Genomic DNA, 57,671 nt, shown 5'->3' with positions numbered 1-57,671 from the left:
GCGGCGCCGGAAGAGATATTCAGCCCGCCGGCTTTTTCGGCATAGGCCACGGTGAGGTAAGGCGTGACGTTCGGCGTGGCGTACCAGTTGGCGCTGATGGTCGCCGCCGGCAGGTGGTTGGTTTGCGCCAGATCGCCGGAGTCAAAATCGTTTTTATTGATGCGCTTAAAGGAGCCGGTCTTTTTCTCATAGGTTTGGCGCACGCCGGTGATCAGATCCAGGCTGTCGCCCAGGTGCCAGGTGCCGTTGGCATAGACCGAGAACGCCTTGTCGTTCAGCTCGCCAAAACGCTGAACGAATTTCCCGGTGTTGCTGGTGTTGCCGTACCAGCTCGTCACCTGGCTGCCGCCGTCGTAGTAATCGTGCGCGAAAGTGTCCATATTTTCGCCCCAATAATCGGCGCCCAGGGTGTAATCCACCAGGCCGCCTTTCGGCGAGTCGATCCAGAAGCGCTGCTCCCAGATACGATCGCGCACGTCGGCGCCGCTGTTGGCATACAGCGGGATATTTAACGCATCGGCGGTTCGCGGCAGGAAACGGAAATAGCGCCAGGATGACAGCGAATGCAGCGCAAAGCCGTTCTCCAGCTTCACATTGGCTTCCAGCGCCGCGCCGCCCTGGGTGACGCGGTTTTTGGATTCGTCGTCCAGCGCCACTTTCCGCCCTTCCACCACCTTCACGCCCAGCGCCTGCGCCCGGGTTAAGAAGCCATCGGTGCCATTCACCGCATGGGTGCCGACCAACGACATCACCGGGTAGCTGGTCGCTTTGCTGTAATCGCCGATAAAGCGCAGGTTAACGTTATCCTGCGGTTGCCAAAGCAACTGCCCACGCACGCCGCTGTTATTGCTGCCGCCCAGCTTGTGGCCGTTTTCGACGTTGGTGACATAGCCGCCGCTTTCGGTGTGCGACAGGTTGATGCGCCCGGCCAGGGTATCGCTCAAAGCACCGGAGGCCATCAGCTTCGACTGTACATAGCCGTGCTGGCCGACGGATTGCTCCAGGGAATATTCCGGGGTAAAGGTGGGTTTGCGGCTGCGGATATCTATCGCGCCGCCGGTGGTGTTAAAGCCGTACAGGGTGCCCTGCGGCCCTTTCAACACGTTTACGCTGTCAATATCCAACAGATCGTTGGCCAACATGCCCGGGCGCGACAGGCGCACGCCGTCCAGGAACAACCCGACGCTGCTCGGCATACCGATGTTGATTTCGCTGCCGCCGCCGTCGCCTATGCCGCGAATGGTGACGCGCGTATCCAGAGTATCGGCGGCGGCAATATCCATCCCGGTCACCGCCTGTGGCAGATCCTCAAAGCGATACAGCCGCTCCTGCTCCAGCGTTTTGCCGTCCACCTGCGAAGACAGCGTGGTTTGCTGGCGAACCAGCGGGCGTGCGGCGCTGACCTTAACGCGCTTGAGCTGCACCGCTTGGCCTGCAGGAGCAGTCGCCGCCGTTTGTTCTTCTGCGGCTGTCTGGGCCGCTTGTGCGCCCACCGGCACCGCCAACAGGCAGCTCATGGCCAGCGGATAGCGCCAAAAATAACGGTCTTTAATAGTCATTATATTTTCCCCGAGTTTAAAACAGCCTATTCCCCGTATGCCGGGAATAATTGATAAAAAGAAATAGCAGCCGTGTGATTAATCACTGCGCTTTCAAAAAATCATCGTTTAACCAATTATCGATATTCACTGGCTGGCGAATTAGGCGCGCTTCCAGCGCAGTATTTATCGATTGTTGTAACTGTGCTTTAAAAGCACTATCCAGCTCTGGTGATAACCGCTGTGATAACGGCGGCAATCCATCCCATTCCTCACGCAAAATAGCTTCCGGGTAACCGGATTGTTTTGCCAGCAACTGAATAAACCCGTTTTTATTTTTTTCATCGCTGGCCCAGGCCGCAGCGTGGCGTTGCACGTTAATAATCCGCCGCAGAATATCCCCATTACGGCGGGCGAATTCGCCGTCAATGACGATCAGCCCGCTAAGCTGCCCGGCACCGTTAAGCGCCTGGGTCGATACCGGAATATCCGCCACGCCCTTATCCCGCAGCGCCAGGGTATTGTTGCCGCCCCAGGTCGCGTCGATCTGCTTTGCCGCCAATGCCGCGCTGGCGGCGGCAAAATCAAGATTGATGATTTTGACATCTCTGGCCTTCATGCCCTGCGAATGCAGCGCGGCCAGGAAGGACAGCTCGGCGGCGGTGCCGCGGAACAGGCCAACGCGCTTGCCTTTTAGATCGGCCAGTTGATGAATATCCGCGCCCCGCGGCACCGCCAGATAATGGTTGATGCCGCGCGCCGCGGCGCCAATAACCTGAGTATCCAATTCGCGCGAACGGCCGATAATACTGGCCAGATCCCCCAGGTAGGCCACATCGATCTGGTGGTTGGCAAAGCCTTCGTTAATCACCGGCCCGGCGCCTTTAATAAACAGCCAACGCACGTTGATGCCATCCCGGCCAAACTCCTGCTCCAATAATTTCTGCCGGTAAATCACGTCAATCAACCCGCCGCCGGCCGGTTGCTCGCCAGCGCCGATATCCGAAACCGCAATGCGGATTTCATTCGCCGCGCTTGCCGCCCCGGGCCAAAATACGCTGGCCGCCAACAGGCCAAAAAATACCCACCCTTTTGCCACTTTCATTTTTTACACCCATTTTTTATTTTGCGTTTATGCCCATAATCCACCATCATCGCTCCGGCAACATTTAAACGGCCGAAAACAAACTGGCTAATACATAAAACGCATTTGTATTTTTATTTATTCGCTAAACCAGTCGTAGCGGCAATATAACGCCACTATGCAGCACATGAAAAAAAACTATGCTCAGTATGCATTAGAGTTAAAAATGAAATTACGATTAAGTTGATGATAATCACTGTCAACGTGCATTTCCCTATCCAATACCGGCAATGATAAAAATAAAAGAAATGAAATGTATATCGATATGCATATAGCGAATTTGACATTAAACGCTAAGGACGAAAAATCGAATTCATCCTCTGTACCCAAAATAATTCGAGTTGCAGGACAAAAACGCAAAAGCGTTTTTGAACAGCGCTAGCGCTGGCCCCGTAGGGGTGAGGCCGAATGGCCGAATCACGCGGCGACGCAGCGAGTCCCCAGGAGCTTACTTGAGTAAGTGACTGGGGTGAGCGACAAATCTGCCGGGAGCAGATTTGAACGCTGCCGGCAGCGGCCCCATCGGGGCGAGGCCCAAGGATGGGCCGAGTAATAAAGCCAACACACCTGCAGCTTGAAGTATGAAGGGTATATTGTCGCCTGGAGAACAGTTTAATGACCCAAGTAATCTATGCCGGTGAACCTGAGCCGGCCTGGCAGCCAACAACAACGGAGCCGGCGGCCGCTGCGCCACACGGTCGCCGGTTTGTGCCGCGCACCGGGCTGGCCGGCGCTTCGCGGCCTGAACGTTGGCTGGCACTGCTGCTGGTCGTGGCGCTGCATGCAGCGGCGCTGCTGCTGTTGCAGCGCACGGCGATCCCACCGCTGCTCACGCCGCCGCGCCAGTTGCCGATCAGCATTGAACTCACCGCCGCGCCGCAAGAGGCGCCGCCGGTGGCCGAAGAACCACCCGCGCCCCCGGCGCCGGTAGAAAAAACGCTGCCGGTGGATGAAAACGCGCTGCAACCACCGGCACCGGTGGAAAAACCGCGGCCACCGGCCAAAGTGCCGGAAAAGAAAGTGCAAAAACCACCGGAGAAAAAACGCCCGGTAAAACCCGCCAAACCGGTAAATAAAACGCCGGCCACGCCGGCGCCTGCCCAACAAGCCGTGGTAAATAATGCCGCGAGCCAGCAAACACAGCCGATCACGCCGCCGCTGGCCAATGCCGATTATTTACATAACCCGGCGCCGGAATATCCGGAAGCCGCCATCACCCGGGGGCAGGAAGGCACCGTATTACTGAATGTGCAGGTTGGCGCCAACGGCAAAGTGCTGTCCATCCGCCTGCAAAAATCCAGCGGCTACGCTGCGCTGGATAAGGCGGCGCAAGAAACTGTACGGCGCTGGTCTTTCGTACCGGCCCGCCGCGGCAGCCAGGCCGTCGGCGGCTCGGTAATTGTTCCCATTGATTTCTCGCTTGACTCATGAGGTATAGGTTATGACGCTCGGACACATTGAACTGGCTTCCCCTGAGGGCGCCGTTATCCTGCTGCTGCTGTTTTTCTCGGTATTAACCTGGTTCATCGCCCTGCTCAAGTTGGCGCAATACCTGCGCCAGCAGCGCCGCGATAAGCGCTTTAAACAGCTGTTCTGGCAGCAGGAGGATCTGCACCAGGCGCTGAACGAGAGCCAACGCACCGGCGCGCTGGCCCAGTTGGCCCTGGCCGCGCTGGATGCGCCGGCGCACCTACAGGGGCGCAAAACGCTCGACGCCCAATTACCGGACCGGGTAGAGCGCGCACTGCAACAGCAGATCCAACGTGAGCGCCGTTCGCTGGAAAGCGGCCTGGCGATCCTCGCCAGCATCGGCAGCACCTCGCCGTTTATTGGCCTGTTCGGCACCGTATGGGGAATTATGGCCGCCTTGCAGAGTATCGGCCAGACCGGCTCTGCCAGCCTGGATACGGTGGCCGGGCCGATCGGCAATGCGCTGATCGCTACCGGTATCGGGATCGCGGTCGCCGTGCCGGCGGTGCTGATCTACAACTATTTCCTGCGCCGCCTGAAGCTGGCAGTGGCCGATATGGACGATTTTGCCCACGACATTTACAGCGTGATGCAGGCTCAGGGCTTTCAGGTGAGCGGCAGCCCCACGCCTTTCGAAGTCAAAAACATGCGGGAGGCGGTGTAAATGGCGTTTTCCTCGCAAAACAACGAAGACGTGATGAGTGAAATGAACATCACGCCGTTAGTGGATGTCATGCTGGTATTGCTGGTGGTGTTTATCGTGACCGCGCCGATGCTGACCAACGCCATCCCGATCCAACTGCCCAAAACCGCGGCGGTGGCGCCGGCCGAACAGCAGGATCCGCTGGTGGTCAGCATCAACGGCGAACAGCAGTTTTTTATCAATAAAGAGGCGATTGAGCGCGAACAACTGGTGCAGCGTCTGGCGCAGGAGAAAGCCGCCAATAGCAACCTGATTGTGCAGGTGCAGGCCGAGCAGAGCGCCAACTACGGCATCGTCGCCGGGCTGCTGGCCGATCTGGAAAAGGCAGGCATTACCCGCCTGTCGCTGCTAACACAAAAATAAGCCTGCTTAGCCATGATGCGTAAAAATGCTTTGCCGGCCAACGCCGCGCCCCCGCTTCCTTTTTCTGCCGCTGCGGCGGCAGCGGGCTACTACGCTCTGCTGGTGCCGTTGCTGCTGTTGGGCGGCTGGTGGCTGGCCAGCAGCCACGGCTGGATGTCGGCGCAAATTTTGCCTTCGCCGGCGGTGGTGTTCGACAGCGCGCAGGCCTTTATCCCGGAAGAACTGATTCATGAGCTGCCCATTAGCCTGTGGCGCCTGGCGGTGGGGCTGGCCGGCGGCATTTTCACCGGGCTGGCGCTTGGTGCCCTGTTTGGCCTAAGCCCGTTCGCCAACCGCCTGTTAATGCCGATTTTTACCGTGCTGGTGCAGATCCCTACCCTGGCGTGGATCCCACTGCTGATGCTGGCGCTGGGGATTGGCGAAGCGCTCAAGCTGACCATTTTAATCAAATCGGTGGCGGTGCCGGTGGCGCTGTATACCTGCATCGGCATCCAGCAAACGCCGCAAAAACTGTATGAAGCGGCGCGCAGCCTGCGCCTGCCGCCGCTGGCGTTTGTGCGCCGCCTGATCCTGCCGGCGATGCTGCCCTACCTGATGACCGGGGTACGGCTGGCCTTTTCGCAAGGGTGGGTAGCGCTGATCGCCGTGGAACTGCTGGCTTCAAGCGAAGGGCTGGGTTATCTGCTGGTGCAAAGCCGGCAGCTGTTTATGCTGGATCTGGTGTTTGTCTGCATTTTCGTGATCGGCGCGTTTGGCTTCCTCGGTGAAAAAGGCCTGCTGTGGCTGACCCGGCGCTGGGTGCACTGGCCGGCGCAGGTGATCAGCCCGGATAACCTGCGCACCCCGGCGGCGGGCTTTTCCCTGACGGGTTGGGTGGTGCCGTTGCTGCTGGCGGCACTCTGGCAGTTTGCCGCCGCTCACGGCCTGTTGGCTAGCGCCTTCCTGCCGGCCCCGGCGGCCGTCGGGCGCACGCTGTTCGACGGCCTGTTCAACGGCACGCTGGCGGGCGATCTGGCCGCCAGCCTGTTCCGTATGCTACAGGGCTTTGCGTTGGGCAGCGCGGCCGGCATGCTGGCCGGCGGGTTGCTCGGCAGTTGGCCGATGGCCGATCGGCTGTTCAGCCCGCTGCTTTCCGCCCTGCGCAGCGTGGCGGTGTTCGCCTGGCTGCCACTGCTGACCGCCTGGTTCGGCCTGGGAGAAATGGCCAAAATCGTATTCATCGCGCTGGCGACGTTCTTCCCGGTGCTGCTGGCCACCCATCAGGGCATTGCCCAGTTGCCGCCGATGCTGCAGGAGGTGAGCCGCATTCTGCAACTGACGCCAGGCCAGCGCCTGCGCAAACTGGTGCTGCCCGGCATGCTGCCGGCGCTGTTTTCCGGGCTGCGGCTGGGGCTGATGCATGCCTGGGTCGGCACCATCGGCGCGGAATATTTTATCTCGTCCGGCGACGGGCTAGGCAGCATGATGATGCGCGCCCAGCAATTGCTGGCGGCCGATCGCATTCTCGCCGGCGTGGCGCTGATAGCGCTGGTGGCGGCGCTTTCCGCCAAGGCCATTGCGCTGGCGGAACGCCGCCTCACCGCCTGGCGCTTTCACTGATAACCTTACGGAGCCGCTATGTCGCTGCAATTTAGCCATATCAGTAAGTTTTTTACCGTCAACGGCCAGGCGCTCCCTGCCCTGCAGGAGATCAACCTGGCGCTCGCCCCGGGCGAACTGGTGGCGATTATCGGCGCCAGCGGCTGTGGCAAATCCACCCTGCTGCGGCTGGCCGCCGGGCTTGAGCAAGCCGAACATGGGCAGATCACGGTTAACGGCCGCCCGCTGCACGGCATTCCGCCGCGGGTGAGCCTGGTGTTCCAGGAAGCGCGGCTGTTCCCCTGGCTGACGGTAGCGGATAACATCGCGCTCGGCATGGAGCAACAGCATTTGCCGCCGCAGGAAACCGCCCGCCAGGTGGCGCATTACCTGGCGATGATGGGATTGGAGGGGTTTGCGCAGGCCTGGCCGCACCAGCTATCGGGAGGGATGGCGCAGCGTGTGGCCATCGCCCGCGGGCTGGCGGCGCAGCCCACCATTCTGCTGCTGGATGAACCGTTCGGCGCGCTGGACGCGCTCACCCGCCAGCAGTTGCAGGACAGCCTGGCGGCCATTCGCCGGCAAACCAATCTGAGCATTTTACTGGTGACCCACGATGTGGAAGAAGCGCTGTTTCTGGCAGACCGCATTGTAGTGATGTCCCCGCGGCCGGGGCGTATCCGCCATGTTTTGCCGGTCGAGCTGTCGTGGCCCCGGGCGCGCACCGGCCAGGCGCTGCAACAACAGCGCCAGTTGCTTTGTGAACTGCTGGAACAACCTGGGGCCAGCGTTGCCTGATATGACGGGGGCCTTGAGCCCCCGCAAGCGGTTACAGCGCGGCCAGCGCAGCGGCGATAACCTGTTGATAGGTCGTGGTTGGGCGGCCGATTAACTGGCTCAGCGTATGGCTGTCGTCATAGAGCGCGCCTTGCGCAGCGCCCACGTCAGAATCGGCCAATACGTCGGCCAGGCCGGCCGGCAACCCTGCGCCTTTTAATGCGGCGGCAAACTCGGCCTGCGGCATGTCCACATAGTTAACTGCCTTGCCGGACTGGTGTGCAATCTCTGCGGCAAACTCGGCCAGCGTGTAGCTGTCGTCGCCGGCCAGCTCGTATACCTTGCCTGCCTGCCCATCCAGTTGCAGAACCTTGGCGGCGGCAAGCGCATAATCTGCGCGGGCAGCAGAAGCAATACGCCCGTTTTTTGCCGCGCCGATAAAGGCGCCATGAGCCAGCGCCGGCGCAATGCTGGCGGCATAGTTTTCGCTATACCAGCCATTACGCAGCAGCACGAACGGCAGGCCGGACTGCTGCAATGCCGCCTCTGTCTGGCGGTGTTCTTCACCCAGCAGCAGCGGCGAAGTTTCCGCGTGCAGCAGGCTGGTATAGGCGATCAGTTCCACCCCGGCGGCCTTGGCGGCATCGATCACCGCCTGGTGCTGCGCGGCGCGTTGCCCAACTTCGCTTGATGAGATCAGCAGCAGCTTACTCACCCCCTGGAACGCCGCTTGCAACGTGGCCGGCTGGCTGTAGTCCGCCTGCCGCACCACCAGGCCCTGCTTAACCAGATCCTGCGCTTTCTCCGGGCTGCGTACGGCGGCGACAATCTGGTTAGCCGGAACGGTTTTCAACAATGCCTCGATCACGAGGCGGCCCAGTTGGCCGGTAGCACCTGTAACTGCAATCATAACAACCTCTATTCAGTGTGATGTGATAAGCAGGATTGTCCTGCACTGCCGGAGCCATTCCCGGCTTTCTCTGTACGGCAATCACTATAAAAGATATACTATCCTTTGGTAAGTACTTACCTTTTTGTTAGTGTTGATTTTATTTGTCATGGGGAAAACGATGCGTAAAGAGAACGGTGCGGCCCTGCCGGCGGTTCGGTACGGCAAGCTGCTGGATGCCGACTGCCCCTCCCGCGTGATACTGCAGCATATTGTCAGCCGCTGGGGAATTCTGGTGCTGATTGCGCTGGATGATGAGACGCTGCGCTTTAGCGAACTGCGCCGCAGAATCAGCGGCATCAGTGAAAAAATGCTGGCGCAAACGCTGCAGACGTTTGAGAAGGATGGGTTTGTGCACCGTGAAAGCCTGCCGGTGGTGCCCCCGCATACCGAATATTCTTTAACGCCGTTAGGGCGGGAAGTGTATACGCAGGTAATTCAACTGACGGACTGGATTGAGTTTAATCTGCCGAAGCTGCTCAGCGCCGGCCGTAAACCCATGGCCGGCTAAAATAGCGCCCGCCCCACCGCCAAAACATCGCCCAGGGATGGGCATGTTATTTTTACGACAACCATTAATTTCTGCGATAACGAATTGTATTTTATGTGATACTGATCCGCGCGCCCTTCATATCATTGCCTGATAAAACGCCCACATGGCAATACCATAAAGGTACATCGCCGCCTTCCCCTCTACTTTAACTATGTTGTCGCCACAAGCCCCTATCGCCAAAATCATTCAGATTGCAGCCGACACGCCTGCAACCTGAAGTTTGCCGGGTATAGGTATAGGTATAGGTATAGGTATAGGTAGAGGTAGAGATACGGATATCTGATGGTCATTAGCAGGACGCAGGCCCCGCCATATCGGCCCCTTCTCATCATCATTATTATCCACGCCTAAAAATTAAAATAACACTCACCGTCTCCATTGGAGATGGTTTTAGGATGACGTTAACACCGCTCGCACGGCATTGATAATGTCAATTAACACCAAGAGGGATGATTGTGAAAAAAAGCATGTTATTTCTGATTGGATTTATTCTGTCGCCTTACGGCCACTGTACGGCTCCTGTTGCATTAACCACTTCCGGGCTAAAAACCACGCTGGACAATGGATTGATAAAAGTTGAATTCAGCGAAGACGGCAGCGCCGCCAGCATTATAAAAAACGGCGAGAATATCGTGACTCACCTTTCCGGGGCGGAAAGAGATCCCAGCAAACAGCGCAGCGCCTATCTGGATTATTACGTTAAAGGCGTAAAAGACTTTACGCCAAACCGGGTTGACGTTATTAAAAACGGGCCAGAGATGGCGCATATTGCTTATATCGATGACCAACGGGGATTATTGCGCCTGGAATATCATTTGATTATGCGCAAAGGCATCAGCGGTATTTATAGCTATGTCGTCGCTGAAAATGCGGGAAAGCAAGACGTGGTCATCAGTGAGCTGCGCAACGTCTACCGGTTCGATCCCGCCAAGCTTGATCATCTGTATAACGGCGTGCGCACCGGGCAACCGTTGCTTTATGGCCAGCTTGAGCAATTACCGAAAGTACAAGATGAAACCTGGCGTTTACCCCAAGGCGAAGTGTATTCCAAATATGACTTTGCCGGTTATCTGCACGCGCTCCCTTTCTGGGGCGTCTTCGGCCATGGCGTCGGTGCCTGGCTGATTCACGCCAGCCCGGAGTACTTTTCTGGCGATGCGCTAAAACAAGAGCTGCTGGTGCACCAGGATGCGATCATCCTGAACTATATGACCGGCGCGCATTTTGGCACGCCGGACATGGTCGCCCGCCCCGGCTGGAAAAAACTCTATGGTCCGTGGCTGCTGTATATCAACCAGGGTAATCAGCAGCAAATGCTTAACGACGCCAGCCGGCGGTCAGCGGCCGAAAAAGCCGCCTGGCCCTATCGCTGGCTGGATGACAAACGCTATCCGCTGGAACGCACCACGCTGAACGGCCAGGTACATAGCCAATGGCCCGTGACCGTCATACTTTCCTCATCCCTGGATGAAGCCATTAATCTTCAGACGCGGGGTTATTCTTTCCAGGCGGTCACCGATAACGAAGGCAAGTTCAGCATCGGCCACGTCAGGCCAGGGGAATATAAACTGGCGGTGTATGCCAACAGCGGCACGCAGCCCGGCATCCTGGCGCAACAAACCGTCACCGTTAGCGGCAACCACCAACGCTTGCCGGATATCACGATCCCGCACGCCAAACCGGTTATCTGGGCTATCGGCCAGGCAGACCGCCAGGCCGGCGAATTCCGCCTCGGCCATGAAGCCCGAAATTACCGCTGGCAGAATGCGGTGCCGGCCAACCTGACGTTTACCATTGGCCGTAGCGATTACCAGCGGGATTGGTATTACGCCCAAACCAAGCCAGGGAAATGGGATATTCGCTTTGCCATGCAGCCCAAGAACAAAACCTATTACTTGAATATTGCGCTGGCCGCGGCCAGTAACGGCTCAATGAGTAACCCGACGGCGCCGGAACTGGCGGTGGTGGTTAACGGGAAAACGATTCAAACGCTGAAATATGAGAATGACAAAACCATTTACCGCGGCGCATTAAAAAACGGCCGCTATCACTTTGAACAGATAGCGATAACACCGGCACAGCTTAAAAAAGGCAACAATACAATCTCCCTGGAATTGAAAGGCGGGAGTGTTATGTATGACGTTATCACGCTGAGCGAATAAAAATATACCCTTCATACTTCAAGCTGCAGATGCGTTGGCTTTATTACTCGGCCCATCCTTGGGCCTCGCCCCGATGGGGCCGCTGCAGGCAGCGTTCAAATCTGCTCCCGGCAGATTTGTCGCTCACCGGAGGCTGGCTAGAGGCCAGGCAAATTCGTTCCTGACGAATTTGTCACTGCGTCGCCGCCTTTCTGCAACTCGAATTATTTTGGGTAACTTAATTAAGCCTTTGTCATTTAATCGTTAATAATGGGAAAAACATGGAACTGTTAAAAAGCACGTTAATTTTCGCCACACTCACCGTTATTCCTTTCACCCAGGCCAGTGCAGAATCCTTTATCAATAAGGTTTCATTTGATTATCGACATGACTACCGGGCGCGGGATCGCACACACTACGACAAATTAACCTTCGCCGCACAGCTGCCAGAAAATTTTTCGTTTGCGGTTGAAACAAAATTTAAAACCGGCGGCGCCAACACCAAGGACAAATACTACAACGACACCGTATTAAACGCGGTAGAGATGACGCTCGCCAAAAAATATCAGCTCGGTAATTTATCTATTTCGCCCCTGTTTCAACCAGAATTCAACTCAACACGCACCGAATGGAAATTTGGCGTTTCACCCTGGTATAAAATCAATGACAGCTGGTCGATTGGCGGGTTATATCGCATCGAATTAACCGACTACGCGCATGATGATGTTTGCAATACCGTGGGCACGGTATGCACCACGAATAAGCACCGCACCGTTAATCGAGTGGATGGTTATCTGCGTTATCGCTTTAATGATCTGGTCACAACCTACAAAATTATCTACATGCATGGTGATGAAGATCTTTTCGCCAATAAGAAAACCAACTACGAGCAAGAATTGCAATTTAATTACAATATGGGTGAACAAAAAGAATGGAGCCCTTATATCAGCTTTGGCGACATTAGCCGTTCGGCAAAATCCAGTGAGCGGCAGTTTCGTTTCCGCTTCGGGGTAGCGTACGTGTTTAAATAATCCGTACAGGCCAGCCGCCGGCTCGCTCGCGTTGCAGGCAATACGCCACCGCCACCTGCAATGCGGCGGGCCTATTTGCCCTATTCCCCTGGCACGGGGAATAGGGTGTGCTTAGCGGTTACTTACCGGTCAACAGGGCTTCAATCTGGGCCAACCCTTCGGCATAAGGCGCGCGCATACGCAGGTTGGATTCCCCGCCCGGGCTTTGCACCACCACCGCTTTGGCGTGGCTGAAACGGCGGAAGCCGTGAATACCGTGATAAGCGCCAATGCCGGATGGGCCAACGCCGCCGAACGGCAGGGTTTCAACCGTGGCGTGGGTCATCACATCGTTAATCACCAGCGCCCCGGAGGTGGTGTGTTCGGCAAACGCTTGCTGGCGCGCGGCATCATCACCAAAGTAGTAAGCGGCCAGCGGGCGCGGATGCGCATTGATGTAATCCAGCGCTTCATGCGCATCGTGGTAGGTTTTAATCGGCAGTATCGGCCCGAAAATCTCTTCCTGCATCACCCGCATCTCATCGGTAGCATCCAGCACCAGCGTCGGCGCCAGCTTGCGGCTTGCCGCATCGGCATTGGGTTCGCCCTGCGGCTGCAGTTCAACCAGCGTCGCGCCTTTGGCGCGGGCATCCGCCAGCAGTTCCTGCAAGCGCTGGAAGTGACGATCGTTAATGATGGCGGTATAGTCCGGGTTATTTTGGATGGTCGGGAATGCCCGGCCGATAAACGCCCGTGCGTGCTCGACAAACGTATCGCGCGCCGCCGCCGGCAGCAGCACGTAATCCGGCGAGATGCAGATCTGGCCGACGTTAAAGGTTTTCACCGTCAACACCCGTTCGGCGGCCGTTTTCACGTCGGCGTCGGTATCAATCAGCACCGGCGACTTGCCGCCCAACTCCAGCGTGACCGGCACCAGGTTCTCGGCGGCGGCGCGCATCACATGGCGCCCCACCCCGGTGCTGCCGGTGAACACCAGATGGTCAAAGGCCTGGGCGCTGAACGCGGCGCCGACATCGGCATCGCCCAGCACGGTGCTCAACTCCAGTGGATCAAAATAGCGGCCGATCAGTTCCGCCAGCAGTTCCGCGGTGCGTGGGGTCAGTTCGGAAGGTTTGAGCAACGCGCGGTTACCGGCGGCCAGGATCCCGGCCAATGGGCTGAATGCCAGATTCAGCGGGAAGTTCCACGGGCTGATAACGCCCACCACGCCGAGCGGCTGGTACTGTATGCGCGCCTGCATGCCCGGCTGCGGCGCTTCCTGCAGCTCCGGCTGCATCCACTGCGCCAGGTTTTCCTGCGCATAGCGCAGTGCTGCCACCGAAGAGGCTACGTCGGCCATCAGGCTCTGGTAGGTGCTGCGGTGGCCGTAATCAGCGCTGATCGCCGCCGCCAGCGCCTGATGATGTTGGGTCAGCAACTGCGCCGCGCGCGCCAGACGATCGTGGCGCAGCTCGGCGCTGGCCGGCCCCGCCTGTATGTGCGCCTGTTTCATGGCAGCGACGGTAGCGGCCAGCGTTTGGGCCGTAACGGAATTATTCATGGTGACTCCTGAGTCAGTATCCCAGCTTGATGCCATAGGCTCTCAGCGGCGATGAGGCACGCGCCGATGCGCGCGCCCGACAACATGTTGCAGATCATTCGCGCCGATAGCGCCCAGGGCTTAAGCCAGCTTTTTCAGCAGGGCTTCAGCAACGGCTTCAGAGCTGGCGGGGTTTTGGCCGGTGACCAATTGGCCGTCAATCACAATGTGCGGCTGCCAGTCTGGCCCTTTTTCATAATGGCCGCCCAGGCGTTTAAATTCGTCTTCAATCAGGAACGGCACGACGTCGGTCAGTTGCACGGCCTCTTCTTCACTGTTAGAGAAACCGGTCACCTTGCGGCCTTTGACCAGCGGTTGCCCATCGGCCGCCTGCACGTTGCGCAGCGCGCCCGGCGCATGGCAGACCAGGCCAAACGGCTTGTTGGCGCGGTCAAAGGCTTCGATCAGCGCGATGGAAGCCGGATCTTCGGCCAGATCCCACAGCGGCCCGTGGCCGCCCGGATAGAATACGGCGTCGAAATCAGCCGCGTTCACTTCGGCCAGCTTGCCGGTATGGGCCAACGCCGCCTGGGCTTCAGGATCGTTACGGAAACGCTCGGTCGCCGCAGTTTGGGCATCCGGTTCATCGCTCTTCGGATCCAGCGGCGGCTGGCCGCCGGCCGGGGAAACTAACGTCAGCTGCGCACCGGCGTCTTTAAACACATAGTAAGGCGCGGCAAACTCTTCCAGCCAAAAACCGGTTTTCTTGCCGGTGTTGCCCAGTGCATCATGCGATGTCAGTACAATCAGAATTTTCATATCGGGTTCCTGTAATACGGTGGAAATTGAATACGGCCAACGCCCTAGGGAGCGATCAGCCGTTCAGTGGTCATTAACGCCTGGCGCAACGGCGCCTTATCACGGGTGAGCTTCGCCAGCAGCGCCGCCCCCAGCCAAAGTTGATACAACGCCTGGGCCACAACCTGCGGCGCATCGCCGGCAGGCAACGAGCCGTCGCGGCGGCCGGCGGCGACCATTTCAGCGATGCGCGCCGTCAACAACGCCACGCCGTCACACAGAATCAGCCGCATGTCTTCGGACAAATCCGCCACTTCCGCCGCCAGTTTGACCACCAGGCAGCTTTCGGCCCAGCCCCCCAACAGCGGATCGTCAATCCATGCGTGCCAGTAACGCATCAGGCGCTGGCGCCCGCCTTCCGTCCCGGCCAGCAACTCGTCAAGGCGCTGCACGTAGGCATCGACGTACTGCTGAAGCAGTGCGCAGCCAAACGCTTCTTTCGAGGGGAAGTAGTGGTAGAAAGAGCCTTTCGGCACGCCGCAGGCAGCCAGGATCTCTTTCAGCCCCACGCCGACAAACCCTTTCTGCAGCACCAGCGTTTGCCCGGCAGCGAGGATATGCAGGCGGGTTTGTTCGCCCTTGTTAGTTTTGGTTATCGTGTTCATGGCGGTCACTATAGTTAAAAATAGACCGGTCGTCTAGTGAGATAATTAAATGGACTACGTTAAGTGTAGTCTTCAGGGGAGAGCGGCAACAGTTTCGCTGGCAGCGCCAGGGGTTCCCCTGGCGTTAGCCGGCCATCCCAGGGGCCAAAGCGCACAACATGCCTCTTTTGGCCCCCGGCGCTGTCGTCAGGCGTGGTCGCGGGGTGATGGCGCAATCGGCAAAGCGAGCTTATACAGCTTCACCGGGTACTGCACGGTGGAAGGTTTGCCGCCGGTGGTGGCCGGCGTCCGGTTGATTTGGGCCGACGGCATCCACAGGGCGCCGTGGCTAATCCACATCGCATCAATCCAGATCAGCCGCGGATCCTGAATCACCGTGCTAACCTGCCCCGCCGGCGTGATCCGCTTAATGCTGCGGGTGTTAATGTCCGATGCATAAAGATTGCCTTGCGCATCGATCGCCGTGCCGCCGGTGCTCCAGGTATCCAGCCATTTTTCAGCGTGCTTGTTCACCTCTTGCGCCGGCAGCGTTTCATCATCCAGATAACGGGTGGCGATGCGCGCCAGCGGCCCGGGGATCGCCTGGTAGTATAGCCATTTGCCGTCTGGCGAGACTTCCAACTGATCCAGGCCGACGCGTTTCTCCCGGCCATCGCGCAGGTACAGTTTTTTACCGTCGGCATAAATCGGCGCATGATCGATGGATAATGGGTGCCGTTCGAGCACTCGGCGCGCCTGGCGCGTTTCCAGATTAAGCACCACCAGCCCTTCCGCGCCCGGATCGGTGATATAGACATATTTGCCGTTAAAGCGCAGATCGTCCAGATAGCTGTTGGTCTTGAGAACCGGCGGCGCAATCGGGTAGACGTCAAGCACCTGATTGCTGCTCAGGCTGATTTTCACCAGTTTGCCGGCCCCTGGCACCGCCTTGTCGCCGGTACCGATACCCTTGTTGCCGGCGTCGATCGCCCATAAATTGCCGTCTGGCCCGATACGCAACGCGTTAACGTGCAGGAACTGTTTTTGCGGCGCCTTGCCGGGTTGCCATTGGTTCCAGGCGGCATCGGGATAAGGCTGCAACTTGCCGTTCTGCCCCACCTCCACCAACTGCCATCCCGGCCCTTCAGACTGCGTGAGCGAAGCGAAAATACGCCCGTCCTGGCTAACCACCACCCCGTTCCATACATGGGGTGAAGTGGCCGCCTGCTGCAAACGCTGATCAAGTTGCGTCGGCAATACCGGTGGCAGGGTATCCTGCGCCATCGCCTGCGCTGTCAGCAGGCCGGCGAACGCCAACAGCTGAATTTTTGCGATTACTTGCATATTCACTCCTTTTTGCAAAATTGAATAATCCGCCGCACCCTTAGCCTGAAATATCTTCCAGGCGGCGCCCCAGCGTTTTTGGCCCAAAGGTGCCAATGGTGAACACCACAATCGCCATCGCGGCGGAGATCACGGCAAACACTGCGCTAACGCCAAAGGTATGCAAGACATAGGCGATGGTGAAGCCGGAGAACATGGCGCTGATACGGCTGACGGAATACACCAGGCCGATGGCTTTGGCGCGGATCCGGGTGGGGAATAGCTCCGCCTGATAGGTGCGGTAGGAAAAGGTCATGCAGGTGCTGGCTAAAGAGAGCAACAGCCCCATCGCCACCAGCATCACCGGCTGTGACTGCCAGGAAAACAGCGTGCCGATGCACGCCATCGCCAACGCCGCGCCGGAGACCAGCCATTTGCGTTCGATACGATCGGCAAACAGCATCGCCAACAGCGGGCCCAGCGGGCTGGCGAAAGCGATCAGGAAGGAATAGAACAGGCTGTGGGTAAAGGTAACCCCTTTGGCCGCCAGCAGCGTGGGGATCCAACTGGCAAAACCGTAATAGCCGATGGATTGAAAAAAGTTAAACACCAGCAGCATGATGGTGCGCCGCCGGTACGGTGGGCGCCACATCTCGTTGGCCACCGCCGGCCCCGCCACGGCCGGCACAGCAACGGTGGTTTCCGCAACCGGCGGCAGCGGTTTGCCGGTGCTGACGATCACGCGCGCCTCCAGGCGCCGCACGATATCTTCGGCTTCCTGATAGCGCCCCTGCTGCACCAGCCAGCGTGGGCTTTCCGGCAGGCCGATGCGGATAATCCACACGACGATCGCCCCCAGCGAGCCAAACAGCACCACCCAGCGCCAGCCGGTGATCCCCATCGGCGCCAGAGGCACCAGTTGCCAGGAGAGAAAGGCGATGGTCGGGATCGAGGTGTATTGAATCGCCTGCACAAAGGCATAGGAGCGCCCACGCAGGCGGGCGGGAATAAATTCAGACACATAGGCATCGATCGTCACCAGCTCCGCGCCAACGCCGATGCCGGTGATAATGCGCCAGAAGACAATCCAGCCGGCATCGTGTTGGAACGCCATGATGGCGCCGGCCAGCGCATAGAGCATCAGCGCCACCACGAAGATCCGGCGCCGGCCAAACCGGTCGGCAACCGAAGCCACCAGAAAGGTGCCGATGAAAACGCCAAAGAACATCGCGGCGACAAAGGCCCCCAGGCTGCCGAGATCAAAAAAATGCTGGCCGCCGTGGGTGAAAATGCCCTCTTTCACCATGCCCGGGCCGATATAGGCGGTGAGGAAAACATCAAAAACCTCAAACCAACCGCCCAGGGCCAGCGCGGCGATAACCAGCCATACCGGCCGCGCGGCGGGCAAACGATCGAGCCGGGCGGAAAGTTGCGCGCCGAAGTGTTGCAGTTCCTCCGCGGCCATATTGTTATGCCAGGCCATCGGCGGCGGCAGGAACGTCAGTGCGGAATGCTTCGTCATGTAGGGTACCTTCCAATTCACATTATAATTATTGAATTCACGCCAGAAGCTGTTTCCTTATGCCGGGTTTAGACCGGGCATCCTTTGGCGCGCAGCAACGCGTTGAAACGCTCGGGATCGGTGGTGCCGGCGGCATTGTTGGCGCGGATTTTTTCCTCACGCCGGGCATGCGCCTCAACCTGCGGCAGCAGGGCTTCAACCTCCGCCAACGGGATCGCCACCACGCCATCGGCGTCGCCCACCACTAAATCCCCCGGTGCCACCAGCAACCCGGCGCAGGATACCGGCACGTTGACTTCACCTGGGCCGTCTTTACTTGGCCCGCGCAGCGTATTGCCACGGGCGAATACCGCCACGCCGCCCTCGGCCCATTCGTTGAGATCGCGGATGGCGCCGTCGATCACAAAGCCGGCGATGCCTTTGGCTACGGCCGAAGTGCGCATCAGGCCGCCAATCAGCGCCTGGGTCAAATCGCCGGCGCCGTCCACCACGATCACATCGCCCGGCTGGGCCATCTCAATCGCTTTATGGATCATCAAATTATCTCCCGGCCGTACTTTAACCGTGATCGCCGGGCCGCACATCACCAGTTCGCGGTCGCCGTGGTAGGGTTGCAGGCCACGCGCCGCGACGCTGCGCCCCATACAGTCGCCGATATTCGGCACCGGCAGCCGACGGTAGGCGGCGATAATAGCGGCGGAAGGCAGTTGTTCACGCTGGCCGATAAAATAACCGGCCGGCCAATTATTGCGTGTGGTCATTGGTTGTTCTCCTGTTTGAGCACTTCGGGGTTGACGCACGCCCGCGCATTAATACGGTGGTGCTGAAGGTAATCCAGGCATTGCTGTGCGGCGGAACGGGCTACCGCATCCAGCGCCGCCGGCGTGGCGCCGCCGACATGCGGCGTCATCACGACGTTGTCCAACTGCATAAAGGGATGGCCGGCCGGCAACGGCTCCACGGCAAAGGTATCCAGGCCTGCGGCGGCAACCCGGCCGCTGCGCAGCGCCGCCACCAGCGCGGCTTCATCGATCAGTTCACCGCGCGAGGTATTGAGGACTATCGCGCCGTTGGGCAACAGCGCCAGCGTTTCGGCATTGAGTAAATTGCGCGTATGCGGCGTCACCGGGCAGTGCAGACTCAGCACATCCGCGCGTTGCAGCAGCGCCTCCAGCGTCGGCATGCGGGCGATATCCTGCTGCGGGCCATCGGCACTGACCGCCGGATCGAAATACACCACCGTCATCCCGATGGCCTGCGCGATTTTCGCCACCCGGCGGCCGATTTCACCGAACCCGACCAGCCCCAGGGTGCTGCCCAACAGTTCTTTACCGTCACCGGTGCGCGTCCAGCGGCCGGAACGTATTTCATGCTGAAAAAAGGCGATGCGGCGGGCGGCGCTTAGCAACAGGCCAACGGTCAGTTCGGCCACCGACTGAGCATTAGTGGCCGGCGTCGTCAGCACCGGGATGCCACGCGTACTGGCGGCGGGCACATCGATGTTCGTCACGCCTACGCCGTGTTTGCAAATCACCCGCAGCGATGGGCAAGCAGCTATCGCCGCCGCCGATAGCGTTACCGTGCGGGAAATCACCGCGTCGTAGGCATGGGTCGCCATCAACCGTTCCACTTCCTGCGGATCGTCGTTGTGTTGCAGGTAGTGCACTTCACAGCCGGCCTCCGCGAGGAGCCGTTTGCCTTCAGCCCCGAGCGTGGTGGCCGTCATCAGAAATCTGAACGTCATTTGTTACTCCACTTGTTGCCGCGTTGTTAATTTTCTGTTCATATTGGCACTGCGAATCAATAAAAAATATTGTCCGATACTTATCAATTCATTCCCGAGGGGAATCGATGGAACTCAAAGACCTGCACTATCTACTGGCGATTTATGAAACGGGCCATATGGGGAAAGCCGCGCTGAGCCTGGGGATCACGCAGCCTGCCTTGTCAAAATGCATCCAACGGCTGGAGAAAATTTACGCAGCGCGGCTGCTTTATAAAGCCGGCCGCGGCATCAAACTGACGGAAGCGGGTTTGCTACTTTGTGAGCGAGCTCAAAAAATAGTCCAGCTTAATAAGACGACGCAGCGCGAGATCGCCGCGCTGGCCGAGGGCACCGCCGGCTATGTTCGCATCGGCGCGGCGGCCACCGCGGCGGAATTTATGCTGCCGCGCCTGACCAACCAGTTGCTGGCGCAGGCACCCACGGTTCAGTTGGAGCTCAAGGTGGGGATGAACGATCTCCTGCAAGGGATGCTGCGGGAAAATCAGTTGGATTTAGTCATTGGGTTTCTACCGGAAAACGAACAGGGGGATGAATTCACCATGCGCCCGCTGCAACAAGAACCGGTAGTGGTGGTGGCAGGCCACGATCACCCGCTGGCGGGCCAGCGCCCCAAGCTGCAAACGCTGGCGCAGTACGGTTGGTTGTTGCCTTCGCGCACGGTTGCCACCCGGCAATGGCTGGAGCAGCGTTTAAAAAGCCTGGGCTGCCCGCCGCCGCGCGTACAGATCGAGGCCAATTCGCTTGCCGTGCTACCCCGATTGATTAGCCAAACCCGCTTGCTGAGTTTCGTCTCGCGCCGCATCCTGCAGGAAAAGCAATCCGCCATTCCGTTGGTAGAGATCCCCCTGCCGGAGCTGACCATGCCACGCACCTTCGGTTTGCTGTTCCATTCCTGGACCGAGCTTTCGCCAACCGCGCGCAATATTGTCCGGATCGCGGAAAAGTGCTGGCCATTTAATAAAAATGAGTCACCCATGTAGCGCGAACAAATAATCGCCAGTAATAACGAGGAATGATAAATAACAGCCATACAACTCATAACCGCAAGAAATAAGTTTAATCACTGAATTATCCCCGTGGGAAAATAACTCACCCATGGGCTACGCCATAAAAACAAAATACATATTTTGTCGTAATTTATTACTTATTCCAGATAACAAATCAGATTAGGGGCGTTTGTTTTTACCAAAAGTTAATGCTATTAAAAGCGTGAAATTTATTACCGATATCCCCTTCATACTTTCAGCGGCAGGCGCGTTGGTTTTGCCGCTGCACAAAGGGTGTTGGGCATGACCACAGGAAGAAAAACATGACGTCAGGTTTCCGTGCCGGCCGCTTCGCTTTATTGGGCGCGCTGTGTCTCTTTACCCCTTTCTTATCCCAAGCGGCCACCCAGACAATTCTGGCGCAAAGCGATGCGGCGAAGCTTATCAGCGCCGGCGAGCAAAAAGCGGCGGCGTTGCATGACGCGGTTTGCATCGCGGTGGTCGACCAATCCGGCACCTTGCTCTCCTTTGTGCGCATGGATAACGCCCCGCTGGGCTGCGTCGACTCCGCTATCCTGAAGGCCCGGGCGGCCGCGCTGTATCGCACCCCGACCATAAAATATATGCAACGCGCTAATGGCAATGAACCCGCCATCGCCACCTTGCCCGGTATGGTTCCCCTGGGCGGCGGCACGCCGGTTAAACTGGATGGCGCAGCGGTGGGTGCGGTAGGCGTGAGCGGCGCGGCCAACCCGGACGAAGTGGCCATTTCGGAAGCGGCCGCGCTGGGTCTGTAAACATTGCCTAACAGAGGCATTAATTATCTCGCTGTTATTTTACCCTGCCGGCGGTTTTTTATACCGCGGCGGCCTGATGCTTTATTTAGCGCGGGTTTTCGTGGCCACCACGCACGCTAACCCGGTTAACGTTTAATTATTTCGGCAGGCCGGCGCACAAAAAACCGCCCCCAATAATGCCAACGGCTCAGCGGCGATATTATTTTCCCTGTTCAATCAAGCTGCGGGTAAAAACGCAGCAGAACACACTGCCGCGAGGAACACCGGGAAATAAAAAATGACGCGCGGATTTTCAATTTTAAAAATAACCCATCACTGGAGACAAACGTGGACAGGCGAAAATTCCTAAAATTAATGGCATCCACCCCCGTTATTCTGTCGCTACCTTTACATGCGGCTAATAATATGTCTAACGCACCTGCAAGCGATATTTTGGCCGTCAGCGAAAGGCTGACCGGCCGGCAGGGCCTGGATCCGATCATTGCCGAGCGGATTAAACAGTTGCTTACCGCGCAAGACCCTACCTTCCCCAATCGGTTAACCACGCTGGCGGCGGCGCTAAACGCCGACGGTGCCGCCAACCGTGAGGCCGTCATCAACGCATTGTCGGATGAAAACGTCGCCACTGCGCTGGCGATCATCAGCCCCTGGTACCTGGGCTATACCGGCACGCCCTCCACCACCAAAGCCGTGGATGATGCCAAATTCGTCACTTTCCTTTCCGCACTGATGTACGAACCCACCGCCGACAACACCATCCGCCCAAGCTATGCCCGCGCCGGCGGCGACTATTGGGCCGAGCCGCCGTACGGGGTAAACGCACCGGCGATGCCGGAAAATATCCGGCAGTGGGGGGAAAACTCGCCCAAGGCGGCCCCCACGATCCCCGAACCCGATGAAATCTGGCTGGCGCTGGTCGATGGCCGGGCGAAGAACCTCGCAGAAGCCACTGCGTTGATCAAGAAACACGCGTAAGGAAGCAGGCAATGAGTAATTTTGATGCGGATGTGATCATCATCGGCTCCGGCGCGCTGGGCGCCAACGCCGCCTATCAACTGGCCAAGGCCGGCAAATCAGTGATTATGCTGGAAGCCGGGCCTTATATTTCACGCTGGAAGGTGGTGGAAAACTACCGCAACAGCGCAAGCAAACGCAACTGGTGCGCCCCCTATCCCAACCTGCCCTGGGCGCCCAACTCCTATACCGAAGGCTATGTTGATGCCGCCGGCGACGACGATTTCCAATATGTCACCAGCTTCCTTAAAGTCGCCGGCGGCAGCACCCGCCACTGGGCTTCGGCCTGCTGGCGACTGCTGCCCAATGACTTCAAACTGAAAAGCGTGTATGGCGTCGGCCGCGACTGGCCCATCGCCTATGCCGATCTGGAGCCCTGGTACCTGAAAGCCGAACGAGAAATCGGCGTGGTGGGCACCGGCGAGGAAGACCAAAGCGGCCAAGGGCGTGGTGCCTACCCACCGCGCTCAGCCGAGTATCCGCTGCCGCCGGAAGCCAAGCCCTACATGGTGCAGCGCATGCAGGCCAAGCTCGGCCCACTGGGTTACCAGGTGATCCACGAGCCGCACGCCCGCGTGTCGCGCCCTTACGACGGCCGCCCGGCCTGCGCCGGCAACAATAACTGTGAGCCGGTTTGCCCGATCGGCGCCATGTATTCAGGCGATATGCACGTGGATAAGGCCGTGGCGCTCGGCGTCGATCTGCGCACCGAATCCGTCGCCTACCGGTTGGAAAAAGGGCCGAACAACCGTATTGTCGCCGTGCACTATCGCAAGCCGGACGGCAGCGATACCCGCCTGACCGCCCGCTACTTCATCCTGGCGGCGCATGGCCTGGAAACGCCGAAACTGCTGTTGATGTCCGACGTTGCCAACAGCTCCGATCAGGTTGGCCGTAATTTGATGGACCACACCGGCCTGAGCATGACCTTTCTGGCCGATGAACCGCTGTGGACCGGGCGCGGCTCGGTGCAGCACGGCACCATCGCCAACCGCCGCGACGAAGCTTCGCGCGCCCAGCATTCCGCCATCCGCTACAGCCTGCGCAACCTGGTGCCGAACGTTGACGTGACCCCGCCACTGCTGAAAGCCGGCATCATGGGGCCGGCGTTGGACGAGGCTATTCGCGATCGCGCCTCGCGCATCATGAACATCAGCACCATGAGCGAAACCCTGCCCGATCCCAACAACCGGGTGCAACCCAACTATGCGCGCCGCGATGCCATCGGCCTGCCGATGCTCAAGGTGAATTACCATCTGGACAGCTACGTGCGCGGGATGCGCCCGCAGGCTTATAAAGACTTCGCCAATTTCCTGCAGGCCTTCGGCGGTGACATCATCGAAGCGCCCACCGGCTGGCGCAACCAGTTTCACATCATGGGCACCGTCATCATGGGGAGCAATCCGGCGGATTCCGTGGTCGACGCGGACTGCCGCACCCACGATCACCCCAACCTGTTCCTCGCCACTACCGGCGTGATGCCGACTTCCGCCACCGTCAACCCAACGCTGACCGGGATCGCGCTGGCGTTGCGCATGGCCGACACCATTATCAGGGAGATGTGAACAATGAGACTTCCCATGATGCGCACCGCTACCGGCACGCTGCTGTTAAGCCTCTGCGCCGCCGCCCACGCCGCCACCGCGGATGCCGATCCGGCACGGGTTCAGCGCGGCGCTTATCTGGCCACCGCCGGGGACTGCGCCGCCTGCCATCAAAACCCTACGCACGGCGACGGCTTTTCCGGCGGTTATGCACTGCAATCGCCGTTGGGCACGATTTATGGTTCGAACATCACCCCGTCGTTGAAATACGGCATCGGACAGTATTCCCTGGAGGACTTCACCCGCGTGATGCGCAAAGGGGTCGCCCCGGGGAATCATTACCTTTACCCGGCGATGCCCTACACCGCCTTTGCCGGGATGAGCGATGACGATCTGAAGGCGCTCTATTCCTATCTGATGCTCGGCGTGAAACCGGTGGATAAACCCGCGCCGGAAACCAAACTCGGCTTTCCTTTCTCGCTGCGCCCGGCGATGTTCTTTTGGAATGCGCTGTTCCTGAATCAGGGGGTGGTGCCCGGCGCCGATGCCGCGCCGGGCAGCAGTGAACGCGGCGAGTACCTGGTCAAAACCCTGGCGCACTGTTCCACCTGCCACACGCCGCGCAACCTGATGATGGCGGAATCCGGCGATAAACTGCTGGCCGGCGGTAAGGTGAATGGCTGGACGGCGCCCAATATCACGCCGGATCCGGCGGCCGGCATCGGCAACTGGCGCCAGGATGAGATTGTCACCTATCTGAAAACCGGCGCCCTGCACGGTAAAGCGATTGCGGCCGGAGAGATGGGCACAGCGGTTTCCGCCTCTTTTTCCAAACTGGACGACAGCGATCTGCTCAGCATCGCTCGCTACCTGCGCGGCGTGCCGCCTATCAACAACGGCGAAACCACGCCGCGTTCGGGCGGCACCCACTCGGCGCCCGCGCCGTTGGGGCAGATCGAAACCGGCATGTCCGCCGATATTCGTAGCTATATCGACACGGCTAACATGAGCGGCGCACAGATATATAACGGCGCCTGCGCGGCCTGCCATGGTAACGACGGGCGCGGCACGCAAGACGCGCAACACTTCTATCCGTCGCTGGTCGGCTCATCCGCCGTCGGTTCGGCCGATCCGGCCAACCTGATCATGACCGTCGCGGAGGGGGTTAATCGCGTGACGCCCGCCGGGCATGCCTTTATGCCGGCCTTCGCCAACCAGTTCACCACCGCCGAGCTGACCAAGGTCGTGGACTATGTTTCGACGGCGTTTGGTTCGCCGACGCAGCACGTTAGCCAACGCACGGTGGAGGAAACGTTGCAAAGCGGCCAGCCCAACGCGTTGTTGCGCTATGCCGGGGCGATAATCTGGGCGGGGGTTGCCGTGGTGGCGTTGGGGGTGGCCGGGTTCAGCATCCGGCGGCGTAAGAAACGCACTTAGCGATCGGCGCATGCCAGCCAGAAACCTGGCTGGCATGTTTTATCGGCGGGGTGTTAACCGTGGTGGGCGCTCAGCACTGCATCATGCAGGTTCAGGCGCTGCCAGAAATTCTGCTCGCCCTCACCGCCGGACAGCGCGTAACCATCCGCCAGCGCCGTGCGCGCCATCAGGCGGCGGCGTTCTGCGCTGCTCAGGCCAGGCAACGGCGCCTCCAGCAACACTTCGGCCCCGGCCGGCACCGTTACCGCGCCGGCGGCGTTAGGCACGGCTTTCGGCAAGCCATAGGTCATGGTATAGCGGTAAAAATGCGTCATCGCCGGTGCGGTGTAAGGATCGCTCTCCCCTTGCGGGCGGGCGCACTCCTTCAGGCTCATGCCGCAGGCTTTCGCCAGGGCCGCGCGCAGTTGGGTTTTGGCCTCGTCAAACAGCACCCGGTATTTAGGATCGTTCAGGTAGTTGGCGACGTTGCGCTCGGTGATCATCCGCGAACCCATAACGTCCAACGGGTAGTGTACCCCTAACACCACGCGCGAGAAGCCATAGCGCGCACCGCGATCGACCAGCGGCACAAAACGCTCTGGGATCATTTCCGCCATCAGCAGCGCATCGGTATAACCGGTATTGGTATGGCCGCTGGGGAAGGCGCCGCCGTCTGCGCTGTAGGGTTTATTGTCTTTTATCACCACCGAATCCGGCACCAGATGAATGGTGTTGCCCGGCACCTGGAATGGGCGCGGGTAATTGAAGTGCTTTTTAGCCGCGCTGGTGCTGACTTCGCTGGCTTTAATCAGCGCCGCGGCCTTGTTCAGTTCGCCTTTGTTATAGGCTTCAATGAAGGCGGCGCCCAGGCGCGGGCCAAGGGCTTCGGCCAGGAAATACAGGTGGTTGATGCCTTCAGCATCCACCAGCGCCTGCGCCCTTTCCCCTGCCGGGGCTTCCAGGTTGATCTGGGTAACCGTCGCCAGGCTTTTGGCCTTAATGTCTGCCGACAAGGTGTTGAAGGATTCCAGGATGGCAATGCCGGCCTGCTGGTTTTTCTCGGTGGCGAAATCATAGCCGCTGGCTTTCAACCAGGCAGTATCCGCCTGCAGTTTGCTCTGTTTCGCTTTCTCCAGCATATCGCGCTGCAACACCGGCGCATCGCCTTTCAACGCCTGCAACAGGCTTTCCCGCACCTGGTTATCCAACGTAATAAACGCCGGCTGCCGGCTATCAGGGGTGGTCGTTTCGACAATGGCAGTCACCCGGCCAAGATCGGGCGCGGCATCCACCGTTTTAGCGGCAACGAACTGAGGTGACAATAACGAGCAGGTTATCGCAACGACGAGGGGGGAAATACGCATGATGTGTTCCTTAATGGCACTTATTTTAATCAGCAACGCTGTGCTGTATTGGTCTGCCATGAAAATAGAACCCTTAAGTGACAGTTTTATGTCAAGAAATATCAGCTCACACTTTTTCGCCGGCGGCGCTCTGTACGCCCGCCAAGCGCTCCCCCGCCGCGTTAACTGGCGCTGCGGCTGTGCACCGGCGGTATCACCGCGGTAACGGCCGCCATCGGTTGCAGTTTCGCCATAATGACCCCTTTCAGGATGGCGAACTGGTCGGTAATGGCTTGCAGCTTTTTCGCCGGCCCCTGAACCAGAATGACCTCCATCATTTTATTTTCCGTCAGGTGCACATGCAGCGAGCTGATCACTTCGGCGATATTGTTGTATTGAATATCCGACAGTTTTCTTTGCAAGCCACGGGTATTGCGATCGTAAAAAAGGGTGATGGTTCCCACCATCACCTCATTGCCCAGTTGCCGCTTATGTTCCACCAACTGCTGATTGATCATGTCGCTGATCGCCTGGGAGCGGCTTTCATATCCACGGTTCTCGACCATCTGATCCAATTCCTGGAGAACGTCAGGATCCATCGAAATGCTGATGCGGCTAACCGATAAGGTGGACTTTTCGTCTGGGCGACTCATAGGCTCTCCAAGGTAATGGCTTAAAAAATATCGCTATAACGGTCAATTTCCCATTTACTGATGGAAAGATGATACGCCTCCCACTCATTAGTTTTATAGCGAATAAATTCATCGCGCAGCGCTGTGCCCAGCGTTTTTTCAACCAGCGGATCGGCGGCGAAGGCGGCGACGGCATCCTGCAGCGTCTGCGGCAAAAACTGAATGCCCCGCGCCTGGCGCTCCTCTTCGCCGATCGCATACAGGTTATCTTCGTTAGGCTCGCCGGGATCGATGCCTTCCCGGATGCCCTCCAGCCCGGCCGCCAGCACCAGCGCGGCGGCCAGATAAGGATTGACCGCGCCATCCGCGTTGCGCGATTCGCAGCGCCCGCCGCCGAACGGCACCCGCACCGAGTTGGTACGGTTGTTGGCGCCGTAAGAGTTAAACACCGGCGCCCAGGTAAAATTGCTCATCGCCCCGCGCCGGACCAGGCGCTTGTAGCTGTTGACGGTCGGCGCCAACACGGCGCAAAGCGCACGGCCGTGCTTGAGGATCCCCCCGATGAACTGGTAGCCCAGCGGCGTTAACCCCAGGCCGCGCGGATCGTCTTTGACATCGCACTGGAACAGGTTGGCCCCGCTTTCCCTATCATAAAGCGACATATTGAAATGCGCGCCGTTGCCGGTCTTGTCGGCAAAGGGCTTCGGCATCATGGTGGCGATCAACCCTTCTGCCTGCGCAAAATGTTTGGCCATAAAACGGAAAAAGACCAGGCGATCACAGGTGGTCAACGCATCCGCATACTTGAAATCGAACTCAAACTGGCCATTGGCATCTTCATGATCCAGGGAGTAAAGATCCCAGCCCAGCGCGTTAATCTGTTGGGCCATGTTGTCCAGCCACGAAAAATTATCGACAAATCCCTGCACATCGTAGCAAGGCTTGGTCAGTCTATCCCCGGCGTGAGGAACGGCCAGCGAGCCATCCGCCAGCTTTTTCAGCAGGAAAATTTCGCATTCAATCCCGAGGTTCATGCCAAAGCCCATTTTATCGGCTTCCGCCAACTGATTTTTCAATGCAACCCGGGTATTGAGCGGATAGGGTTTCCCCTGGAAAGCGTTATCGGCGGGCATCCAGGCAATCTTGGGCTGCCAGGGCAACTGGATAACCCGGCTTAGATCCGGGATGGAGGTCAGCTCGTCATCGTTAGGGGCCTGGCCTAACCCATCCAGCGCATAGCCGGTGTAACGTTCCGAGCCATTGACCATCTGCGGCAAATGGCTAATCGGCACCACTTTGCCTTTGGGAACGCCGTGGATATCCACAAAGGCGCCGATACAATACTGCACGCCTTTGGCGAGCAGCTCATTTTGGATACGGGTGATTTCTTCGCTGGAATACATAATACCGTCCTTAATAGAAGTAGGCGCTAAGTGGGTGGAAAAACAAAACGGGTTTATCCGGCACAGTGATACGGCTTATCCAACGGCGGCGTTTCGGCCTGCCCGCGGGCAATCAGTTGGCTGAGATCCTCGACCATCCACTGGAACCAACGCTTGCCTTTGTCTGCACTGGCCTGGCTTGGGGTCCCGGTGACGCCATTGACGCTGGTGTGGTTGACCGGGTGCGCAAAGACATGATCGACGGTGCGATCGGGATCGTCCGCCGCGGCCAACAGGCCCGGGCGCACCATGTCCGGCGTCTCCGCCAGCATTATTGAGGTTTCCGCATCGTTGGCATGCCAGTCATCCGCATCGGCAAAGTGAAACGCCCGCACCCGCTCACTGATGGTGGCGGAGTTCACCACCGCGACCATCAGATCGTCATACTCGGCACGCAGCATCTCCAATGCGCAGCGCAACGGCGCCGCGTTGGTGACATGGGCGTTGACGATAAACAAGCGCCGGACCCCACTGGCATACGCCCAATCGCCAATCTGCTTAACCAGTTCAATCATGGTTATCGGCTGCACCGCCAGCGTGCCCGGCCATTGCCGGCTATGGCCGATGGAACACCCATAGGGCAGCGTCGGCAACATCGGCACCCCGGTGGCGCGGGCAACCGCGCTGCACAAACGTTCCGCCAATACGGCATCAACACCGCAGCCCAAATGCGGGCCGTGCTGCTCCGTCGCGCCCACCGGCAACATGGCGGCATGATTAACGGCGGCCAGACGTTCCGGCAATTCAGACCAGGTGAGTTGGGACCAGAACATAGTGTTTTCCTTTCAGTCTTGGTGGTTGATGACGTCGGTACGATTAAGCAATTGCGGATGCATGGTGATCTGTTCCTGCTCTGGCGGATGGATCAGCGCTTCAAGACGGGCACGGGTCGCCAGAAATTCGGGGGAACCCAGCTGCGACAAGGCGCGGGGATGGGGAACCGGCACTTCGATAAATTCCAGCACTTCCCCAGGATGCGGTTTGAGCACCAGGATCCGATCCGCCAGGAACACCGCCTCATCCAGATCGTGGGTGATGAACAGGATGGTGATATCAATATTTTTCCAGATATCATGCAGATACGCCTGCATTCTGGCCCGGGTCTGGGCATCCAGCGCGCCAAACGGCTCGTCCATCAGTAAAATTCGCGGGCGGTTGGCCAGCGCCCGGGCAATCGCCACACGCTGTTTCATGCCGCCGGAAAGCTGGTGTGGATAGGATTCGCTAAACCGGGCCAGGCCGACCAGATCCAGCCACATAAGCGCTTCCTGCTCGGCCTTCACCCGCCCGCTGCCATTCATTTCCAAACCAAACATCACGTTCTTTTTCACTGATAGCCAGGGGAATAATGTATAGCTTTGGAACACCATGCCGCGGTCGCGCCCCGGGCCGGAAACCGGTTTGCCGTCCAACAGCGCCTGGCCGTGGGTGTAGGTTTCCAGCCCGGCCAGCATGCGGATCAGGGTGGATTTGCCGCAACCGGAAGGCCCGATAACACAGACAAACTCCCGGCGATGGATCTGAAAATTGATGTTGCGCAGTGCTTCCACCGGCTTGGCGCGTGCCGGGTACACTTTCCCCAGGTTCTTCACTTCCAGGATCACTTCCCGCTCACGGATCCGCGCGAAGCGCTCGCGGACGGCCGGTGATTGCGCCAGATAGCTGGGCAGTTCGATAGGGCTTTGCATGTTGCTCTCCTTCAAGTATCCCGGTCAGGATGTTTGCGAACGAACCCAGGGAAAAAGCCGGCGCCCAAGCCATGCCAGCAGTTGATCGCACACCAGGCCGATAATGCCGATGGTCATAATCGCCGCATAGACATTCTCAAAATGCTGATAGCGCGCTTGCTGGGTGATATACCAGGTAATGCCGGAGCTGGTGCCAATCAATTCGGCGACGATCAGGTAAGTCCAGGCCCAGCCGAGCAGGATGCGCTGATCGCGGTAGAGATCGGGTAAAACGCCGGGGATCACCACCTTGGTGAGCATTTTGAATGGGCGCGTGCCGAGGGTCATCGCCGCCTCCAGCAGCGTGAAGTCCAGCTTGCGCGTGGTATTGGCGATAATCAGTATTTGCTGGAACAACGTGCCAATCACGATAATGGCAATCTTCGGCGCGTCATAAATACCGAGCACCGCCACCGCCAACGCGCCGAAGGCCGGTGCGGGCAAGTAACGAAAGAACTCAATAAACGGCTCGCTGATGCGGGAAACCGCGCTGTACGTGCCGCAGAGAATGCCAAGCGGCACGCCGATCAGCGAAGAAATCAGGAAGCCCCAGAAAATGATCTGAATACTGTGCCACAGGCTTTGATAAAGCCAGGGGGCATCCGGTTGCGGGGGCGGTGTCATCAGGCCGTGATAGAATGCGCCAGCAACCTCCAGCGGGCCGGGAAGATAAATGGGATTAGCCGGCGTCCCCTGCGGCGGCGCTTTATGTGCGGCCTGCATGTCAGCGGCTTCGGCGTTGAACACCGCCTTATCAACCAACATGCCCACCTGAAAATAATCCACATCGCCCGGTTCGGTGATCGCCATTTTAGGGTGCCAGAGGCCCGGAACGTAGCTAATCGCCGCCCACATCAGCAGCGGCAGCAGAAACGAGCAAATCCCCAGCAGGGTGCGCCTTCCCGGCGCCAGTTCTGTCCGTACAGAAAACCATTTCGCCTGATTCATTCCGGCCTCGCACAAGAAAGCAGTTAATCACAATCCGCCGTCAGGTGAGGCTTAACGGGCCGCATTGGTCAGGGCGGGATCGATATAGCTGTCAATATCCTGGGGCTTCGGATACAGGCCGTTGGCGACGTTGAATTGGTCGGCGATGGCGGTTGAACCGTATAAAGAAGAGAACCCCTCTGCTTTAACGAAAATTTTGCGCCCTTCGCTTAAAGGCAGCAGTTTGGTCCCCTTCAGCAACGGCAAGTACGCCGCAGGCGCCAACCCCACCCTGGCCGCCATGATTTTCACCGCATCCGGCTGGGTTTCCGGGTTATCGATATAGGCCACGACCTTGTCCCATACTTTGACCACCTTCTGCCAATCCGCTTTGCGGGTGGACAAACTGGCGGGATTGACGGCAAGGACGTCATAAATCAAGCCCGGCTCATCGGCCGATGTGTAGATTGGCCGCGCGCCGGGCAGCGCTTTCATCGCCTGGCCGGATATCGGTTGCCAGGCGCCGATCGCGGCGATGTCGCCGGAAGCAAGCACCTGGGGCATTTCGTTGGTTTTGGCATTCACCAGTTCCACATCAGATTCCTGCATACCGGCTTTTTTCAGCCCGTTAAGCAGCAATAGATGCTCTACCAGCCCTTTCTCGACCGACACTTTCTGGCCTTTCAACTCACTGAGGCTTTTGATGCCCGGCTTGGCAATAATCATGTCGTTGCCGTTCGAGTAATCGGTCAGCATAATCATCACGCTTTTCCCACCGCCGGCACCGGTCACCAGCGCGTCGCCGTTGGTCATGGTCACCGCATCGATCTTGCCAGCGGCAAATGCATCCATTGAGGCGGAGTAGTCAAACCATTCGAAATCCACCTCAACGCCGGCCTGTTTGAACCATCCTTTATCAATAGCAACCTGCCAGGCGACCCAACCGGGCCAATCGCTATAGCCAATCTTTAACGGCTGGGCGGCATAAACCGAGCCGGCCCATAGCAAAGCAGCAACCGGAACAATCAACTTCGCGATACAGCGTTTCACTTTCGTTCTTGCAGTTCCAAAGTTCATGGCCGTTCTCCTGGTGGGTGAGTATTACTAAAATTTAAAAAAGTAATAATACAAACACAGCGAAGCAATCGGCATGCCAACAACATTTATGCGGTGAAATATAAATAATCTATTGTTTTAACAGGTTAAAATAAAAAAACGGACAGCATACGGCATGATTAACTGGCGGGCAAAAAATCACCAATACGGTGCAAAAACGCACTGCGGCGCAGCAGTGCGTCATCGGGCTATCACGATGCAGATATAAGAGGATCAAGCGGAGGAAACGCCGTGGCAGGCAACACATAAAACAGTGAAATCGGCAGGCCGGCGCCCCAGCCTGCCCGGGAGGGTTACTCTTCGGTATAGCGCTTGGCTTTGTAGGCCGGGTGCATCAGGTTATCGACCGAGAAGATGTCATCCAGCTCCGCTTCGGTCAGCAGCCCTCGCTCCAGCACCACTTCGCGCACGCTCTTGCCGGTTTCGGCGCAGATCTTGCCCACGATGTCGCCGTTGTGGTGGCCGATAAACGGGTTCAGATAGGTGACGATGCCGATGGAGTTGAACACATAGTGCTCGCACACCGCTTTGTTGGCGGTGATGCCGTTGACGCATTTTTCCAGCAGGTTGTAGCAGGCGTTGGTGAGGATATGAATGGATTCGAACATCGCCTGGCCGATCACCGGCTCCATCACGTTCAGTTGCAGCTGGCCGGCTTCGGCCGCCATGGTCACACAGCTGTCGTTGCCGATCACCTTAAAACACACCTGGTTCACCACTTCCGGCACCACCGGGTTGACCTTGGCCGGCATGATCGACGAACCCGCCTGTAACTGCGGCAGGTTGATTTCGTTCAGCCCGGCGCGCGGGCCGGAAGACAGCAGCCGCAGATCGTTGCAGATTTTCGACAGCTTCACCGCCAGCCGCTTGAGCGCGCTGTGCACCATCACGTAGGCCCCGCAGTCCGAGGTGGCTTCGATCAGGTCTTCCGCCGGCACCACCGGCAGGTTGCTGACTTCCGCCAGTTTCTGCACCGCCAGGTGCTGGTAGCCTTCCGGGGTGTTCAGCGCCGTGCCGATCGCCGTCGCCCCCAGGTTTACTTCCAGCAGCAGCTCTGCAGTGCGCTGCAGGTTGCGCACTTCTTCATTCAGCAGCACGGCAAAGGCCTTGAACTCCTGGCCCAGCGTCATCGGCACTGCATCTTGCAACTGGGTGCGCCCCATCTTCAGAATGGCGGCGAACTCCTGCGCCTTGCGCGCAAAGCCTTCGCGCAGTTCGTCAATGGCATCCATCAGCTTGAGGATCGAGGCATAGACGGCAATGCGAAAACCGGTGGGGTACGCATCGTTGGTGGACTGGCTGTGGTTGATATGATCGTTGGGGTTCAGGTATTGGTACTCCCCCTTCTGGTGGCCCATCAGCTCCAGGCCGATATTCGCCAGCACTTCATTGGTGTTCATGTTGAGCGAGGTGCCCGCCCCGCCCTGGAACACATCCACCAGGAACTGATCCATGCACTTGCCGTTATCCAGCACTTCATCACAGGCGCGGATGATGATATCGGCAATGCTGCACGGGATGGCTTTCAGCTCTTTGTTCGCCAGGGCGGCGGCTTTTTTCACCATCACCATGCCGCGCACAAATTCGGGAACATCGCTGATTTTGCCGTTGCTGATATAAAAGTTTTCAATCGCACGCAGGGTATGAATGCCGTAATAGGCCTCTGCGGGAACTTCACGTGTGCCGAGCAGATCTTCTTCAATACGGATAGCGTCAGACATGATGAACAATACCTTGTTGAGTAAAAAACGGTCCGCACCGGCAAGTGCGGACGGGGAAATTATTTATTTTCAAACTGCGGCACGCTGCGGTTGGCAAAATAGTGCGTCTCATAGATGCGCGCACGCTGCCTGTCGAACTGGCGCTCCCATTTGGCGATGACCAGCACCGCCAACGCGTTGCCCACCACGTTGAGCGCGGTACGAGCCATATCCAGGATGCGGTCGATGCCGGCGATAAACGCCAGCCCTTCCAGCGGGATCCCAACGCTGCCCAGGGTGGCCAGCAGCACCACGAACGAGACGCCCGGCACGCCGGCAATCCCTTTCGAGGTCACCATTAAGGTCAGAACCAGCACCAGTTGCTGGCCGATGGACAGATCGATGCCGTACAGCTGGGCGATAAAAATGGCGGCGATGCTCTGATACAGCGTCGAGCCATCCAGGTTAAAGGAGTAGCCGGTGGGCACAACAAAGCTGGTGATGGCTTTCGGCGCCCCATACTGCTCCATTTTTTCAATGATGCGCGGCAGGACGGTTTCCGAACTGGCGGTGGAAAACGCCAGAATCAGCTCATCTTTCAGGATGCGTATCAGTGTGAGGATACGCAGTTTGCAGAGCCTGGCGATAAAGCCCATCACCACCAGGGCAAAGAACAAGATCGCGCCATACACCACCACCACCAATTTCACCAGCGGCAGCAGCGAGGCAAAGCCAAAGTTGGCGACGGTGGTGGCTATCAGCGCAAACACTCCGATCGGCGCATACAGCATGATCATATGGGTGACTTTGAACATGGTTTCCGAAACGGCTTTGAACACATCGAGCAGCGGCTTTTTGGTTTCGGCCGGCAGTGAGGAAAGCCCCAGCCCAAACAGCACGGAAAAGAAGATAATCGGCAACATATCCCCTTTGGCGATGGCGGCGAACACGTTCGAGGGGATCAGCGAGAGAATGGTGCTCACCAGGCTGTGGCTGCCGCTTTGCACCTGTTCCGTGGTCTTTTCATAGCTGGAAATATCCACCGCGTGCAGCGTCGCCATATCAATCCCGCTGCCGGGGTGAAACAGGTTGGCAAAGACCAGGCCCACCAGGATGGCTACCGTGGTCACCAGTTCGAAATACAGGATGGTTTTCACGCCGATGCGCCCAAGCTTTTTGGCATCACCCACGCCAGCAATCCCCACCACCAGGGTCGAAATGACGATCGGCACGACGATCATTTTGATCAGTGAAATGAAAATACCGCCCGCGGGGTTAAGAATGTTGCCCACCATCCAGCTTTTATAATCCGCATGGCTATGGATAATGGCGCCCACAAGAATGCCGAGGCACAGCGCGATCAGAATTTGCCAGGCAAGGCTTTTACTGTTTTTCTTCATAGTACAATCCCATCAATATTTTTAAACGCCACGCTGGTGCAGCCAGCACGACGATGCATGTGTGGTGATCCAACAATTGAATCGTTTCAGTGGTTATTGATGCCCATAGGGCGGCGTGAGTGTGGTGTGAATTTCCTTATGGATCAGGGCTGTCGTTCGGCGAAGTGAATATCCTGGCGTACGTTCCGGCAGGTTGTGCGCGGTGTGAGGCGGGGACGGCCCCGCGAGGGGGTTGGCGGCGTTACAGCAGCGGAGGCCGTAAAGTAATACTGCGAATTTCTCATAGCTCTCTCATCAAACATCGGTAACCTGTTTAGCAAGAGAGTTTAAGCATGAACTATGCCATTCATTAGCAACGTTAATTTTATTAATACAATCAAACAAATATTAATAACGGGCCGTACGCGCTACGGCCCGTGCAGAGCACCACAAGGCATCAAATGCACCCGAACGGTGCAAAATGGGTGAAACTTTTTCCGCCGTCGACGCCATAATGGTTCAGCGCCGCACTGGCATAGCGGCGGCAGGCTAGCGCCGGGCGTCGGCGAGCATCCGCACGGCAAGGGCCGCCAATACCGTGCCCATCAGCCAGCGTTGCAGCACTATCCACAGTGGCCGGCCGGCGAGAAACCCTGCGATAGCCCCTGCACTCACGGCAATCAGCGCGTTAACGCTCACGCTAATGGCAATCTGCAGGCCGCCCAGCACCAGCGACTGCGCCAGCACGCTGCCGTGTTCCGGGCTGATGAACTGTGGCAACAACGACAAATACATCACCGCGATTTTGGGGTTAAGCAGATTGGTGACAAACCCCATCGTAAACAGCTTGCGGGCGCTATCCTGCGGCAGCGCCCGCACCTGGAACGGCGAACGGCCGCCGGGCTTGACGGCCTGCCAAGCCAGATAAAGCAGGTACAGCGCGCCGCCAATACGCAACGTATCGTAGGCATAGGGAACGGCCATCACCAGCGCCGTGATGCCGAACGCCGCGCAAAGCATATAGAAAACAAAGCCCAGCGCTACACCGCCCAGCGAAATCAGCCCGGCCGTGCGGCCCTGGCAGATCGAGCGTGAAATGAGATACACCATATTGGGGCCGGGGGTGAGCACCATCCCCAACGCCACCAGGCCAAACGCGAACAACGCAGACAGTTCAGGCATTATTTTCTCCAGGAGCGCACCCAACGGCTGGGCGTGCAACCACTATAAAATCCCTGGCCGACGTTTGCCTAGCGTAAAAACGCTTTTGTTAGCCCGCACAACGTTCAGGCGATGCAAACTGCGCCTTCAGCCGCATGAGCTGTAGCCACAGGATGGCAATACACAGACAGCCAGTGATAGCATCCGCCAACGGCAACGCGTAATAGATACCGAATACGCCGCAATACCAGGGCAGCACCAGCAGCAACGGCACCGTCAGCACAACGTAGCGCAGCAGTGAGATGTACAGCGCCGTTTTGGCAACGCCAAGCGACTGAAAGTACATCAGGCACACCTGTTGCAGAGCAATAAACGGCATCGACAGGTGGAAAATGATGATGGCCAGTGCGGCAACGCCGATAACCTGTGGATCGGCAGAGAAAAACGCCGCCATTGGCCGGGAAAAGAAAAAGCAAATAAGGGTATATAGCAGCGCCGCGCCGCATGAAAACAGCGATAACGTCTTGATCACGCTGTGGACACGCTGCACCTTGCCGGCCCCGAGGTTATAGCCGACAATCGCCTGCGCCCCCATGCACAAGCCGTTTAACGGCAGTGCCGCCACCATTAACAGCCGGGAGGCGATACCGACGCCGGCCACCACCGTGTCGCCATAATGCATGGCGACACGGTTAAGAAAAGCGATAGAAAGCACCTGCAGCAACGCGTTCAATGCGCTGGGGAACCCTACCCTGACGATACCGCGTAGCTCTCTGGCCGAGGTAAACCCAGCTTTCAGGTTAATGATGCTGCGCCCGGAGGACCAATGCACCATATACATGGCCACGGAAACACACTGGCCGATCAAGGTGGCGATACCGGCGCCTTCAATCCCAAACTGATAGTGAAAGATGAACACCGGATCCAACAGCCCATTGCAAATAAAAGCCGCAAGCTGGGTGTACATACTAAAACGGGTATCCCCTTCGGCCCGCGCGATAAAGCCGCAGGTCATATTGACCACCACCAACACATAGCCCACCAGCAGCCAGCGCAAATAGCGTTGTGATAACGCCAGGGTTTCATTCGCCGCCCCCATATAGGAAAAAATCTGCAGCGAAAAGTATTCGATGAACACACATAACAAGATGGCGCAGACAGCGCCCAGCGCCAGCGAAGAAAGCGCATATTGGCCAGCCCGCAGGTTGTCCCCGGCCCCCAGATAACGGGAAATAAAAGACGCCACGCCGGTGCCGAAACACAGCCCAATACAGGAAACGGCGATCGCAAAAGGAAAGGTCAACGCCATCGCCGCAATGGCTTGTGTCCCCAGGCGGCCAATAAAAAACGCGTTTAAAATTTGATATAAGGCGCTGACGCTCACACCGATAATGGTCGGCAACGCCAATCTGATGATGAGCGGTAATATCCGGTCATTAGCCAGTGCGGAAAGCCGCACCGCATTATCTGTTGCTGCTTTCATACTTCATACCCATTAATAATACCTGTCATCCTGGTGATGGCCACGTTGATGCAAAAAAAATCGCGCAAAGCGAATCCGTATTATTATTATTTTCACCATGGTGATACCACGCTCAAAACGCGAAAGAGCGGCTTTCACGCAACAATACTTGCGCTCTGGCGGGAAACTCCAAGAGTGATATCTATACTCGTCATACTTCATGTTTCAGCACGGCGGCAATCGAAGCAGGAGAGGATATACTGGGAAGGCAGACTGAATAAGGAAATAAAGATCACGGTGTTTTTAAAAGTAAAAAACACGTACAGTCAAAAAAAACGCATCCACAAATAAAAAACCGGCCGATGGCCAATGCGATTTTAATCACTACTGCGCACCTGGCACATTCTAAAGATACCCCCTGCGGCCTTGAAAAAAATGACACAAATCAATGTCACGCTGTTAATGGCATTAATGCAGCGTAGAAAATCATTGTGAAAACAATAATTTTATTCGGGGAATATGCAAATAATACGCTTTCTTAACGACAACGGTCAGGCTCCCCCTATGCAGGGCTTCACATTAACCCGCAGAAAAATAAATAATTATATCCATAATTAATATATAGGCCTCATGACTCTGTTGCTACGATAGCCATTAATCCGCCCTGCATTTTAGCCATCGCCGTGTAAGGAAGAACCCATGACTATCATCGAAGAGATCAAACTTGCCACGCCTGAAGTCCATGTTAATTCCACCGAGCCGTTTTCACCCTTACCGCGCCCAACCTCGCCTGCGCACGTTATCACCAGCGATGCCGAGGCGGTTGCCGTTGCGGAGCGCCTGGCGGCGCAGTTCGCCAGCGGCGCCGCACGCCGCGATCGCGAGGGGCTATTGCCGATAGCCGAGTTGCAAGCCTTCTCGCAAAGCGGCCTTTGGGGCATCAACGTGCCAAAAGCCTATGGCGGTGCGCAAGTGTCTTATGCCACGCTGGCACGGGTTATCGCCATCGTTTCCGCCGCGGATTCCGCTCTGGGGCAGATACCGCAAAACCATCTGGCCGGAGTGGCCCACTTAATTGCCGACGGCAGCGAGAGCCAAAAAAAGGCGCTGTTAGCCGGCGTATTGCAAGGGCTGCGTTGGGGCAACGCCTTTTCTGAAAAAGGCTCGGCTACCGTGGCCGATTTCAAAACCACCCTGCGCCAGGAAGGCGATGAGGTGGTGATCAACGGCGAGAAGTTTTACGCCACCGGCGCGTTGCTGGCGCACATCGTTCATGTGGTGGCGGTGGATGCCGAAGGCAAACCACACCTGGTTATTCTCGAACGCGATGCGCCAGGGCTGAAGGTGATTAACAACTGGTCCAGCTTTGGGCAGCGCACCACCGCCTCGGGCACGGTTATTCTTGAGAACGTCCGCGCGCCGCGCGACCGCGTCATCCCGGTATGGCAAGCGTTCGATCGCCCAACCGCCGCCGGGCCGATTTCGCAAATCATCCAGGCGGCGGTTGACGCGGGCATCGCCCGTGGCACCATCGCCGATACCCTGAGTTTTGTGCGTGAAAAATCGCGCCCCTGGATCGACAGTGGCCAAACGCGAGCCGCCGACGATGTGTTTACCATTGCCGCCATCGGCGATCTTGAAATCCGCCTGCACGCGGCGGAAGCGTTGCTGTGGCGCGCAGGCCAGTTGATCGATACTGCGCTGGCCACGCCGAATGAAGAAACGGTGGCCGCCGCCGCTGTCGCCACCGCCGAGGCAAAGGTGCTCACCACCGAGATCGCCGTTCTGGCCGGGAATAAGCTGTTTGAGCTGGCTGGCACGCGCGCCACGCTGGCCGAATACAACCTTGACCGCCACTGGCGCAATGCCCGCACCCATACGCTGCACGATCCGGTGCGTTGGAAATACTTCCACGTCGGCAACTACTACCTGAACAACATCAACCCACCGCGCCACGCATGGAATTAACCGCCGCGGGGATAACACGGCGTATTATTGCAACGGCACGGGCTGACCCGCGCCGTTTTTACAAAAAACAGCGCAAGGGTTACTATCCTGTAGAACTTTCAAGGAGTGACCCGCATGTTTTATAAAACCCTGGCACCCATTATTCTCTTTCTGCTCTGCGGCTGCATGGCAATCAATCCATTTGATGGCAAAAGCCAATTGACGTCGCTGCAATCCGGGAAGTCTTCCATTGATTTAAGAATTTGCCTGGAACGCGCCTTCAGTAAACAGGGCTATAGTCTCGAAAGGCAGTCTACTTACGGTATTAACGATCCACAGCAGCTCTATTATGTTTACCCTGCCGGCGCGGCCAAAACGGATGAGTACGTGCAGGTTGAAATAACCACGACGGATCATGGTGAGCAACAAAACAGCAAAATGAAAAATTCACGCAGCTCGGGTGTTGTGATCGCCAAAAAAAATGCGCCATTGGGAACATTTATGGCGACGATTAAACAGTGCGAAGATAAGTTTTACGTTGTTTATTAGGCGCTGTTTTGGAATAACTCTCCTGAAACCGCCGTCCTGGCGGTTTCGCCTATGCGCCGTTCGGCGCCTTCAATGGCTTCAACATCCGTGCTCCACTCACCTATGATATTGTCTTTGATTGTGTCAAAACCGGTGGTTAGGTTGCCCGGTGGCGATAGATTTGTGTTTTGACCTTCCGCGCGCATCTTGGCCTGCCGAGCAAGGCACCGTTGCCAGGGGCAATCGGCCACGGAAGGCCGATTGAGGCGAGACAAACAGGGATGTTTGTCGTAGCCGACCCGCCCGGCGACGGGGACGCGGCGAGGGAACCCGCGCAGCGGGCAGGCCATGTTAAGCGCAGGCCGGGGTGTCGGGGCCGGGCCTTCGGCCCTGACAATTGCCTGCCACTATTGCTGCAAAGAAACTCGGAGTGATTAAGGCAATTCCCTTTACGCTGGTGGCGGCAGAGTACTGTTTTAGCAACGTTCTTTGCCCTGACCGCTAGGGTTTCGGTCGCTATAACTCGGTCGTTTTTTGTAGCACCGCAACCCGCGCCCGAGTTAGGGGCCGTGGGCGCGGCCCCTAACGACCCGCGCCTGCGCCATATCAGGCGGCCGCTGCGCGGCTGCCCTCACTGTGTCACTGCGCATCACGGCCGGCTACGACAGGCGTCCCTGCCTGTCTCGCCTGAAACCGCCGTCCTGGCGGTTTCGCCTATGCTACGTTCCGCCGTTCGGCGCCTTCAATGGCTTCAACACCCGTGCTCCACTCACCAAATGCATTGTCTTTGAAATTGATGAATTAACCTATGTCAAAACCAGTGGTTAGATTGCCCGGTGGCGATAGATTCGGGTGTTGACGTTTAGCGCGCATCTTGGGCTGCCGAGCAAGGTACCGTTGCCAGGGGCAATCGGCCACGGACAGCCGACCCGTCCGGCGACGGGGGACGCGGCGAGGGAACCCGCGCAACGGGCAGGCCATGTTAAGCGCAGGCCGGGGTGTCGGGGCCGGGCCTTCGGCCCTGACAATTGCCTGCCACTATTACCGAAAAGAAACTTGATACGTTTAAGGCAATTCCATTTACGCCGCAGGTTACAGAGTACGGTTTCGTCAATGTAGAGAAAAAGGATCTCTTTCACCATAACACTGGCGTTATCTATAGCCCCCTGCTGTCTATGCCCTTCCCCCGCCGGAAACACAAAAAACAACACCAACGCCTGACGAAAAGTAACTCTCATTGACAACAATCAACAATAAAATCATTAGATTAAATATATTAATCCGTATGCACAGTATAATTTACACATCAAAACACAGCGGCAAAAAAACGGAGCATTGAATAAAAAACACCCATATAAAAATGGAAATGCTCATTTTTAACCCCACAACACTGGGCCCTCTCACACAATACGCCCATCAGTTTCTATACTGTTTATCAGCGTGCTGAAAATTCTAAAAAATGAAAACAAACGCTTTGAATAATTACCAGGCAACACTTTCACTCATCGCGTATGGCGAGGCGACGGGTAACGAATGATCAGAGAAAGGCGGCTAGTTAATACGGCAGCAACTAACACCACCTACCCCGACTTTCGGCCCGATCATGGCACGCTTCGCATCCGCAATGTGTTTGGCCTTGAGGATAAAAATGAAAGCAATGAACTACAAAGCATGGATGATGACCATTGCCAGTATTCTGGTAGGCGCATTTTGTATGCTGCTTGTCTGCCAAATATCGATCGCGATGCTAGACCAAGGCAAAGTCAATGACTATGCCGATAGCATTATCGCCCGGGCGGATGAAGTGGTTACCGAATCAATGACCAGCATTGAAGATATACACGCCTATACGTTCACCCCCTGCTCGCCTGAAGATATTTACCAACTGCGTTACCTGGTTTTTAACGCGCATTATCTGCACGATATCGGCCGCCTCAAAAATAATGCGTTAATCTGCACCGCGGTGCGCGGCATCATCGATCCCCCGATTCCCTTGCCGAAAGCAGATATACGCCAGGCCGACGGTGTGCGCTTGTGGAGTGGTGCCACCGGCCTGTTTGACGCCAGAATACAAACCGACATCGCCAGCCGTTATGATATCGCCGTATTTACTTCCCCCAGCGCATTTCAACGCTTCACATTACCTGTGCGTGGTTACAGCGCGTTGTTGGTATCGCCCGATAACGGCCATATTTATCAATCATTTGGGGCTATCCACCCCGATGTTCTAACCCAACCCAGCGCCTGGTATAACCAATACCGGCAACAGCACCAGTGCAGTAACACCTATGATGTCTGTGTCTACGCCCGCCTCAACGATTCCGGGGTCCTGGCCCTAAAACCAAGCATTATTGCTGCCATCGTGCTGGCTGGCGGCGCCATCGGCGGCGGCGTATCCATGCTGCTTTTCCTGCTGATTGAGCGTAACAGTTTACTTTGCCGCCAACTGCTGCACGCGGTAAAAAAACATGAGCTCTACCTGGAGTATCAACCCATCGTGTGTATGAGAAGAATGCAGATCATCGGGGTGGAATCGCTGGTCAGGTGGAATAACAAAGGCAAAGAACCCATCTCGCCAGAAATCTTTATCCCGATCGCGGAACAACAGGGGATCATCAATGAAATTACCCACCAGGTTACCGACCGGGCGCTGGCAGAACTGCAGGCTATTTTGCAAAAGCACCCGGCGTTTTACGTCAGTATCAATCTTGATATTTCAGACGTGCTGGACGACGATTTCCGCAACTACCTGAATGCGCAGGTGGATAAACACGGCCTATCCCGGCGGCAAATTATGCTGGAAGTCACCGAGCGATCAACGGCGGCGCATGCCGAGCTGGCGGACAAGTTAAACGCACTGCGGCAAGAAGGATACCGCATCGCACTGGACGATTTCGGCACCGGCTATTGCAACCTGTCGTACCTTTCCAGCCTGCCCTTCGATACCCTGAAAATAGACAAAATGTTTACCAGCGCCATCGGTACCGGTTCGGTCAATGCCAAAATCGTCGATTTGCTGTTTAATCTGACCACCGATTTCAACACCAGCGTTACCGTCGAAGGGGTTGAAACGCCAGAGCAGGCGGAATACATCCGCCAGCACAGCCCCAATGCGGCCGTGCAGGGTTGGCATTTCGGTTACCCCATGAGTGCGAAGGCGCTGCAGGAAAAATACTTTTAAGGCCCCAGGCGCCGATGAAAAACCTGGCGCCCGGCGTTATTTGAGTTTGGCCATCAGCATCACATCGCAATACTGGCCGTTCCTGAAGGCGGCTTGGCGCTGCACGCCCTCGGCCGCAAAACCAAACTTCCGGTACAGGCCGATGGCCCTTTCGTTATCCGTAAACACTTCAAGTTCCATCCGCACGGCGGCAAGCCAGTTGAAGGCGTAATCAATGCCGGTTGCCAACAGTTTGGAGCCCACTCCACGGCCGGCGAACGCCGGATCGACGCCGATACCCAGCCCGACCACGTGCCGGATCCTGGGATTATTGGTGGTAAATAGCGTGATATCCCCCACCACCCGGCCTTCAACTTCCGCCACAAAGCTCACCCGGCCGATGCTTTCGTTTTGCGCCAGCTTATTGCGCCAATAGGCTACCGATGGGTAAGGCAGTTGCAGCGTATTGGCATACACCGTTGGATCGCTGTAAATCCGCTGGTAGCTTTGGGCATCTTCCGGCTCACTGCCCCGGATAACTATCTCCATATTTTTTGTTAACCCCTGAATGACACATTAAAATAAATCGAATCAGTCCTTTTATAAAGGTATGTAGGCTGAAATATACGCTGGCGGCTATTCGGCGCTGACCAGATCGCAGCGGATACCGAGATCCGCTAACTGGCGCTGGTAGCCAGCGGCCAGGCCGCCGTCGGTGATCACCCGGCCGATCGAGCGCCCGGCGGTAAGGGGGTATGGCTGGATCAGGCCAAACTTGCTGGAATCCGTCAGCACAATGGTTTCTATGCCCTTATCCAACACCGCGCTGACCACATCGCAGCGCATCATGTCGCGCCCGGTAAAACCGGTGTCGGCATGAAAGCCGTCAATGCCGATAAACGCTTTATGAAAGTGCACCTGCTGGATGCCGCTGCGGGTTAGCGGCCCGACCACCGATTCGCTGTGTTTTTGATAGTGGCCGCCCAGGGCAATCACATCGCAGGCCGTATCCTTCAACAGCCGGGCGATATAATGGCTGGCGGTCACGATGGTGATATCGCGCACATCGGCCAGGTAGCGCGCCAACAGCGCATTGGCGCTGCCGCCTTCAATGAACACCGATTCGCCGTCCGCCACCAGTGAGGCGGCATATTCCGCCAGTGATTTCTTCAGTTGAAAATTATTCTGCATGCGCGTGTCTACGTCATCGCTTTCCACCGCGACGGCAAAGCCATGCTCCCGCTTAAGAAAATGGTTGCGCTCCAGCGCGTTGAGATCCTGGCGGATGGTGACGGCCGAGACGCCGGAAAGCTGCGCCAGCTCATTAACGCTGACGCTTTTACGTTGATTAACCACCTGCAGAATATTTTGCTGACGTGCGTTCATAGGCGCCGATAACCCATAATTCGAATGGTGCACACTATATCAGAACCGCGCCAGAAAACGAGGCAGCGCCGGCGGTAACCGGCGCTGCAACCGTCGGGCGGAGCCCTTACAACGAGTGTTCTGTACGAGCGATAATATCGTCCTGGGTATCCGGCGAGAGTGCGGTAAAGAACGCCGAATAGCCGGCCACGCGCACCACCAAATCGCGGTATTGGTCCGGGTGTTTCTTCGCATCAATCAGCGTGGCCCGTGAAACGATATTGTATTGGATATGCCAGCCTTTATGATCTTCAAAGAAGGTGCGCAGCAGCGCCATCAGCTTCTGCCGATCGCCGGTATTTTCCAACGTGACGGGGTTAAGCTTCTGGTTGAGCAGAACGCCGCCCAGGATCGATCCGGTTGGCAATTTGCCAATGGAATTGATCACCGCCGTCGGGCCCAGATGATCGGTGCCGGAAGCCGGGCTGGCCCCTTCGGCCAATGGCGCGTGGGCCTTGCGCCCGTCCGGCGTGGCCATGGTCGCGGCGCCGAACGGCACGTTGGCGGAGATCGACGAGGTGCCGGCGTAATAACCGCCGCCAATCGGCCCGCGCCCATAGCGGGGATTATGGTATTTTTTCAGCTCATCGATGTAAGTCTGGTAAGCACGAACCAGCAGTTGATCGACGCTGTCCTCATCGTTGCCGTACTTCGGCGCGTTGTTCATCAGGCGCTGGCGCAGTTGTTCATTGGTCAGGCCGTCAAAATCGCAGGCCAACGCCTGCGCCAACTGTTGCTGGCCAATAACGCCCTGTTCAAATACCAGTTTCTTCACCGCCGCCAGGCTATTGCCCAGGTTGGCGATGCCCACCTGCAGGCCGGAAACCCAATCATATTTAGCGCCCCCCTGTTTGATGCTCTTGCCGCGTTCGATGCAGTCATCCACCAGCGCCGAACACAGGATATCGTGCGCGTTCTCTTCCAGCGCCGTATCCACCACGTATTCGATTTCAATCGATTTGCGCGTGTAGTAGCGGATTTGCCGGTCCCACATCTGCAGCACCTGATCGAAGTCAGCGAAGTTACCCTGTGACAACGCACAGTCCTGCGGCAGGAACACCTTGCCGCTGGTGGCGTCTTTCCCCCCTTCAAGGGCGGCCAGCATCACCCGGGCAAAGTTGATAAAGCTCATCCCGGTGCAACGGTAGCCCCACTTGCCGCCAACCGCCGTCTCGATACAGCCGATGGCGGCATATTGGTAGGCGTCCTCCGGTTCCACCCCCAGGCCAATAAACGCCGGGATAACGATCTCGTCGTTGTTGAAGGCCGGCATGCCAAAGCCGCAGCGGATCACCTGCACGCAGGCATCGAGAAAATCATCACTGATGCCGGCGTGATAGCGCACGCTCAGGTTCGGCTGGGTGGAGCGCAAACGGCCGCACGACTCCAGAATGGCATAGGACAACGGATTAACCGCATCCTGCGCGCGGCCGTTGACCAGGTTTTGCCCGCCGATGGTCACGTTCTGGTACAGCGGGCTGCCGGCCGATGCTTTCGAGTGCGAGCCGGAGCGGATTTTGTTCACTTCCAGCAGCTTCAGCCAGCAGCTTTGCAGCATTTCAATGGCGCTTTCACGCGCCAGCGTCTGCGTCAGCTCAACGTCACGGCGGTAATACGGGTAGAGATACTGATCCATGCGGCCAAACGACACCGAGTGGCCGTTGGATTCAATTTGCAGCGCCAGTTGCACGAAGTAGCACAGCTGCAACGCCTGGTAGAAGGTACGCGGCGGCTGATGGGCGATCAGTTCGCAGTTCTCGGCAATCAGCAACAGCTCATCGCGGCGGCCAGGGCGCGGCTCGCTTTGCGCCTGGCTGCGCGCCAGCGCGGCATAGCGTTCGATATGTTCGCTCAGCGCGGCAAAGGTGATATCTATCGCCTTCAGGAACTGTTCCGCGTGCAAATCGTCCAGCACCGTCAGGTTGATGCGCGAACGGCGCTCGGCCACTTTTTCACGCAGGCCGTCCAGCCCTTTTTCCAGCAGCAGCGGGTAGTTCACCGCCAGGTGGGCGTCGCCGGAAGTCATGTTCCCTTCGGCCTTGATGATGCCGGTAGCCAGTAAGGCTTTTTGTTCGTCGGTAAACATGCCATAGCAGCGATCCTGCACTGTCTGGCCGCGCCACCACGGGCAGAGCTGATGCAGTACGCGTTTGTTGTCTTCGCTGACGGAGAAACCGGCGCCGGGCCGATCGGCCAGTTCGTCAATTTCCTGCTCAATCCAACCCACGGTGTATTCGAGGAAAATCGGCGCGGCGCGCACTTCGCTGGCCTGGTTGCCGACGATCAGCTCATCATGTTTGATCCAGATAGTACGCCGGGATAAATGGCTGGCCAGCGCCAATGCGCGGCGCACCGGCACCGGCTTATCCATATTGGCCTGGTAGGCGGCGGTGTAGTGTTGTGCCCGCTCGGTGCAAACCGGCGGTTTGACAATATGAATCAGTGCATTTTTATGAGCCTTGATACGCTCACTCAGGGTTTCCAGGTTCAGGGTGACCATAGCGCTATCCTCTCAGTGTCACGGCTAACCCCTGCGTGCTTGCATAGCGTTCGGCAAAGACAAGCAGTTCAGGATCGTCAAGTGGCTTATCCGCCGCCAGGTATGGCTGGTTAAGCAGTTGGTATTTGTTCTTCCCTAGGGTGTGATAAGGCAGAAAATGAATGTCGCGGGCGCCCAACTCCCCGGTCGCAAAATCGGTTATCGCACGCACCGAGGCGGCATCGGCGTTAAAGCCGGGGATGAGCGGCACGCGGATCACCAGCGGTTTGCCGCTGGCGGCGACGCGGCGTAAATTTTCCATCACGCGTTTGGCCGAGCCGCCGGTCCATTGTTTGAAGATTTTGCCGTCGACGTGTTTCAAATCGGCGAGGAACAGATCGATATAGGGTAATGAAGGCGAAACGTAGGCCCAGGGCACATGCAGGCAGGTTTCCACCGCGGTATGGATGCCCTGCTGGCGGCTGCGCTGAAGCAGCGCCCGCGCCAGCTCCGGCTGCATAAACGGCTCGCCGCCGGAGAGCGTGATGCCGCCGCCGCTGCGCTGGTAGAAGGGTTTATCACGCAGCACCGTCGCCATAATACTGTCGACGTTTGCCGCTTCGCCGCACACGCTCAACGCCTGCGTTGGGCAACAGTTTTGCAACTGCGCAAAATGCGGCGCCTCCAGGCGTTCACGGTGGATAATGATGCCCGCCGGCAGCCGCTCAATGGCGCCGGGCACCGCTCGCTGGCACAGATCGCACCCCGCCATGCACAAACGCGCATCGAACAGCACCTCTTGCTGGCCCGAACGGCTTTCCGGGTTCTGGCACCAGCGGCAACCCAGCGAGCATCCTTTCAAAAACACGACGGTTCGGATGCCGGGACCGTCATGTGTAGAATAACGCTGGATGTTGAAAATCATTTTCGCCCCCTTTCTGTTTCATATGAAGGTAATAACACTTCGAAAGAAAGCTATTTTGATTTTTATCAACAAGCCACGCCCTTTCTTCAGCGCACGCAGAGAAATCAGCGCTGCCTCACATTTTTAGCGGCACCTGCAGCGCGGCAACGGTGTGCTATTCATGCCTTTCCTTAGCCCGGAGCCATGACATACTATCTAAGCGATCACCCACAATAGATCGTGCGAAATATCGCCTAAGTTAGCCTGGCACTGATTCAGGACAAAAAGGATAAACAGGAGAAAACATGAACAACAGCCTATCCGGCAGTCACCTCAATGTGGCGCAGGCGCTCGATAAACTGGAGGCGATGTACAACGCTTCAGTAAAAGCGCTCCGTGCGGCCATTGGGGAATTTATCAGCCACGGCACATTGCCCGATGAACAGGCACGGCGCGCAGGATTGTTCGTTTATCCAGAGCTGCGGGTAAGCTGGGACGGCACCTCCCCCAGCCAAAAGAAAACCCGCGCCTATGGCCGTTTCACCCACCCCGGCAGTTATACCACCACCATTACCCGGCCAGAGCTGTTCCGCCATTATCTGGCGGAACAGTTGGCCATGCTGCAAGACGAATACGCCGCCACGATTGAGGTGGTGCCTTCACAGTTGGAGATCCCGTTCCCCTACGTTATCGACGGTTCCAACCTGAGCCTGGATCGCTCAATGAGCGCCGGGCTAGCACAGCATTTCCCCACCACCGAACTGGCGCAGATTGGCGATGAAACCGCCGATGGCCTGTTGCACCCCACCGGCCCGTTCCCGCTTTCGCATTTCGACGCGCTGCGCAGTGACTTTTCACTGGCAAGGCTGCGCCACTACACCGGCACGCCGGCCGAACATTTCCAACCGTTCGTGCTGTTTACCAACTACACGCGCTATGTGGATGAGTTTGTGCGCTGGGCCTGCAGCCAGATCGCCGATCCGGCCAGCCCTTACCAGGCGCTGTCCTGCGCCGGCGGCAACCTGATTACGGCGGACACCGCCGCCCCCGAACAGGCGGTATCCGATCTGGCGTGGAAAAACCACCAGATGCCGGCTTATCACCTGATCGCCGCCAACGGCCAAGGGATCACGCTGATCAACATTGGCGTCGGCCCGTCCAATGCCAAAACCATCTGCGATCACCTGGCGGTGCTGCGCCCCAGCGCCTGGCTGATGATCGGCCACTGCGGCGGCCTGCGCGAAAGCCAAACGATTGGCGACTATGTGTTGGCGCACGCCTATCTGCGTGACGATCACGTACTGGATTCGGTTCTGCCGCCGGATATCCCAATCCCGAGCATCGCCGAGGTGCAGCGTGCGCTGTACGACGCCACCAAAGCCATCAGCGGTATGCCGGGCGAAGAGGTCAAACAGCGGCTGCGCACCGGCACGGTGGTCACCACTGACGATCGCAACTGGGAACTGCGCTACTCCGCTTCAGCGCTGCGTTTTAACCTGAGCCGCGCCGTGGCGGTGGATATGGAAAGCGCCACCATTGCCGCCCAGGGCTACCGCTTCCGGGTGCCCTATGGCACGCTGCTGTGCGTTTCCGACAAGCCGTTGCACGGTGAAATAAAGCTCCCCGGCCAGGCCAACCGCTTCTATGAAGGCGCGATTTCCGAACACTTGCAGATCGGTATCTGTGCGATCGATCTGCTGCGCGCCGAGGGCGAGCGCCTGCACTCACGCAAGCTGCGCACCTTCAACGAACCCCCATTCCGTTAAATGCAAGGCGCACGGCTGCCGGCCGTGCGCCAACGCCCCGCACTACCGACAACAAACGATAGCTGTGCCCACCCATTTATCGGCTCGGTCTTTTATGATAATAATTATCATTTAAACCAACCTCTAGCGTCAGACCCCGGTCTGGCAGGGCGTAAAGATGTCGGAGACGGATCTAAAACACCTTTTCAGTCATTATTCGCAGGCACTACAACGATATTTGACGCGTAAAGTTCGCGATCCTCATCTGGCCGCCGATCTGCTACAGGAATGCTTTTTGCGCCTGGCGCAACGGCTGGAACAAAACGAGGATATCAGCGATAAAAAGGCCTATTTGTTTAAAACCGCCAATAACCTGGTGCTGGATCACCAACGCTATCAAGCGCGTTGGCAAATGCAGCCGCCGGCCAACGACGGCGAAGCGGCGCTGGACACCCTGCCCGATCGCCGGCCGCAGATGGAGCAGATGGCCATTAACCAGCAGCAGTTGGCGCTGCTGGCGCAGGTGCTGGCGCAGTTGCCCGAACGCACGCAGCAGATATTTTTGCTGCACCGGTTGGAGCACCTCACACAGCAGCAGGTTGCCCGGCAACTGAACATTTCCGTCAGTACGGTAGAAAAGCATCTCGCCAGTGCGCTGGCGGCGATGCTGCGCGTCATTTAAATTAATTGCATAAATTTTACGGTTTTTCCGTTCCCAGACGTCAACATAATAAGAGACCCTTATTTCACCAAGCCTATACATGATGAACGACTATCCCACAGAAATCAGGCAACAGGCCGCCGCATGGGCGCTAAAATTGACCGAAGCCGGCCCAGACGCGGCGCAGCAACAGGCGCTGCAACACTGGTTGGCACAGGATCCGCGCCATCACCCCGCGTTGGAGCAGGCTCAGGCACTGTGGCAAGCGCTGGGCGTGCTCAACGGCGAGCAGCAAAACCAGCTGCGGGCCGCCGCCGCCCCTCGGCCGCGCCGCGCCCCGGTGCGCTGGAGCATCGCTGCCTGTGCGCTGTTGGCGCTCTGCGCCGGCGTGCTGTGGGGGCCGGGCGCCTGGGTGGACATCCACGCCGATTATCACACCGCCAGCGGGCAAATCCGCCACCTTCGCCTGCCAGACGGCAGCCAGGTTGATATGGACAGCGACACAGCCGTCGCCCTTGAGTATAGCGGCGCTGAACGCCGCGTCAGGCTGCTGCGCGGCAACGCCTGGTTCACCGTGGTGCCGCTCTCGCCAAGCGAACCGCGCCCCTTTCGGGTGGCAGCCGATAACGGCGTAACCCAGGCGCTCGGCACGCAGTTTATGGTGCAGTACGACGATAGCGCCACCACCGTCGGGGTGGCGCAACACAGCGTGCAAGTGGCGGCCGGGGCGCAATCGCTGGTTCTACAGGAACAGCAGGCCGCCACATACGACGCGCATCAGGGGTTGAAACGGATCGCAGGCTGGAATAGCCACGACGCCGGCGACTGGCGGCGCGGGCTGTTGATCTTTCATCAACAACCGCTGGCGGAGGTTATCGCGCGGATCAACCGTTATCATCGCGGCAAAGTGATCGTCCGCGGCGCACGCTTGCAGCAACGCCAAATCAGCGGTGTGTTTTCCCTTGGCGATCTGGATAACGCTCTGGCCACCATTAGCCACGAACTGGGCGCCAGGCAACTGACGCTGCCGGGGCTTATCGTGCTGTATTAGGCAACGAGCGCCGCTGGCGGTCGTTGCCTGCGCCTTAAGGTGCGCGGTGCGCATCTCCCCACCACGCTATTCGTTGTTTGGCCCGCGTTTGCCCGTTCCCCCCACCATTATCCGGCGCACGCCCGATCGGAGATGAAACCACAATATGCGGTAAGTTATCTCGCCGCAGCCTGCCGCATTCACCGCATTGCCCTTAGCATCTCATCCGACCAGTAAAATTCTTTTACGGTTTTTGTCATTATCTTCGTCTTGGTAACTATGGAATGATTTTTATTATCATTCGCAGATTGAAAGTTTAAACCTTAGCGGGTGATTTTTTACCCGCAGGCGGTTAATGGGCCTTTTTACCAAGAGCGCGCATAAAATGCAGACATCACAGCAAATTACACTAACAATCAGCCGGCTTGCGCTGGCTATCGGGATAGCGTTCAGCACACTTGTCCCGTTTTCTTATGCCAGGGCCGAACAACCCACAGCGGCCACAACGCACGGCGAGCAACAGGCCGAGTTCACCATTCCCGTACAGCCGCTCAACAGTGCGCTGTTGCGTTTCGCCGAGCAGGCCGGCCTGCAAATCCTGTTGCCGACATCCGGCCTGCTGGACGGTATGCAGGCCACGCCGTTACAAGGGCGTTACCCCGTCAATCAGGCGCTGCGGCGGTTGATCGGCAACAACCCGGTGGACTACCAGATTAGCGCCACCGGCCAAATTACCTTATCCAAACGGGCCAATAAGGGTGCAGCGGAGCAGACGATCATCATCAAAGCCGCGCGTATCGAACATGAAGGCGACTGGATCTATGATCAACCGCGCGCCATCAGCGTGATCTCCCGCGAACAAATGGACAACCGCCCGGCACGCCATGCCGCCGATATGCTGGAACAATCCGCCGGCGTCTACTCCAGCGTTAGCCAGCAGGATCCGGCGCTGTCGGTCAATATTCGCGGCATTCAGGACTATGGCCGCGTCAACATGAACATCGACGGCATGCGGCAGAATTTTCAGAAAAGCGGCCACGGCCAGCGCAACGGCCAGATGTACATCGACTCTGAATTGCTCTCCGGCGTAACCATCGAAAAAGGCGCCACCAGCGGCATGGGCGGCGCCGGCGCCTTCGGCGGCATCGCCACCTTCAACACCGTTAGCGCCAGCGATTTTATCTTCCCGCCGACCAAAGAGATCGGCGGCAGGCTGCATGCCAGTACCGGTGACAACGGCACGCAATTTATCGGCAGCGGCATTCTGGCGCTGGGCAGCGAAACCGGCGATATTCTGGTAGGCGCCAGCGAGCGCCATTTAGGCGACTACTGGCCAGGCAACAAAGGCGATATCGGGGATATTCGTACTTCTCAATATACGCCGGAAGCGACTCAAGCAGCTCAAGACTCCCTGAAAAACGCCAAGGTTCTTGATTCCAACTACACGATGCGTTCACGGCTGGCGAAAATCGGCTGGAACCTGCCCGCCAACCAGCGGCTTGAGCTCTCTTACCTGCAAACCCAGACCTCCACGCCCAACCCCAGCATAATCACTAGCGTCAGCTATCCGAACCTGGGCTGGACACAAAGCGGTTTCAGCGAAGTGATGTCACGCAGCAGCGGGTTGGACTACAGCCTGAAGCCGGACGATCAGGACTGGCTGGACTTCAAGGCCAAGCTGTATTACGTCGACACCAAGGACGATTCCGACACCTACGCCTCCAGTACCACGGCCAACGATGCGTATTCAACGAACACCCGGCTACGCACCTATGGTTTGCAGGCGCAAAATACCTCCCGCGTCTATCCCGCCGCTGGCCATGAATTAACGGCCAACTACGGGCTGGATCTGTTTTACGATAAGGCAACCAGCGATTCCACTCTCGACTCCATGAACGGCGTAACACCGAATGGCAATCGTAGCGTGGCCAGCCTGTTCGCCAACCTGGAGTACGATTATAATGACTGGCTCACCCTACAGGGTGGGATACGCTATGACCGTTACCATCTGCGCGGTTCCACCGGTTTTACGTCTTTTGATTTCCCCTGGACGGTCGATAACCCCTGCACCGAGCGTTCCGCAGCGCGATGCAGCGTTGCAAAAACGCATACCTATGACATCGATGATGAGCATGGGAAGTTTTCCCCCACGGTGGCCATCGCTATCAAGCCGGGCGTAGACTGGCTGGAGCTGTACGGCAGCTACGGCATGTCTTACCGGCCGCCTGCGATCACTGAAACGCTGACGACCGGCAGCGCCCACTCTTCATCCGTGCAATACCCCAACCCGTTTCTTCAGGCAGAACGTTCCCGCACTTGGGAAACCGGGTTTAATATCAAAGCCGACAACCTGATTACCGATACAGATCGGTTGGTGGCCAAAGTCTCCTATTTTGATACGAAGGTCAGCAACTACATTAATATGGAGTTAGCACGCGTCACACCGGGATTATTTTCCCCTTCCACCGGTAACGCCGCCTATGTCAATAACCTGTCCAAAACCCGTTTCCGCGGTCTGGAATACCAGCTTAACTACGACGCCGGGGTATTCTATGCCGATCTAACCTATACCCACATGATTGGGAAAAATGATTTCTGCTCGAAACAGGCATGGATGGGTGGCGTGATTAGCTATGCCGGCAGCAGTAGAAACTACTATGCCGTGCCGCTTGATGACTGGAATAATTTTGCACAGTGTAACACCGGTGCGGTTTTTGGTTCTGCGGCCTATCTGCCAAGCGATCGCGCCAGCCTGACACTCGGCGGGCGCGCGTTTGAACGCAAGCTGGATTTCGGCGTAACCATCCGCTACAACAAAGGCTATCAAGATCATTCCGTTATAAATGACACGGGAACTACAGGTCAGTTTTATGTTGCCGACTGGCCGAAATATACGCTGTTTGATATTTACGCCAGCTATCAGTTAACCCATAACCTGAAAATCAACGGTTCGATAGAAAATATCACCAACCGCGCTTATATCGTCAGCTACGGCGATGCGCTGTCCTATACCCTTGGGCGCGGCAGAACCGTTCAGGGGGGAATCACCTATGAATTTTAAAAGCTTGCCATTTCCCGGCTTAGGGAAAATAGCAGGAAATGATTATGCGGTAATACCTTCCGCATCGTCACCAGCGGGTGAAAAAGGAATGACTTTACTTCACCCGAATTAATATCACACAAGAGGAATACCTTATGAGCTTTTCTATTACCTACAGTGCTGATTATTCCGATCTCGATATTAGTTCATACCTGACAGACGAATGGTTGGCGACATTTGGCGACGCCAACCATACCAACGGCAACGTAACGCCAAGTAACTCCGGCGGCTTCTACGGCGGCGCCGATCAGTTCAGCGGCACGCAGTATGCCCTGGTAAGCCCGGATAACCAGATTTCTGCGTTTCTCGCCGAGGGGCAATTAAGTTACAACTTTACCAATCATGTTCTGTCGGGATCGTTAGACTCGTTGACTTTTGGCGATGGCCTGGCCGGCGGTAGTACCAGTGAGTTCGTCGTTCAGGAACCGCAGGTCACTTTTAACGGGCTGAATCTCTCCAGCACAGGAAGCGACGGTGTTGTTCATCAATCCATATACGGCCTGATGACCGGCACGGTTGATCCGCTGATTGATGCATTAGAAGGTATTTTCAGCGGCCTCAACGCTTCATCAGCCTTTGATGTCGCCTTCCAGGATCTGGATCTCGACGGCGATCTCACCATCACTGAAGCGGAAATCACCGCCTATGGTTCGGCCGCCACCGCCGCGACGGTCGGCGTAGCCGAAGTTACGGATGAACTGCTGGCTGCCTAAGAAAAGCGGCTAAAAGTGTCCGCTTTTAGCCGCCCGGCACTACGCCGCCGCGTCCGCAACGTTACCGGGCCGCGGCGGCGTTTCAGTGTAATCGCTGCCGTTATTACCCGCAATAACGCAAGGTGTAACGGATGCGCTTAACAGACAACCGGTTGCGGCATGGCGCGGTGCGCCAGCGGCAACCCGCAAGATGGATGGCCTATGCGTATTGCAAGCGGCAAGGAAACACGTTTTTCCCCTCCGCCCTCCCCCTCGCCGCGCCACGAAATTCTCGGCGCGCTGGCGGCTTACCGCCAGGCGTTCTGGGGCGTAGGCCTGTTCAGCGCGGTGATCAACCTGCTGATGCTGACGCCAGCCATCTACATGCTACAGGTTTACGATCGCGTGCTGTCTTCCGGCAACACGATGACGCTGGGCATGCTGACGGCAATGGCGCTCGGCCTGTTCGCGCTGATGGGGCTGCTGGAATGGGTACGCAGCGCGGTGGTGATCCGCCTGGGCACCCAAATGGATATGCGGCTGAACCAGCGAGTGTACAACGCCGCGTTCGCCAGCCAGTTGCAAGGGCAGCCGGCGCGCGCCGGGCAGGCGCTGAACGATCTGACCGCGCTGCGCCAGTTCGCCACCGGCAACGCGCTGTTCGCCTTTTTCGACGCCCCGTGGTTCCCGGTTTATCTGCTGGTGATCTTCCTGCTGCATCCGTGGCTGGGCGTGATGGCGCTGGCCGGCGCTGCGGTGCTGATCCTGCTGGCCTGGCTCAACCAACGCCTGACGCGGGAACCGCTGGAACAGGCCGGGCGCATCACCATTCAGGCCACGCAACAGGCCAACGCCAATCTGCGCCACGCCGACGCCATCGAAGCGATGGGCATGTTGCCCGCCCTGCGCGCCCGTTGGCTGGGCCAGCACGTGCGCTTCCTGCAGCAACAAAATTTGGCCAGCGAAAAGAGCGCCACCGTGACGGCGCTGACCAAATCGCTGCGGCTGGCCCTGCAATCACTGATGCTGGGCCTTGGCGCCCTGCTGGCCGTGGCGGGCGAAATCACACCCGGCATGATGATCGCTGGTTCGATTTTGGTCGGCCGGGTGCTGAGCCCTATCGATCAACTCATCGGGGTGTGGAAACAATGGTCGCAGGCACGGCTGGCCTGGCAGCGAATCAGCGTGCTGCTGGCCGCCTATCCCGAACGCACGCCCGGTATGCAACTGCCTGAACCACTGGGGCGCTTGCAGGTTGAGCAGATCAACGCTGCCCCGCCCCATGCCCGCACGCCAGTGCTGCGCAATATCTCCTTCGCCCTTGAGCCAGGGGACGTACTGGGCGTTATCGGCCCATCCGGTTCCGGCAAATCGACGCTGGCGCGCCTGTTGGTGGCCGCGCAACCGGCGCTCAGTGGCAAGGTGCGGCTCGATGGCGCCGACATGCACCAATGGGACAAAGGCGATCTGGGCCGTTTCATCGGCTATCTGCCGCAGGACGTGCAATTGTTCGCC

General features: G+C 57.7%; 49 protein-coding genes (2 of these 49 only partly in view). 23 read left to right on the top strand and 26 right to left on the bottom strand.

Annotated elements, in window-relative coordinates:
* On the bottom strand, positions 1-1,559 hold the 5' portion of the coding sequence (locus ACN28Q_RS21700; protein WP_230469527.1) for a TonB-dependent receptor. Its footprint begins 721 nt before the window's first position; 1,559 of the gene's 2,280 nt are visible here — the first part of the coding sequence; it begins with the start codon at positions 1,557-1,559; the stop codon falls past the left edge of the window.
* Between the two features lie 82 nt (positions 1,560-1,641).
* Complete coding sequence (locus ACN28Q_RS21695; protein ID WP_095848240.1) at positions 1,642-2,643, bottom strand: ABC transporter substrate-binding protein; 1,002 nt, start codon at positions 2,641-2,643, stop codon at positions 1,642-1,644.
* Between the two features lie 654 nt (positions 2,644-3,297).
* On the opposite strand from ACN28Q_RS21695, the gene ACN28Q_RS21690 reads away from it, so the two are divergent.
* The 5 genes from ACN28Q_RS21690 to ACN28Q_RS21670 are packed head-to-tail and all read left to right on the top strand — an operon-like array spanning position 3,298 to position 7,594.
* A complete protein-coding gene (locus tag ACN28Q_RS21690) occupies positions 3,298-4,113 on the top strand; it encodes an energy transducer TonB (RefSeq protein WP_095848239.1) in 816 nt (271 codons plus the stop codon).
* A gap of 10 nt (positions 4,114-4,123) precedes the next feature.
* Positions 4,124-4,816, top strand: coding sequence for a MotA/TolQ/ExbB proton channel family protein (locus tag ACN28Q_RS21685; protein WP_095848238.1), 693 nt, complete (start codon positions 4,124-4,126; stop codon positions 4,814-4,816).
* Complete coding sequence (locus ACN28Q_RS21680) at positions 4,817-5,218, top strand: ExbD/TolR family protein (RefSeq protein WP_095848237.1); 402 nt, start codon at positions 4,817-4,819, stop codon at positions 5,216-5,218. It begins immediately after the preceding gene.
* A 15-nt stretch (positions 5,219-5,233) separates the two neighbouring features.
* The gene (locus ACN28Q_RS21675) at positions 5,234-6,817 is read left to right on the top strand and encodes an ABC transporter permease (protein WP_413541214.1); all 1,584 of its coding nucleotides are present in this window, start codon (positions 5,234-5,236) and stop codon (positions 6,815-6,817) included.
* A gap of 18 nt (positions 6,818-6,835) precedes the next feature.
* Positions 6,836-7,594 carry an ABC transporter ATP-binding protein gene (locus tag ACN28Q_RS21670; protein ID WP_095848235.1) on the top strand — a complete coding sequence of 253 codons (759 nt, stop codon included), beginning with the start codon at positions 6,836-6,838 and terminating at the stop codon, positions 7,592-7,594.
* 31 nt (positions 7,595-7,625) lie between these two features.
* Here ACN28Q_RS21670 and ACN28Q_RS21665 read toward each other — a convergent pair whose 3' ends face one another.
* Positions 7,626-8,483: an SDR family oxidoreductase gene (locus ACN28Q_RS21665; RefSeq protein WP_095848234.1), complete on the bottom strand. Its 858-nt coding sequence runs from the start codon at positions 8,481-8,483 to the stop codon at positions 7,626-7,628.
* A gap of 160 nt (positions 8,484-8,643) precedes the next feature.
* Between ACN28Q_RS21665 and ACN28Q_RS21660 the strand changes: the two genes are divergently transcribed.
* The 3 genes from ACN28Q_RS21660 (at position 8,644) to ACN28Q_RS21650 (ending at position 12,247) form a co-directional block, all read left to right on the top strand.
* Positions 8,644-9,033, top strand: a complete 390-nt coding sequence (locus ACN28Q_RS21660) for a winged helix-turn-helix transcriptional regulator (protein WP_095848233.1) — start codon at positions 8,644-8,646, stop codon at positions 9,031-9,033.
* A gap of 509 nt (positions 9,034-9,542) precedes the next feature.
* Positions 9,543-11,237 carry a polysaccharide lyase family protein gene (locus ACN28Q_RS21655; RefSeq protein WP_230469526.1) on the top strand — a complete coding sequence of 565 codons (1,695 nt, stop codon included), beginning with the start codon at positions 9,543-9,545 and terminating at the stop codon, positions 11,235-11,237.
* Positions 11,238-11,497: 260 nt separating this feature from the next.
* Positions 11,498-12,247 (top strand): oligogalacturonate-specific porin KdgM family protein, encoded by a 750-nt coding sequence (locus ACN28Q_RS21650; RefSeq protein ID WP_095848232.1) that lies wholly within the window; start codon positions 11,498-11,500, stop codon positions 12,245-12,247.
* Positions 12,248-12,365: 118 nt separating this feature from the next.
* On the opposite strand, the gene ACN28Q_RS21645 is transcribed toward ACN28Q_RS21650, so the two are convergent.
* The 7 genes from ACN28Q_RS21645 to ACN28Q_RS21615 form a co-directional block, all read right to left on the bottom strand.
* Positions 12,366-13,787, bottom strand: a complete 1,422-nt coding sequence (locus tag ACN28Q_RS21645; protein WP_095848231.1) for a coniferyl aldehyde dehydrogenase — start codon at positions 13,785-13,787, stop codon at positions 12,366-12,368.
* Positions 13,788-13,907: 120 nt separating this feature from the next.
* A complete protein-coding gene (locus ACN28Q_RS21640) occupies positions 13,908-14,585 on the bottom strand; it encodes a type 1 glutamine amidotransferase domain-containing protein (protein WP_095848230.1) in 678 nt (225 codons plus the stop codon).
* 44 nt (positions 14,586-14,629) lie between these two features.
* Complete coding sequence (locus tag ACN28Q_RS21635) at positions 14,630-15,229, bottom strand: TetR/AcrR family transcriptional regulator (RefSeq protein ID WP_230469525.1); 600 nt, start codon at positions 15,227-15,229, stop codon at positions 14,630-14,632.
* Between the two features lie 186 nt (positions 15,230-15,415).
* Complete coding sequence (locus ACN28Q_RS21630) at positions 15,416-16,552, bottom strand: L-dopachrome tautomerase-related protein (protein WP_095848229.1); 1,137 nt, start codon at positions 16,550-16,552, stop codon at positions 15,416-15,418.
* A 40-nt stretch (positions 16,553-16,592) separates the two neighbouring features.
* On the bottom strand, positions 16,593-18,053 hold the full coding sequence (locus ACN28Q_RS21625; RefSeq protein WP_230469524.1) for an MFS transporter: 1,461 nt from the start codon (positions 18,051-18,053) through the stop codon (positions 16,593-16,595).
* A gap of 68 nt (positions 18,054-18,121) precedes the next feature.
* On the bottom strand, positions 18,122-18,814 hold the full coding sequence (locus ACN28Q_RS21620) for an RraA family protein (protein ID WP_095848228.1): 693 nt from the start codon (positions 18,812-18,814) through the stop codon (positions 18,122-18,124).
* Positions 18,811-19,797 (bottom strand): hydroxyacid dehydrogenase, encoded by a 987-nt coding sequence (locus tag ACN28Q_RS21615; protein WP_095848227.1) that lies wholly within the window; start codon positions 19,795-19,797, stop codon positions 18,811-18,813. Before ACN28Q_RS21615 ends, ACN28Q_RS21620 begins: the two co-directional genes overlap by 4 nt.
* A gap of 107 nt (positions 19,798-19,904) precedes the next feature.
* Here ACN28Q_RS21615 and ACN28Q_RS21610 point away from each other — a divergent pair, with 107 nt between their 5' ends.
* The 5 genes from ACN28Q_RS21610 to ACN28Q_RS21590 all read left to right on the top strand — a co-directional run bounded on the left by ACN28Q_RS21610 (position 19,905) and on the right by ACN28Q_RS21590 (position 25,617).
* Positions 19,905-20,819 (top strand): LysR family transcriptional regulator, encoded by a 915-nt coding sequence (locus ACN28Q_RS21610; protein WP_095848226.1) that lies wholly within the window; start codon positions 19,905-19,907, stop codon positions 20,817-20,819.
* Positions 20,820-21,148: 329 nt separating this feature from the next.
* Positions 21,149-21,622, top strand: coding sequence for a GlcG/HbpS family heme-binding protein (locus ACN28Q_RS21605; RefSeq protein ID WP_095848225.1), 474 nt, complete (start codon positions 21,149-21,151; stop codon positions 21,620-21,622).
* Positions 21,623-21,976: 354 nt separating this feature from the next.
* Positions 21,977-22,597: a sugar dehydrogenase complex small subunit gene (locus tag ACN28Q_RS21600; RefSeq protein WP_121525732.1), complete on the top strand. Its 621-nt coding sequence runs from the start codon at positions 21,977-21,979 to the stop codon at positions 22,595-22,597.
* An 11-nt stretch (positions 22,598-22,608) separates the two neighbouring features.
* Positions 22,609-24,201: a GMC family oxidoreductase gene (locus tag ACN28Q_RS21595; protein WP_095848223.1), complete on the top strand. Its 1,593-nt coding sequence runs from the start codon at positions 22,609-22,611 to the stop codon at positions 24,199-24,201.
* 3 nt (positions 24,202-24,204) lie between these two features.
* A complete protein-coding gene (locus tag ACN28Q_RS21590) occupies positions 24,205-25,617 on the top strand; it encodes a cytochrome c (protein ID WP_095848222.1) in 1,413 nt (470 codons plus the stop codon).
* 53 nt (positions 25,618-25,670) lie between these two features.
* Here ACN28Q_RS21590 and ACN28Q_RS21585 read toward each other — a convergent pair whose 3' ends face one another.
* From ACN28Q_RS21585 to ACN28Q_RS21535, 11 genes are all read right to left on the bottom strand, one after another.
* Positions 25,671-26,960 carry an acid phosphatase gene (locus ACN28Q_RS21585; protein ID WP_095849141.1) on the bottom strand — a complete coding sequence of 430 codons (1,290 nt, stop codon included), beginning with the start codon at positions 26,958-26,960 and terminating at the stop codon, positions 25,671-25,673.
* A gap of 161 nt (positions 26,961-27,121) precedes the next feature.
* Positions 27,122-27,592, bottom strand: coding sequence for a nickel-responsive transcriptional regulator NikR (gene nikR / locus ACN28Q_RS21580; RefSeq protein WP_095848221.1), 471 nt, complete (start codon positions 27,590-27,592; stop codon positions 27,122-27,124).
* A 20-nt stretch (positions 27,593-27,612) separates the two neighbouring features.
* Positions 27,613-28,974 (bottom strand): type III glutamate--ammonia ligase, encoded by a 1,362-nt coding sequence (gene glnT, locus ACN28Q_RS21575; RefSeq protein ID WP_095848220.1) that lies wholly within the window; start codon positions 28,972-28,974, stop codon positions 27,613-27,615.
* 53 nt (positions 28,975-29,027) lie between these two features.
* Complete coding sequence (locus tag ACN28Q_RS21570) at positions 29,028-29,786, bottom strand: creatininase family protein (RefSeq protein WP_095848219.1); 759 nt, start codon at positions 29,784-29,786, stop codon at positions 29,028-29,030.
* Between the two features lie 12 nt (positions 29,787-29,798).
* Positions 29,799-30,701: an ABC transporter ATP-binding protein gene (locus tag ACN28Q_RS21565; protein ID WP_095848218.1), complete on the bottom strand. Its 903-nt coding sequence runs from the start codon at positions 30,699-30,701 to the stop codon at positions 29,799-29,801.
* A 24-nt stretch (positions 30,702-30,725) separates the two neighbouring features.
* A complete protein-coding gene (locus ACN28Q_RS21560; protein WP_095848217.1) occupies positions 30,726-31,688 on the bottom strand; it encodes an ABC transporter permease in 963 nt (320 codons plus the stop codon).
* Between the two features lie 51 nt (positions 31,689-31,739).
* The gene (locus tag ACN28Q_RS21555; RefSeq protein WP_095848216.1) at positions 31,740-32,744 is read right to left on the bottom strand and encodes an ABC transporter substrate-binding protein; all 1,005 of its coding nucleotides are present in this window, start codon (positions 32,742-32,744) and stop codon (positions 31,740-31,742) included.
* Between the two features lie 332 nt (positions 32,745-33,076).
* Complete coding sequence (gene aspA, locus ACN28Q_RS21550; RefSeq protein ID WP_095848215.1) at positions 33,077-34,504, bottom strand: aspartate ammonia-lyase; 1,428 nt, start codon at positions 34,502-34,504, stop codon at positions 33,077-33,079.
* A gap of 59 nt (positions 34,505-34,563) precedes the next feature.
* A complete protein-coding gene (gltP, locus tag ACN28Q_RS21545; RefSeq protein ID WP_095848214.1) occupies positions 34,564-35,883 on the bottom strand; it encodes a glutamate/aspartate:proton symporter GltP in 1,320 nt (439 codons plus the stop codon).
* Positions 35,884-36,411: 528 nt separating this feature from the next.
* Positions 36,412-37,044 (bottom strand): LysE family translocator, encoded by a 633-nt coding sequence (locus ACN28Q_RS21540; RefSeq protein ID WP_095848213.1) that lies wholly within the window; start codon positions 37,042-37,044, stop codon positions 36,412-36,414.
* An 88-nt stretch (positions 37,045-37,132) separates the two neighbouring features.
* Entirely contained in the window at positions 37,133-38,506 is a 1,374-nt protein-coding gene (locus ACN28Q_RS21535; protein ID WP_095848212.1) for an MATE family efflux transporter, read from the bottom strand.
* A 678-nt stretch (positions 38,507-39,184) separates the two neighbouring features.
* Here ACN28Q_RS21535 and ACN28Q_RS21530 point away from each other — a divergent pair.
* Both ACN28Q_RS21530 and ACN28Q_RS21525 read left to right on the top strand, forming a co-directional pair.
* Positions 39,185-40,453, top strand: coding sequence for an SfnB family sulfur acquisition oxidoreductase (locus ACN28Q_RS21530; protein WP_095848211.1), 1,269 nt, complete (start codon positions 39,185-39,187; stop codon positions 40,451-40,453).
* A gap of 114 nt (positions 40,454-40,567) precedes the next feature.
* Complete coding sequence (locus ACN28Q_RS21525; RefSeq protein WP_095848210.1) at positions 40,568-40,981, top strand: hypothetical protein; 414 nt, start codon at positions 40,568-40,570, stop codon at positions 40,979-40,981.
* Here the strand turns inward: ACN28Q_RS21525 and ACN28Q_RS21520 are convergent.
* Positions 40,978-41,166 carry a hypothetical protein gene (locus ACN28Q_RS21520; RefSeq protein ID WP_095848209.1) on the bottom strand — a complete coding sequence of 63 codons (189 nt, stop codon included), beginning with the start codon at positions 41,164-41,166 and terminating at the stop codon, positions 40,978-40,980. The genes ACN28Q_RS21525 and ACN28Q_RS21520 overlap by 4 nt on opposite strands.
* Positions 41,167-42,608: 1,442 nt before the next feature.
* On the opposite strand from ACN28Q_RS21520, the gene ACN28Q_RS21515 reads away from it, so the two are divergent.
* Positions 42,609-44,141, top strand: a complete 1,533-nt coding sequence (locus ACN28Q_RS21515; RefSeq protein WP_186278392.1) for an EAL domain-containing protein — start codon at positions 42,609-42,611, stop codon at positions 44,139-44,141.
* Between the two features lie 36 nt (positions 44,142-44,177).
* On the opposite strand, the gene ACN28Q_RS21510 is transcribed toward ACN28Q_RS21515, so the two are convergent.
* The 4 genes from ACN28Q_RS21510 to ACN28Q_RS21495 all read right to left on the bottom strand — a co-directional run bounded on the left by ACN28Q_RS21510 (position 44,178) and on the right by ACN28Q_RS21495 (position 48,949).
* Positions 44,178-44,669, bottom strand: a complete 492-nt coding sequence (locus ACN28Q_RS21510; protein WP_095848207.1) for a GNAT family N-acetyltransferase — start codon at positions 44,667-44,669, stop codon at positions 44,178-44,180.
* Positions 44,670-44,756: 87 nt separating this feature from the next.
* Positions 44,757-45,506 (bottom strand): DeoR/GlpR family DNA-binding transcription regulator, encoded by a 750-nt coding sequence (locus ACN28Q_RS21505; protein ID WP_095848206.1) that lies wholly within the window; start codon positions 45,504-45,506, stop codon positions 44,757-44,759.
* Between the two features lie 106 nt (positions 45,507-45,612).
* Entirely contained in the window at positions 45,613-48,045 is a 2,433-nt protein-coding gene (locus tag ACN28Q_RS21500; protein ID WP_095848205.1) for a formate C-acetyltransferase/glycerol dehydratase family glycyl radical enzyme, read from the bottom strand.
* Positions 48,046-48,049: 4 nt separating this feature from the next.
* Positions 48,050-48,949, bottom strand: coding sequence for a glycyl-radical enzyme activating protein (locus ACN28Q_RS21495; protein WP_095848204.1), 900 nt, complete (start codon positions 48,947-48,949; stop codon positions 48,050-48,052).
* 284 nt (positions 48,950-49,233) lie between these two features.
* Here ACN28Q_RS21495 and ACN28Q_RS21490 point away from each other — a divergent pair, with 284 nt between their 5' ends.
* The 7 genes from ACN28Q_RS21490 to ACN28Q_RS21460 all read left to right on the top strand — a co-directional run.
* Positions 49,234-50,694: an AMP nucleosidase gene (locus ACN28Q_RS21490; RefSeq protein ID WP_095848203.1), complete on the top strand. Its 1,461-nt coding sequence runs from the start codon at positions 49,234-49,236 to the stop codon at positions 50,692-50,694.
* Positions 50,695-50,911: 217 nt separating this feature from the next.
* A complete protein-coding gene (locus ACN28Q_RS21485; protein ID WP_230469523.1) occupies positions 50,912-51,355 on the top strand; it encodes an RNA polymerase sigma factor in 444 nt (147 codons plus the stop codon).
* A gap of 79 nt (positions 51,356-51,434) precedes the next feature.
* Positions 51,435-52,385 carry a FecR family protein gene (locus ACN28Q_RS21480; protein WP_230469522.1) on the top strand — a complete coding sequence of 317 codons (951 nt, stop codon included), beginning with the start codon at positions 51,435-51,437 and terminating at the stop codon, positions 52,383-52,385.
* A 364-nt stretch (positions 52,386-52,749) separates the two neighbouring features.
* Positions 52,750-55,425, top strand: coding sequence for a TonB-dependent receptor (locus ACN28Q_RS21475; RefSeq protein WP_095849140.1), 2,676 nt, complete (start codon positions 52,750-52,752; stop codon positions 55,423-55,425).
* A complete protein-coding gene (locus ACN28Q_RS21470; protein ID WP_257790436.1) occupies positions 55,415-55,537 on the top strand; it encodes a hypothetical protein in 123 nt (40 codons plus the stop codon). The genes ACN28Q_RS21475 and ACN28Q_RS21470 overlap by 11 nt, the downstream gene beginning before the upstream one ends.
* Before the next feature lie 22 nt (positions 55,538-55,559).
* Positions 55,560-56,177: a heme acquisition protein HasA gene (locus ACN28Q_RS21465; protein ID WP_095848200.1), complete on the top strand. Its 618-nt coding sequence runs from the start codon at positions 55,560-55,562 to the stop codon at positions 56,175-56,177.
* A gap of 201 nt (positions 56,178-56,378) precedes the next feature.
* Positions 56,379-57,671, top strand: partial view of a type I secretion system permease/ATPase gene (locus ACN28Q_RS21460; protein WP_095849139.1) — the 5' portion only. The gene runs 513 nt beyond the window's last position; the window shows 1,293 of its 1,806 coding nt (coding positions 1-1,293); the start codon lies at positions 56,379-56,381; its stop codon lies off the right edge, out of view.

It is taken from the genome of Gibbsiella quercinecans, assembly GCF_002291425.1.
Taxonomy (GTDB): Bacteria; Pseudomonadota; Gammaproteobacteria; order Enterobacterales; family Enterobacteriaceae; genus Gibbsiella; species Gibbsiella quercinecans.
This window is presented reverse-complemented; position numbering and strand designations above follow the sequence as displayed.

Excerpts from the sequence above, each read along its gene's own strand:
- nikR (WP_095848221.1), bottom strand. The coding sequence starts at position 27,592 with ATGAGTCGCCCAGACGAAAAGTCCACCTTATCGGTTAGCCGCATCAGC.
- ACN28Q_RS21645 (WP_095848231.1), bottom strand. The coding sequence starts at position 13,787 with ATGAATAATTCCGTTACGGCCCAAACGCTGGCCGCTACCGTCGCTGCC.
- aspA (WP_095848215.1), bottom strand. The coding sequence starts at position 34,504 with ATGTCTGACGCTATCCGTATTGAAGAAGATCTGCTCGGCACACGTGAA.
- ACN28Q_RS21555 (WP_095848216.1), bottom strand. The coding sequence starts at position 32,744 with ATGAACTTTGGAACTGCAAGAACGAAAGTGAAACGCTGTATCGCGAAG.
- ACN28Q_RS21660 (WP_095848233.1), top strand. The coding sequence starts at position 8,644 with ATGCGTAAAGAGAACGGTGCGGCCCTGCCGGCGGTTCGGTACGGCAAG.
- ACN28Q_RS21670 (WP_095848235.1), top strand. The coding sequence starts at position 6,836 with ATGTCGCTGCAATTTAGCCATATCAGTAAGTTTTTTACCGTCAACGGC.
- ACN28Q_RS21605 (WP_095848225.1), top strand. The coding sequence starts at position 21,149 with ATGACGTCAGGTTTCCGTGCCGGCCGCTTCGCTTTATTGGGCGCGCTG.
- ACN28Q_RS21635 (WP_230469525.1), bottom strand. The coding sequence starts at position 15,229 with ATGAACACGATAACCAAAACTAACAAGGGCGAACAAACCCGCCTGCAT.
- ACN28Q_RS21570 (WP_095848219.1), bottom strand. The coding sequence starts at position 29,786 with ATGTTCTGGTCCCAACTCACCTGGTCTGAATTGCCGGAACGTCTGGCC.
- glnT (WP_095848220.1), bottom strand. The coding sequence starts at position 28,974 with ATGTATTCCAGCGAAGAAATCACCCGTATCCAAAATGAGCTGCTCGCC.
- ACN28Q_RS21505 (WP_095848206.1), bottom strand. The coding sequence starts at position 45,506 with ATGAACGCACGTCAGCAAAATATTCTGCAGGTGGTTAATCAACGTAAA.
- gltP (WP_095848214.1), bottom strand. The coding sequence starts at position 35,883 with ATGAAGAAAAACAGTAAAAGCCTTGCCTGGCAAATTCTGATCGCGCTG.
- ACN28Q_RS21675 (WP_413541214.1), top strand. The coding sequence starts at position 5,234 with ATGCGTAAAAATGCTTTGCCGGCCAACGCCGCGCCCCCGCTTCCTTTT.
- ACN28Q_RS21515 (WP_186278392.1), top strand. The coding sequence starts at position 42,609 with ATGAAAGCAATGAACTACAAAGCATGGATGATGACCATTGCCAGTATT.
- ACN28Q_RS21610 (WP_095848226.1), top strand. The coding sequence starts at position 19,905 with ATGGAACTCAAAGACCTGCACTATCTACTGGCGATTTATGAAACGGGC.
- ACN28Q_RS21490 (WP_095848203.1), top strand. The coding sequence starts at position 49,234 with ATGAACAACAGCCTATCCGGCAGTCACCTCAATGTGGCGCAGGCGCTC.
- ACN28Q_RS21525 (WP_095848210.1), top strand. The coding sequence starts at position 40,568 with ATGTTTTATAAAACCCTGGCACCCATTATTCTCTTTCTGCTCTGCGGC.
- ACN28Q_RS21625 (WP_230469524.1), bottom strand. The coding sequence starts at position 18,053 with ATGACGAAGCATTCCGCACTGACGTTCCTGCCGCCGCCGATGGCCTGG.
- ACN28Q_RS21475 (WP_095849140.1), top strand. The coding sequence starts at position 52,750 with ATGCAGACATCACAGCAAATTACACTAACAATCAGCCGGCTTGCGCTG.
- ACN28Q_RS21665 (WP_095848234.1), bottom strand. The coding sequence starts at position 8,483 with ATGATTGCAGTTACAGGTGCTACCGGCCAACTGGGCCGCCTCGTGATC.
- ACN28Q_RS21595 (WP_095848223.1), top strand. The coding sequence starts at position 22,609 with ATGAGTAATTTTGATGCGGATGTGATCATCATCGGCTCCGGCGCGCTG.
- ACN28Q_RS21640 (WP_095848230.1), bottom strand. The coding sequence starts at position 14,585 with ATGAAAATTCTGATTGTACTGACATCGCATGATGCACTGGGCAACACC.
- ACN28Q_RS21465 (WP_095848200.1), top strand. The coding sequence starts at position 55,560 with ATGAGCTTTTCTATTACCTACAGTGCTGATTATTCCGATCTCGATATT.
- ACN28Q_RS21560 (WP_095848217.1), bottom strand. The coding sequence starts at position 31,688 with ATGAATCAGGCGAAATGGTTTTCTGTACGGACAGAACTGGCGCCGGGA.
- ACN28Q_RS21690 (WP_095848239.1), top strand. The coding sequence starts at position 3,298 with ATGACCCAAGTAATCTATGCCGGTGAACCTGAGCCGGCCTGGCAGCCA.
- ACN28Q_RS21650 (WP_095848232.1), top strand. The coding sequence starts at position 11,498 with ATGGAACTGTTAAAAAGCACGTTAATTTTCGCCACACTCACCGTTATT.
- ACN28Q_RS21630 (WP_095848229.1), bottom strand. The coding sequence starts at position 16,552 with ATGCAAGTAATCGCAAAAATTCAGCTGTTGGCGTTCGCCGGCCTGCTG.
- ACN28Q_RS21655 (WP_230469526.1), top strand. The coding sequence starts at position 9,543 with ATGTTATTTCTGATTGGATTTATTCTGTCGCCTTACGGCCACTGTACG.
- ACN28Q_RS21530 (WP_095848211.1), top strand. The coding sequence starts at position 39,185 with ATGACTATCATCGAAGAGATCAAACTTGCCACGCCTGAAGTCCATGTT.
- ACN28Q_RS21535 (WP_095848212.1), bottom strand. The coding sequence starts at position 38,506 with ATGAAAGCAGCAACAGATAATGCGGTGCGGCTTTCCGCACTGGCTAAT.
- ACN28Q_RS21620 (WP_095848228.1), bottom strand. The coding sequence starts at position 18,814 with ATGACCACACGCAATAATTGGCCGGCCGGTTATTTTATCGGCCAGCGT.
- ACN28Q_RS21510 (WP_095848207.1), bottom strand. The coding sequence starts at position 44,669 with ATGGAGATAGTTATCCGGGGCAGTGAGCCGGAAGATGCCCAAAGCTAC.
- ACN28Q_RS21695 (WP_095848240.1), bottom strand. The coding sequence starts at position 2,643 with ATGAAAGTGGCAAAAGGGTGGGTATTTTTTGGCCTGTTGGCGGCCAGC.
- ACN28Q_RS21615 (WP_095848227.1), bottom strand. The coding sequence starts at position 19,797 with ATGACGTTCAGATTTCTGATGACGGCCACCACGCTCGGGGCTGAAGGC.
- ACN28Q_RS21680 (WP_095848237.1), top strand. The coding sequence starts at position 4,817 with ATGGCGTTTTCCTCGCAAAACAACGAAGACGTGATGAGTGAAATGAAC.
- ACN28Q_RS21480 (WP_230469522.1), top strand. The coding sequence starts at position 51,435 with ATGATGAACGACTATCCCACAGAAATCAGGCAACAGGCCGCCGCATGG.
- ACN28Q_RS21565 (WP_095848218.1), bottom strand. The coding sequence starts at position 30,701 with ATGCAAAGCCCTATCGAACTGCCCAGCTATCTGGCGCAATCACCGGCC.
- ACN28Q_RS21500 (WP_095848205.1), bottom strand. The coding sequence starts at position 48,045 with ATGGTCACCCTGAACCTGGAAACCCTGAGTGAGCGTATCAAGGCTCAT.
- ACN28Q_RS21685 (WP_095848238.1), top strand. The coding sequence starts at position 4,124 with ATGACGCTCGGACACATTGAACTGGCTTCCCCTGAGGGCGCCGTTATC.
- ACN28Q_RS21540 (WP_095848213.1), bottom strand. The coding sequence starts at position 37,044 with ATGCCTGAACTGTCTGCGTTGTTCGCGTTTGGCCTGGTGGCGTTGGGG.
- ACN28Q_RS21600 (WP_121525732.1), top strand. The coding sequence starts at position 21,977 with ATGGCATCCACCCCCGTTATTCTGTCGCTACCTTTACATGCGGCTAAT.
- ACN28Q_RS21590 (WP_095848222.1), top strand. The coding sequence starts at position 24,205 with ATGAGACTTCCCATGATGCGCACCGCTACCGGCACGCTGCTGTTAAGC.
- ACN28Q_RS21470 (WP_257790436.1), top strand. The coding sequence starts at position 55,415 with ATGAATTTTAAAAGCTTGCCATTTCCCGGCTTAGGGAAAATAGCAGGA.
- ACN28Q_RS21495 (WP_095848204.1), bottom strand. The coding sequence starts at position 48,949 with ATGATTTTCAACATCCAGCGTTATTCTACACATGACGGTCCCGGCATC.
- ACN28Q_RS21520 (WP_095848209.1), bottom strand. The coding sequence starts at position 41,166 with ATGCGCGCGGAAGGTCAAAACACAAATCTATCGCCACCGGGCAACCTA.
- ACN28Q_RS21585 (WP_095849141.1), bottom strand. The coding sequence starts at position 26,960 with ATGCGTATTTCCCCCCTCGTCGTTGCGATAACCTGCTCGTTATTGTCA.